The sequence below is a fragment of the Aquabacterium sp. genome, from assembly GCF_016195855.1.
Taxonomy (GTDB): Bacteria; Pseudomonadota; Gammaproteobacteria; order Burkholderiales; family Burkholderiaceae_C; genus Aquabacterium.
On the sequence record NZ_JACPYU010000013.1, the window covers coordinates 1 to 57,671 of the forward strand.

The window sequence follows — 57,671 nt, forward strand, 5'->3', positions numbered from 1 at the left end:
CATCAGCATCTGCTTGGAGGTCATGTTGGCGGTTTCCGAGGCGTAGTCCACGTCCATGATGCGGCCCTTGGCGGCATCGGTGTTGGTGCGGATGTTGGCCAGGTTGTTGTAGACGTGGTCCAGGCGGTTGGCATACGCACCCAGCGAGGAGCGGACCTTGCCGACTGAGTCGAGCGCCGTATTGAGCTTGCCGATGGTGGCGTTGGCGGTGGCCGTCAGCTCGGTGCCGGTCCCTGCTGCGGTGTAGTTGGACGAGGCCAAACCGAGGTTGGTGTCCAGCGTGCCCATGTCGGTCGACAGGTCAGCCGACATGGTTTCGGCAGAGCTTGCGCCGATCTGGAAGACCACGGGGCCGGTCCCCAAAGTGCCGCCCTTGAGCAGCTTGGCGCCACCGAATGAGGTGTTGCCCAGGATGTTGCCCAACTCTTGTCCCAGGGCGTCGAATTCGGATTGCATCGCGGTCTTGTCGTTGGCCGTCGAGGTGCCGTTGGCCGCTTCCGTGGCCAGGTCCTTCATGCGGGTCAGGATGTCGGTGACCTCGCCGAAGGCACCTTCAGCCGTCTGCATCATGGAGATGCCGTTTTGCGTGTTGCGCTGGGCCACGGCCATGCCGCGGCTCTGGGCGTTCATGCGGGTGGCGATCTGCAGGCCGGCGGCGTCGTCCATCGCGGAATTCACGCGAAAGCCCGAGCCCAGGCGGGCCATCGACGTGGACAAGGCCTTCTGTGTGGCACCCAGCGAATTCTGGGTGGACAGGGATGCGACGTTGGTTTGCAAGCTGAGCATGGTGTGGGCTCCTACTTAGGTGATCTGACTGGGTGATCTGGCATGTCGGGCATCGTCTTTGATGCCCTTGAACACACAAGGCGACGTCAGCGGGGCAAACATTAAGCTGTGGTGGCCATTAATTTCGAGTTGCCGACAGGCAAAAGAAAAAGCCAACCCCTGGGGGTTGGCCTGGCCGAGTGCGAGCGCGAGTGCGAGTGCGAGTGCGATCAGGGCTTATTGCATCAGCGACATCACCATCTGCGACATGCTGTTGCTCTGCTTGAGCATCGAGGTGCTGGCCTGCATCAGCATCTGCTTGGAGGTCATGTTGGCGGTTTCCGAGGCGTAGTCCACGTCCATGATGCGGCCCTTGGCGGCATCGGTGTTGGTGCGGATGTTGGCCAGGTTGTTGTAGACGTGGTCCAGGCGGTTGGCATACGTGTAGTTGGCCGTGGCCGCCCCGAGGTCGGTGTCCAGCTGGGTCATGTCAGCCGCCATATTGGCCGTCATGGTTTCAGCCGAACTGGCGCCGATCTGGAAGGTGATCGCCCCTGCAAGCGTACCGCCCTTGAGCAGCTTGGCGCCGCCGAACGAGGTGTTGTTCATGATGTTGCCCAACTCTTGCCCCAGCGCGTCGAATTCAGACTGCATCGCGGTCTGGTCGTTGGCGGTCGAGGTGCCGTTGGCTGCTTCGGTGGCCAGGTCCTTCATGCGGGTCAGGATGTCGGTGACTTCGCTGAAGGCGCCTTCGCCTGTCTGCAGCATCGAGATGCCATTTTGCGTGTTGCGCTGGGCCACGGCCATGCCACGGCTCTGGGCGTTCATGCGGGTGGCGATCTGCAGGCCGGCCGCGTCGTCCATGGCGGAGTTGACGCGGAAGCCGGAGCCCAGGCGGGCCATGGAGGTGGACAAAGCCTTTTGCGTCGCGCCCAGCGAGTTTTGGGTGGACAGAGAGGCGACGTTGGTTTGCAAGCTGAGCATGGTGCGGACTCCTTCGTAGCTGATCCGGTGTCTTGGGGACATCGACATCGACGCCCTCAACCACACAAGGCGACACTCGGGAGGCGGCCATTAAATCGGGAAGCAAAAATTTTGCTTGCCCCTTTTTGCCTCCTTGTTGCGCCCGCGTCAGATGGCGATGGGCCTGGCCGATGAGACGGCCTGGCGCGCCATGCTGCCCAGCACCAGGGTATCGAACAGGGCCTTGGCCATGAGCAGGCGCTGTGCGCGCGCCTGCGGGGCCTCGATGTGCTCGAAACACAGCTTGAAGGTGTGGTCGATGAGGATGGCCAGCATGGGCCTCAATGTGGACTCGGGCAGGGGAGGCAAGGCCTGGCGCATCTGCAACTCGCGCAACATGTCGTCCTGCAACTGGCTCAACATGCCCTCCACGGCGTCGCGGATGGGCCCGGGCGGGCCGTAGCGTTCGCGCATGGCCACAATGAACACGTCCTGATGGGCGAGCGCGAAGTCCAGTGTCCAGCCAACCACGCTGGCCGTCAGTTCGTCCAGCGATGACGCTTCCATGCGGGCCTGGCGCAGGCCTTCGCGCAGCTGCGTTCCGAAATCGGTCACGATTTCTTCAAGCAGGGCTTCCTGTGAGCTGAAATGCCGGTAAAAGGTGTTGTGGTTCAAGCCGGCTTCGCGAGCCAACTCGCGCAGCGACACCGCATGCGCACCGCTCAGGCGGCGGGCCAATCGCACGGCCGCGTCCATCAACAGGCGTTTGCCCTGGGCCATGCGGGGCGGGGGAGGGGCGTGTGAGGCAAGGGGCATGTCACGCGATCGTGTGCACGATCTCACCGATGGGCTCGATCACCAGGCGCAGCGTGTCGCCCTTCTTGAGCCAGTGGTTGGTCTCCATGCCACAACCGCCGGGCAGCGTGCCCGACGCAATCAGCTCGCCGGCCTGCAGTTGCTCGCCCCGCGACAGATGGGCCAGCACCTCACCCGGCGTGTAGCGCATGCCCTTGGTGCTGGTGCGGCTGACGACCTCGCCATTGATCTCGACGTGGGCCTGCAATTGATCTACCCGAGGCAGGATCTCGTCGGCCGTGACCAGGGTGGTCGACATGCTGCTGAGAAAGTGCTTGGACTTTTGCGGGCCCAGGCCGGACTGCATCTCTTCACGCTGTACATCGCGCGCGGAAAAATCATTGACCACCACGAAGGCGCCAATGGCCGCTTCGGCCTCGGCTGGTGTCGCATTGAACAGGGGCTTGGACAGCACCCAGCCCAGCTCCAGCTCGTAGTCCAGCGCCCGGGTGTAGTCCGGCGGTGTCACCGGTGTGCCGCTGGGCACCATGGTCAAGTGGTTGCCGAAGTAGTAGATGGGTTGCTGGCGCCAGAGGCGATGCGGCCGGTAAGCCGGGAAGGGCTGATGGGTCAGGCGCTCGAACAGCCGGGTGACCTGGTAGCTGCCAGGCAGGAAGCGGCGCGCATACCCTCGCGAGGATTGCACCCAGTGCTGCTCGAACAGCATGCAGTCCCGAAAGGACAGGGGCTGAAACGGCAGACAGGGTTGCACTCCTGGTTGCCAGACCGGCAGCTTGAGCAACCAGTCCAGACCTGCCTGAGCCAGCTCCGCGCCTGTGCAGTCGACCCAATCGGCGCCTTGCGCACGTTGCCACGATGGCTGACCGGGGGAGGGGGGAGTCGAGGCCTTGGCAGGCAGGCGGCGCAGCTTCATGGTGCTCGGTGAGGTATCCAGATGGCTGCAATGTATCCATATGGATACTTTTGTCAACCCAAGAGGCCTGTCAATCTGGGGGGAAGGATGGGGCAGCGGCGCGACACAAGGGGTGTCCGGGTTTGCCGTGCCTTACCATTGGCGCCAAGCTCAACAAATAAACAAGGGAAGTCGCAAGCGAGGGCATGGCGGGCATAGATGTCGCATGCACTCGGGGCAGGCCCTTTCCTCCGTTTTCCATACGATGAAACGTCTTTCTGCCCGGCTTGTGGTGATGCTTTCCTGCGCGCTTGCAGGCGCGGGTGCGTCGCATGCGCGTGAGCGCGCGGCCACCATCACCATCCTGGACGGCCAGGCCACGCTCATCCACGCCGCAACCCGGCTGCTGGCGAAAGAAGGCGCCGCCATCGAGGCGGAAGACATCATCGAGACCTCGTCAAGCGGCGCCCTGATGCGCCTTGAATTCGACGGTGGTGGCACGCTGGACCTCGGCCCCGCCAGCCGCGTGATGATCCGGCCCCAACTGGCTTCGGCCGGCAACGGCGTGCTGGTCTATGTGCTGGAAGGCTGGGCCAAGCTGTCGCTGGACAAACCCGGCGAGCAAGGGCCCGTGCTGCTGGCCTGCGCCCCGCTGGACGTGACCGGGCTGGCGCGTGACCTGGTGGTGCACGTCAAGGGCATGGAGGCCGAGCTGTTTGCCGAATCCGCCCAGGTGCAGACCCTGGTGATGAACAAGGCCGGCAAACCCGAGCCCACCAAGGTCGACAAGGGCGCCTTCCTGGCCCGGCGCGCGGATGGCACGGTCAGCGTGACGCCCAGGCCCGTGCCCGCCTTCATCCAGGCCGTGCCGCGCGCCTTCATGGACACGCTGCCGTCTCGCCTGGCCCTGTTCAAAGGCAAGGACATCAAGCTCGATGCCGGCGGCAAGCTGAGCTATGACGACACCCAGGCCTGGCTCAATGCCGAACCCCGCATGCGCACGCGCTTCCTGGCACGCTGGAAGCCGCTGGCGCAGGACGAGCCTTTCCGCCGCGCGCTGGTGGCGCAGATGGCCCTGCATCCCGAGTGGCACAAAGTGCTGTTTCCCCCTCAGCCGGCCGGTCAACTGGCGAGCCAGCCTGGCCGCAAGCCTGCCCCGCATCCTGTGATCTCTTCCGAGGCTCTCAAACCATGAAGCTCATCCTCAAGTTCAACCTGGCCTTCCTGGTGGTCTTCCTGATCGGCCTGGCGGTGTCGGGTTATGCCGCCCGTGACCTGCTGCAAAACAATGCCGAACACGAGGTGCTGGACACCGCCGGCCTGCTGATCCAGAAGGCCGAGGCCGTGCGCAACTACACGGCCCAGCAGGTGGCCCCGCTGCTGCAGACGCAGATGAAGTACACCTTCCTGCCGCAGTCGGTGCCCTCGTTCGCGGCCATCGAGGTGCTCAAGGGCCTGACCCAGAAGTTTCCTGAGTTCACCTACAAGGCGGCCATGCTCAACCCGACCAACCCGCGCGACCGGGCGTCCGACTGGGAGGCCGATCTGGTCACCCATTTCAAGCAGAACCCCGATGCCAAGGAGATCGTGGGCCAGCGTGACACACCGGCTGGCCGCGCCCTCTACATCGCGCGCCCCATCCGCCTGAGCAACCCGGCCTGCCTGCAGTGCCACAGCACCCCGACAGCCGCCCCCGCCACCATGATCGAGAAGTACGGCCCTGCCAACGGCTTTGGCTGGAACCTCAACGAAACCCTGGGCGTGCAGGTGGTGTCCGTGCCCCTGTCCTTGCCGCTGGCGCGCGCCGACAAGGCCTGGTGGACGGTGATGGCCATGCTCACCGGCGTGTTCGTGGTGATCGGCCTGACACTCAACCTCATGCTCTGGAAGCTGGTGATCCAGCCGGTGACACGCCTGTCTGCCCTGGCTGACCGCGTGAGCATGGGCGAGATGGAAGCGCCTGAATTCAGCGCGCCGGCCAAGGATGAAATCGGGGTGCTGTCCGACTCCTTCTCGCGCATGCGCAAGAGCCTGCAGCACGCCATGAAGTTGCTGGAGGGCTGAGGCCGTGTCCAATCATCCAACCCAGCTAGGGAAGTACGCCATCGACGGTGTGCTGGGTTCCGGTGCCATGGGGGTGGTCTATCTGGCCACCGACCCCATGATCCAGCGTCGCGTGGCGCTCAAGACCATCCAGCGCTCATTGGTGGATGGCGACGTGTCCGGCTCGTCGATCGCCGCGCGTTTTCGCAATGAAGCCCAGGCAGCAGGGCGGCTCACGCACCCGGGCATCGTGTCCATCTACGAATACGGTGAGGACGGGGACACCGCCTTCATCGCCATGGAGTACGTGGAAGGGCAGGACCTGGCCAAGCTGCTGGGGGCCAACCCCATCATCTCCGAGCCCATGCTGCTGCAGGTGATGGACCAGTTGCTGGCCGCGCTGCAATATGCCCATGAACACGGCGTGTGGCACCGCGACATCAAGCCCGCCAACCTGATCCTGACCCAGTCGGGCCAGTTGAAGGTGATGGACTTCGGCATCGCCCGCATCCGCGATGCCGGCATCACGCAGGTCACCTCCACCATCGGCACGCACGGCTACATGGCGCCCGAGCAATACCGCGGCCAGGACTTCGACCACCGGGTGGACATCTTTGCCTCCGGTGTGCTGCTGTATCGCCTGTTGACTGGCGAGTCGGCGTTTTCAGGTGCCCCTGAGGCCATCATGTACCGCGTGCTGCACATGACCCCGCCGGCACCCAGCACGGTCGGGCGCGTCAAGCGCACCATCGAGCTGGATTCGGTGGTGTCCAAGGCCCTGGCCAAGGACGCGGCCGAGCGCTACCAGACCGCCGCGGCCTTCCGTGAAGCACTGCGCCTGCATGCCGGCAAAACCTCACAAGGCAACCCCGTGATCGCATCCGTACTGCATGGCGACGAAACCGTGGTGGACCCGCAGGCCGCGCAGTTGTTGCGCAACGCCGCGTTGGCTGCCTCCGCCACCTCCCCGGGCAGCAACTGGGATGCCAGCATGCTCACCACCCTGGAGCGCGCCCTGGCCAGCTTTGTCGGGCCACTGGCCAAGATGCTGGTCAAGCAGGCGGCCGCCAAAAGCGTGGACTACAACACCCTGGTGGGCGCGGTGGCGCAGCATCTGCAGTCAGACGATGAGCGGGCCCAGTTCATGGCCAAGATCATCAAGACCGGCACGATGGGCTCGGTGGTGCAGCGCACGGGGCCTGGTTCGTCCGGCGTGTCGCAAGCGGGCACCTCACCCAGCATGGGCACGGCCGGTGGCACCGGGCCCACTGGTGCAGCGGGCACGGCCGGTACGGCTGGTACGGGCGGGTCTGCCGCCCAGCAGGCGCTCACGCCCGGGTTTGTGGCCCACGCCACCCGCGTGCTGGCCTCGCACATGGGGCCGCTGGCCAAGGTCATCGTCAAGAAGGCCGAAGCCCAGGCTGGCAACGCCCAGCAGTTCATCGACCTGCTGGTGCAGCACTGCGCCGATGGCGTTGACCGTGACCGCCTGCAGCAAGAGCTCAAGAAGGGGTTGGGCCCTCAGACGGGCGCCTGATCCAGCAGATTCGGCTGCTTGCTTTGCTCGGCGATGAGGTCTTCGCCATGCTCCAGCAAGAGGTAGCGGAAGGCCTCTGCCGCCGGTGACAGCACCTTGGACGCCTGGTGCACCAGGTTCCAGGTGCGCACGATGGGCGTGCCCTCAAAATCAACCAGGTGCAACTGCCCGGTGCGCAACTCCGCGGCCACCGCGTGCAGCGACAAGAAGCCGATCCCCAGCCCTGCCATGACCGAGGCCTTGACGGTTTCATTGCTGGGGATCTCCATGGCAATGCGTGGCGCCAGCCGGTGTTCGCGCAGGTAGTTGTCCAGCGTGTGCCGCACCTCCGACCCCAACTCCCGCGCCACCAGGGGGTAGTGCACCAGCGCATCCAGCGGCGGGTGGCCCACGCCCAGCAAAGGGTGCCCCGGCGGGCAGACAAACACCATCGGGTGGCCGGCAAAGGGCTCGGAGCGCAGGGCGTATTCCTTGGGCGGGCGGCCCATCACAGCCAGGTCGATCTCGTTGCTGTGTAGCCGATCGATCAATTTGGTCAGGTCTCTGGTTACATCCAGACGCACTTCGACCCCTTCATGCTCGGCCTGGAAGCGGGCCAGCAACTGCGGCAGGAAGTAGCCCGCCGTGCTGATCAGCCCGATGGTCAGCACCCCTGTCTCGACCCGTTTGAAACGGTTCATGACGTTCTCGGCATCCTTGAGGGTGGACAGCAGGCGTTTGGCATAGACGAGGAAGTACTCCCCAGCCATCGTGAGCTGGATCTGGCGGCCCTGGCGTTCAAACAGCGGCAGGCCCACGTGGCCTTCCAGCTCCTTGACCTGCATGGTCACGGCAGGCGGCGTGAGGTGCAGTGCCTCGGCCGCGCGGCTGAAGCTCAACTGCCTCGCCACCTCCGTGAACACCCTTATTTGCCGAAAAGTCACGCTCTTCATTCAGTCATTCCTTAACTGATGGATAACTATTTTTGAATTTACCTTATTTGACCGCTTTTCTACATTGAACCCAGTCCTGCGATCCACGCATTGAGCAACAAGGGGTTCAAACATGAACAAGCCGGTCGAAGAAGGCGTCATCACCGACGCGAAGAAGCGCTACAGCGCGGGTGTCCTCAAGTACCGCCAGATGGGTTACTGGGATGCCGATTACAGCCCGAAGGACACCGACATCCTCTGTCTGTTCCGCATCACGCCCCAGGATGGCGTGGACCCGATCGAGGCCGCCGCGGCCGTGGCCGGTGAATCGTCCACCGCCACCTGGACCGTGGTCTGGACCGACCGCCTGACCGCCTGCGACATCTACCGCGCCAAGGCCTACAAGGTCGAAGAAGTGCCCAACAACCCAGGCCAGTACTTCGCCTGGGTGGCCTACGACCTGGTGCTGTTTGAAGAAGGCTCCATCGCCAACATGACGGCCTCGCTGATCGGCAACGTCTTCAGCTTCAAGCCGCTCAAGGCCTGCCGCCTGGAAGACATCCGCATCCCCGTGGCCTATGTCAAGACCTTCAAGGGCCCGCCCACCGGCATGATCGTCGAGCGCGAGCGCCTGGACAAATACGGCCGCCCCCTGCTGGGCGCCACCACCAAGCCCAAGCTGGGCCTGTCTGGCCGCAACTATGGCCGCGTGGTTTACGAGGGCCTCAAGGGCGGCCTGGACTTCATGAAGGACGACGAGAACATCAACTCGCAGCCCTTCATGCACTGGCGTGACCGCTTCCTCTTCGTGATGGACGCCGTCAACAAGGCGCAGGCCGTGACCGGTGAGGTCAAGGGCAGCTACCTGAACGTGACCGCCGCCACCATGGAAGACATGTACGAGCGCGCCGAGTTCGCCAAGCAACTGGGCTCGGTCGTGATCATGATCGACCTGGTCGTGGGCTGGACGGCCATCCAGTCGATGGCCAACTGGTGCCGCAAGAACGACATGATCATGCACATGCACCGTGCGGGCCACGGCACCTACACGCGTCAGAAGAACCATGGCGTGAGCTTCCGCGTGATCGCCAAGTGGCTGCGCCTGGCCGGTTGCGACCACCTGCACACCGGCACCGCCGTGGGCAAGCTCGAAGGCGACCCCATGACCGTGCAGGGCTACTACAACGTCTGCCGCGACGCCATCACCAAGCAAGACTTGCCGCGGGGCCTGTTCTTCGACCAGGACTGGGCCGACCTCAAGAAGGTCATGCCCGTGGCATCGGGCGGCATCCACGCCGGCCAGATGCACCAGTTGCTGGACCTGTTCGGTGACGACGTCATCTTGCAGTTCGGCGGCGGCACCATCGGCCACCCGCAAGGCATCCAGGCGGGTGCCGTGGCCAACCGCGTGGCACTGGAAGCCATGGTCAAGGCCCGCAACGAAGGCCGTGACCTGCTCAACGAAGGGCAGGACATCCTGGCCACGGCCGCGCGCTTTTGCTCGCCGCTCAAGCAGGCCCTCGACACCTGGGGTGCCATCACCTTCAACTACGCCTCGACCGACACGAGCGACTACGCCGTGACGCCGTCCGTCGGCATGTAAGTACACCTATTCACATTAACGCGACAAGGTTCGCCGCCGGGCCGCCCCAAGGCGAACGCTCCCCCTCGGGGGGGCGACGCCGAAGGCGTCTTGGGGGCCAAGGAGTTCTACCATGATGACCAACCCCACGGGCCGTTTGACCCAAGGCCAGTTCAGCTTCCTGCCCGACCTGACGGACGCCGAGATCACGATGCAACTCGCGTACGGCCTGAAGAAGGGCTACGCCTGGAGCATCGAATACACCGATGACCCACACCCGCGCAACACCTACTGGGACATGTACGGCCACCCCAACTTCGACCTGGAAGACCCGGCCGGCATGATGATGGAGCTCAAGGCCTGCCGCCAGGCCTTCCCCCAGCACTACATCCGCATGCTGGCGTTTGACTCGACACGCGGCGTGGAAACCGTGGTCATGAGCTTCATCGTGAACCGCCCATCCAATGAGCCCGGCTTCCAGCTGGAGCGCATGGAGATGGACGGCCGCAACATCCGCTACAGCACCCGCTCGTACTCGGTCGAGCGGCCTGAAGGCGAGCGCTACAAGGACTGATGACCATGAGCTCGCTCTACCGCATTCCCGGCACCAGCGAGGCCGCCACGCCAGCCTCCGCTCCCACCACCACCGCACCCGGCATGGGGGCAGCAGGCTTGGTGGCCGCCGGTGCCGCGGTAGGCGCAGCCATGGCCAGACAGCCTGCCCGGGCCGAGCCCACCGCAGCAACGACGGCAACGACTGCCGCCACGGTGCCCCGCTCGGTGGGTGAGGTCCTGGCGCAAAGCCAGGTCGAAGCCGTGCTGGACGAGCTCGACCGCGACCTGATCGGCCTGGCGCCGGTCAAGGCCCGCATCCGTGACATCGCCGCCTTGCTGGTCATCGACAAGCTGCGGGCGGCGCACGGGCTGGCCGCGCAAAGCCCGTCCTTGCACATGTGCTTCACGGGTAACCCTGGCACCGGCAAGACCACGGTGGCCATGCGCATGGCGCAGATCCTGCACCGCCTGGGCTACGTCCGAAAAGGCCATCTGGTGGCCGTCACCCGTGATGACCTGGTGGGCCAGTACATCGGCCACACCGCACCCAAGACGCGCGAGGTGCTGAAAAAAGCCATGGGCGGCGTGCTCTTCATTGACGAGGCCTACTACCTGTACAAGCCCGAGAACGAGCGCGACTACGGGCAGGAAGCCATCGAGATCCTGCTGCAGGTGATGGAGAACCAGCGCGATGACCTGGTCGTGATCCTGGCCGGTTATGCCGACCGCATGGACACCTTCTTCCAGAGCAACCCGGGGATGTCCTCGCGCATCGCGCACCACCTGGGCTTCCCGGATTACTCGGTGCCCGAGCTGCTGCACATCGGCACCGCCATGCTGGAACAACAGCACTACCGCTTTGGCCCAGGCGCCCGCGAGGCCTTTGAAGACTACCTGCAGCGCCGCCTGCAGCAGCCCCATTTCGCCAATGCCCGCAGCGTGCGCAACGCGCTGGACCGGGCCCGTCTGCGACAGGCCAGCCGCCTGTTTGCCGACCGAGACAAGGCCTTGAGCGCCGACGAACTCAGCACCATCGAGGTGGCCGACATCCGTGCCAGCCGCCTCTTTGCCATCCCCTCTACAAACACAACAAGCAATGAGGAAGAAAGCCATGCATGAGATGCTCACTCTTGAACAGGCGCTGGCCCAGAACCTGTCTGACGCCGCGCCGGAAGTGGCCGCCGCCCTGATCGACACCATCGGCACGATCGCCCAGGCTTGCGCGCGCATCAGCGATCTGGCCGGGCAGGGCATGCTGGCGGGCGCCCATGGCCTGGCCGACAGCGCCAACTCGCAAGGCGAGGCCCAGAAGAAGCTGGACGTGCTGTCTGACGAGCTGATGTCGCACCACCTCAATGGCTGCAGCCATGTGGCCGGCTGGGCCAGTGAAGAGCACGAGTGCCACCTGCTGTCGAAACAGCATGCGCGCAAGGGCCGCTACCTCGTGGTGTACGACCCGCTGGATGGTTCGTCCAACATCGAGGCCAACATCTCGATCGGCACCATCTTCTCGGTCCTGCCGCATGTCTACAGTGGCATGCTGCCCACCGACTCCAGCTACATGCAGCCCGGCCACGAGCAGCTGGCCGCAGGCTATGTGCTCTACGGCCCGGCCACCATCATGGTCTTGAGCTGCCGCCGCGGCGTGCTCATGTTCACGCTGGACAAGCGCAGTGGCGGCGAGGGCCGGCCCGCCCGCTGGCTGCTCACGCAAGAGGCCGTGCAGATTCCCGCCCAGACCAAGGAGTTCGCGATCAACGCGTCCAACCAGCGCTTTTGGGAAAAGCCGGTGCAGCGCTACATCGCCGAATGCGTGGCCGGCGAGAACGGCCCCCGCATGAAGGACTTCAACATGCGTTGGGTGGCCTCCATGGTGGCCGAGGTGCACCGCATCATGACGCGTGGCGGCGTCTTCATGTACCCGCGCGACACGCGTGAGCCGCGCAAGCCTGGCCGCCTGCGCCTGATGTACGAGGCCGCGCCCATGGCCATGCTGATCGAGCAGGCCGGGGGCAGGGCGGTCAACGGCACCAGCGAGTTGCTCGACCTCATCCCCGATACCTTGCACCAGCGCGTGCCCGTGATCCTGGGCTCGCGCGAAGAGATCGACCGCATCGTCAGCTACCACGCCGACCCGCATGAGAACGTGTCCTGGCAGCTGTTCAAGACACGCTCGCTGTTCGTGCAACCTCAAGCCTGATCGAGGCCGCACCATGTCCAGACGCTATCCCATCATCGTCGTGACCGGCTCCAGCGGCGCCGGCACCAGCACGGTCAAGACCACCTTCGATACCATCTTCCGCCGTGAAGGCGTGACGGCTGCTGTGATCGAGGGAGATGCCTTTCACCGCTACACGCGCCCCGAGATGAAGCAGGCCATTGCCCTGGCCGAGCGCGAGAGCCGCAACTTCAGCCACTTCAGCCCCGATGCCAACGAGTGGGCCGAGCTGGAGCAGCAGTACCGCGCCTATGGTGAAACCGGCCGCTGCAAGACGCGCTTCTACCTGCACAACGAGGCCGAGGCCGCGCCTTATGGCCAGGAGCCCGGCACCTTCACACCCTGGGTGCAGACCCCGGTGGACACCGACCTGCTGTTCTACGAAGGCCTGCACGGCTGCGTCAAGACCGACAAGGTGGACCTGACCCGGCACGTGGACCTCAAGATCGGCGTGGTGCCCATCATCAACCTGGAGTGGATCCAGAAAATCCACCGCGACACCAAGTCCCGTGGCTATTCCAAAGAGGCCGTGGCCGACACCATCTTGCGCCGCATGCACGACTACGTGCACTACATCTGCCCGCAATTTGCCGAAACGGACATCAACTTCCAGCGCGTGCCGGTGGTGGACACCTCCAACCCCTTCATCGCGCGCGACATCCCCACGGCCGGCGAGAGCATGACGGTGATCCGCTTCAAGAACCCGCGCGGCATCGACTTCCCCTACCTGCTGTCGATGATTGGTGACTCCTTCATGTCACGCGCCAATACCATCGTCGTGCCTGGGGGCAAGATGGACCTGGCCATGCAGCTGATCCTGACACCGATGATCCTGCGCCTGATGGAGATCCGCCGCGCGCAGATGCAGTGAAGAGGCGAGCCGGCGCAGTGAGCGCTCAGCAACATGCAGGGCGCTTTGTCTGCAGGTGATTTCCCCTTGTCATGCGGCCGAGGCTGTGATTCCATCACGGGAAAAGCTCACGAAAAAGCGCATCCGCCTCGATCAGGCCCATGGATGCTCATCTCGGTCTCGCTACCGAGCCCTGCACCCGTCTCTCATGTTGTTCTTGTCGTCCTGACCTGACCGAAGCTTGAAAGGAGCGCACCATGGCCGTTAGCACCCCGATCGCCGATATTGGCTGGAAAGCCCCCATGTTCCGCCTCAAGGGCGTGGACAGCCACTACCACTCGCTCAAGCAGCTCTCGGGCATGCGCGGCACGGTGGTGGTCTTCATCTGCAACCATTGCCCCTACGTGAAGGCGATCATGCCCCGCCTGATCCGCGATGCGAAGGCGCTGCACGACCTGGGGGTGCACACCATTGCGATCAACGCCAATGACGACCGCGCCTACCCGGAAGACAGCTTCTCGAACATGAAGGCCTTTGCACGCGAGTGGGACTTGCCCTTCCACTACTTGCACGACGACACGCAGGAGGTGGCGCATGCTTACGAGGCTGTCTGCACGCCGGACTTTTTCGGCTTCGATGCCGACCTGCGCCTGCAGTACCGCGGCCGCCTGGACGCCGGCCGCAAGGACCCGGTGCCCGACGACACCCCGCGTGAGCTCTACGACGCCATGCGCCTGATCGCGCACTACGGCTATGGCCCGGGCGAGCAGCAGGCCAGCATGGGTTGCTCCATCAAGTGGCGCCTGCCTCAGGAAGATGCCGATCTGAACTGGATTCAACCAGCGGCATGACATATCACGCCAGTTCGCGAATAAATTTGCAACTGGCTGGTATTCGGACATCACTTCCATGAATCGGTTTGCACGGTAAACGTTAACTTGCTCACATGCGTGTCCGAAAACACGCAGACACCTTGATGCTTTCAAGCGGTATCGAAAGCAGTCAAGTTGGCGAGTCAAAGGTCACTCCGTCCGGCCTGGGCATCGATAGCAAGTTCCAGGCTGGCGGATGCAGGGTGACCTGAGACGTTTTTCCTTCAACCTTTTCAAGGAAGTCTCTCACCATGTCTTACTCTTTCAAGCAATTCGCCCGTCAAGTCGCCGTTGCATCCGGCCTCGTGACGCTCGGCATGAGCGCTTACGCCGCTCAAGGCAGCACGGCCAGCGCCAGTGCTTCAGCCACCATCGTCAGCCCCATCGCGATCACCAAGACCTCTGATCTGGTCTTTGGCAAGCTTGCCGTGGGAGCCGTCGGCGGCAACGTTGCTATCAGCACCGCCGATGTCGTGTCGATCAGTGGGGCCGGGACCACCGTGGCCCAGCCCGCCGGCAGCACCGGCAACCCCGCCGCCGCCGTGTTCGGCGTGACGGGTGAAGCAGGCTTCACCTACGCGATCACGCTGCCCGGTGACGGCGCCGTGACCATCAGCGATGGCGCCTCCCACACGATGGCCGTCAACGGCTTCGTCAGCAACCCAGGCACCTCCGGCACGCTGTCGGGCGCAGGTACCGACACCTTGAAGGTGGGGGCCACGCTGGTCGTGGGCAATAACCAGGTGCCCGGTACCTACACCGGTACCTTCAACGTGACCGTGTCCTACAACTGACAGGCTGATGGCGTTTCATGGGCAGGGCCGCAAGGCCAATGCTGCCCTCCGCCTCTCTGGCTTTCTGTTGGGGCTGTTACTGGCCGCATTCGAGGGTTTGGCGCTTGTTCAGGCACGTGCCGCCCCGGTTGCTGCAACAGCCAACGTCAGCGCTGTCATCCTGGCGCCTGATCCCGTGGTCAGCGTGGTCGATACCCTGCCAGCAGGGGTCAACGCGTCAACCGGGACCGTGGTGGTTCATGTGGCCACCACATCGGCCCAGGCGTCCAAGGGGCCCGACCCTGTCAATGCGAGTGAGCCTGCTGCCGTGGCGGCGGTCATGCTCAGCACCAAGGCAGGTGATGGCACCTTGCGAGACGGCGGCCTGACGGTGGCGGTGACAGCCGCACCCCGGCGCACGGCTTCGAATGCGCCTGGCAGCCCCGACACAGTCAACGTTCTCGTCGAATTCAACTGACACGTCATGAACCTTTCTCTGCATCTTGCGTGCAGAGGATGGGCTTGCCTTTGCCTGCGGATTCTGTGCGGATTGGCTGCGGCATCCTGCTGCGCGCACGCGGCTGCACAGAACGTGAGCAACACCGGCAACTTGTCCTTTGGCACCTTCGTGGCCACCAGTGCAGGCACGGTCGCCGTCCGCGCTGATGGCAGCCGTGGCCAGTCTGGCGGTGCCTTTGTGCTCAACCAGGGCAGCAATACAGCGGCAGCGGCGCAGTTCGCGGTGCATGGCAAGGCCAATACGGTCTATGCCGTCACCCTGCCTGCGGACAACACGGTGCTCATGAGTGACGGGGCAGGGCATTCGATGGCGGTCAAGTCGTTTACCAGCAACCTGAGTGGCACCAGCATCCTGTCAAAGAACGGGAACGGCCAGTTCAGCGTCGGCGCCACCCTGGTGGTGGGCGCCTCACAAGCAAGGGGTAGCTACACGGGCACGTTCAGCGTGATCGTCAACTACCAGTGAATCTTTCTTCGTTGTTCAATTGGAGTACGCCATGTCTACATCACGCTCGCCTTGGCTGTGGGCCCAGTGGCTGATTGCGGGCTTTCTGAGCCTGCACTCTCTTCCTGCCAGGGCCGATCTCATGTTGTTCCCCACCCGTGTGGTGTTTGAAAAGGAGCAACGCTCGGCACAGGTCGAGCTGGTCAACCAGGGCAAGACGCCCGAGACCTACCGCATCAGCGTGGTCAACCGCCGCATGGGTGAATCCGGCGAGTTCATCGTCATCACCGAGCCGGGCCCGGGCGAGCAGTTTGCCGAGTCCATGCTGCGTTATTCGCCCCGCCAGGTCACCATCCCGCCGGGCAGCTCGCAAACCGTGCGCATCCTCTTGCGCAAGCCCGCCGACCTGGTGCCGGGCGAGTACCGATCCCACCTGCAGTTTGACCGCGTGGCCGATGCATCGGGCAGCAGCAGCGTGGAAGAGCAGGGCAAGGACAAGGCCGGCGGCGTGGGCGTGGTGCTCAGCGCCCTGGTGGGGGCCTCCATCCCGGTGATCGTACGGCACGGGGATACGGACGCGCAGGTGTCCTTGAGCAAGCTGGCCTTCCTGCCGCCTGGCTCGCCCAACGGGCCGGCCCTGACATTCGAGATCAACCGCCAGGGCAGCCGCTCGGTGTATGGCGACATCGATGTGAGCTTCACGCCCAAACAAGGCATGCCCATGGACGTGACCAAGGCCGCAGGCGTGGCGGTGTATGTGCCCAATGCCCTGCGCCGCGCGCGCATGCAGGTGAGTGTGCCCGAGGGCACCGTGCTCGCAGGGGGCACCTGGCATGTGCGCTACCGGGAGCGAGCAGAAGCCGGGGGCAAGCTGCTGGCCGATTCCACGCTCGTGCTGCCTTGAACAGCGCAACAGGCATGCGCTGACACGCCCGCCTCACCACCATGCAACAAGATGGCCGTCTGAGCCAGGGATGCGCGCGCGCGTTGGCGCTGCTGTGTCTCGTGCTGTACCTGCTTGGATGGGCGTGCCCGGCCGCTCAGGCACAAGGCTTGCCCGCCGCGCCAGCGGGCCCCGCCGTGGGCCATGGCCGCATCGACGACAGCAACGTCATCGTGCTGGAGGCCGTGCTGGATGGGCACGTGCTGTCCGACAGCCTCACGGCCTACCAGGACGGCGATCAGTTCCTGTTGCCGCTGGGCGAACTCGCGCGCCTGCTGACGCTGGCCATCACCGTCAACGCGCAAGAGGGCAGTGCCAGTGGCTTCATCATCCGTGAAGACCGGCTGTTCGGTCTGCATGTCGGCCGTGCGCTGGTCAACGTCAACGGGCGCGAGCAGCAGATCGACCCCAGCCTGGTTCACGTGCTCGGCGACGACATCTATGTGGCGCACAAGGCCTTGCAGCAATGGCTGTCCATCGACTTCGAGGTTGATCTGCCGACCTTGCAACTGCGCATCAAGCCCAGGGTGCGTTTGCCCATGCAGGAGCGCCTGCAACGTGAGCGAGCTGGTGCACCGCCAGGCAGCCTGGGCCCGCCCGCCTCGCGCGACGGCGCTTACCCCATGGTCAGCTCACCCTATGCCATGGCGCGTGCCCCCTTCATCGACCAGACCCTGGGCAGCGATGCCCGCTTTGGCCGGGATGCCGCGCAGTACAAGACCGCTTACGCCGCCTACATCACCACGGACATGTTGGGCATGGAGGCCGCAGCCTACGTCACCGCCTCACGCGACAAGCCCTTGCCCGAGTTGCGCATGACACTGGCCCGGCATGACCCCGACGAGCAGATGCTGGGCCCTTTGCATGCACGTGCACTGGAGCTGGGGCATGTGGTGGTGCCCAGCGTGCCCAATGTGTTGATGAGCGGGCAGGGCGGCATGGGCGTGATGGCGAGCAACCACCCTTTGGGCCAACCCACCAACTTCGATCGCCACAGCATCCGCGGTGACCTGCCCCCTGGTTGGGATGTGACCCTGTACTACAACGATGCCCTGGTTGGCTACCAGCCCGCTGGTGCCGACGGGCGCTATGCCTTTGATGACCTGCCCCTGTCTTTCGGGCCCAACGAGTTCCGCCTGGTGTTCAACGGGCCTTTGGGCCAGGTCCGCGTCGAGAAACAGCACTTCCTGCTTGATCAGTCCGTGGTCAAGCCCGGTGAGGTCTTCTACGCGCTGGCCCACCAGCAGACACCCAGTGGCGCGCTGGACGTGGCGCAGCTCGATCTGGGCCTGACGCAAGCCCTGTCTGCCCAGATCGGCGTGGTTCGCCAGCCGGCGGGCGAGCGCACGCCTGCGGCCTCATACAGCCAGTTGGGCCTGCGCACCTACTGGGATGGCCTGATCCTCAACGCGCAACTGACGCAATCGCCCGGCGGAGGGCTGCTCACCGACACGGGCATCAAGACCCGTGTGGGGGGATACGCCCTGGCGGCTGAACACATCCAGCGCAACCAAGGCTTTTACAGCGAGGTGTTCGCCGCAGGGCAGGACAACATCCGCTTTCGCGACAAGCTGGGCCTGACAGGCTCGGTGCAATCAGACGAATGGGCACCCATTTCGATGGCACTGGAGGCCGCACGTGACGTGCTGGCATCGGGCAGTGACAAGCTGGGCGTGGCGGCGCGGGTGTCCACCCTGCTGGGCGGCAGTGCCGTGTCCAACAGCGTGCGCTGGCAACGCGATGCGCAGAAGTACAGCACCGAGGGCAGCATGCAGGTCAGCAGGCGGGTGATCGACATCGGGCTCAACGCCCAACTGGACTACGCCCTTCGCCCTGAGGTGGCCTTGCGCACGCTGGCGCTGACGGCCGATCACAGCCTGGCCAATGGCTACCGCATCAACGGCGGGGTGCTGCACAGCCCGACTGCCCGCAGCACCCAGTTCTCGGGCGGGCTCAGCAAGAGCTTTGGTGGCTTTGCCATGGCCGTGAGCGCCGGCTATTCCACCCGCCACGAGCTGATCGTGGGCCTGCAGTTGTTCATGGCCCTGGGCCGCGACCCACGCTCCGGCAATTGGTTTGGCGACGCCCAGCCCCTGGCAGGGACGGGCGCGGTGTCCGTGCAGGCCTTTGTGGACAAGAACATGAACGGCGTGCGTGACCCGGACGAAGAGCCCGTGCCCAACGCCGGCTTTTTCATTGGCAGCGGTGGCCGCTACCCGGCGCGCACCGGGCGCGACGGCACCGCCTTCATCAACCGCCTGTCACCCGCGCAGTACGCTGACATCGCGCTGGACCCGTCTACCCTGGAGGACCCGCAGTGGAAGCCCTCCGTCCAAGGCGTGCGCGTGCTGCCCCGGCCGGGCGTGGTGCAGGTGGTCGATTTCCCCGTCATCTACACCGCCGAGGTGGAAGGCACCGTTTACCTCGTGGACGCGGCTGGGCGCCGGCGCGGCATTGGCGACGCACGCCTGGAGCTGGTCAACGCGCAGGGCGAGGTGCTGGCCACGACCAAGAGCTCACCGGATGGCTACTACCTGCTGCACCAGGTGGCGCCGGGGCCGGCCACCTTGCGCATTGCGCCCGAGCAGGCCCGCAAACTGCGGCTGACCGGCGCCTTGTCCCGCCCGCTCCAGGTGCCGGCCGATGGCGAGTTCCTGTCCGGGCAGGATTTCGAGTTGCAGATCCAGGCCCAGCACCAGTGAAGGGGGGGGAGGGCCGCGCCCCCGCTTTCGCGGGGCGGGAAAGTCCCCTCGGTTGACGAGAGGCGCCTCTGGAAGAATACGACCGACATCAAACATGCTGTAGTTGCCATGGATTTCGCCTCGCTTCTCGTTTTCAAATCACCTTATGCCATCGTGTTCTGGGGCGTCATGGCCTGGGCGTACACGATGGAAAGCATCCAGCACCGCAGCAAGATGAAGCGCATGGCCAGCCACGATGGCGCCGACCGCTATTCCGGCCTGGTGATCTCGATCGGCTGCGGCTTGCTGCAAATCGTGGCCTTCCTGTTGGCGGCCTACCAGCAATGGGGCGTGCCCGAATCCGAGGGCGTGCCCATGTTCTACACGGGCGTGGCCCTGATCGTGGGCGGCATGCTGCTGCGCATGCACTGCTGGCGTGTGCTGGGGGCCTTCTTCACCCCCACCGTGACCATCGCCAATGACCACCGCGTGGTCGACCAGGGCGCCTACAAGTGGTTGCGCCACCCGTCTTACCTCGGCGCCCTGATGACCTTGGCCGGCCTGGGCCTGGCCCTGGCCAACTGGGCGAGCCTGTTGCTGCTGGTGATAGGCTCCTGGGCCATCTACATCTACCGCATCGAGGTGGAAGAAACCGCGCTCGAATCGGCGCTGGGCGCGTCCTATACCCAATTCAAGAACTCGCGCAAACGCCTGATCCCTTTCGTCTACTGACGCGGCAAAGGCGGGTAGACCATGTGGAGCAGGTTCCTGGCCAGCAGGTGGTTCGTGCCATGCGCGGTCCTGCTGGGTGTGCTGTTGATGGCCCCGGCCATGAACATCGGCTTGGTGGCGGATGATTTCCTGCACTGGGCCATGCTCACCGGGCGCTCGCCCAATGCGCAACCAGGCTCCTATTGGGGGCTGTTCACGTTTTTTGATGGCGTGGTGGCCCACAACCAGGCCCTGAAGGATTCGGGGCGTTTGATCTGGTGGGGCTCGGACCAGCTCAAGCTGTCCTTCTGGCGGCCCTTGTCCGAAATGAGCCTGTGGCTGGACTACCAGCTGTGGCCCCATTCGCCGCTCATGATGCACGTCCACAACCTGCTGTGGTACGGCCTCTTGATCTATGCCCTGAGCCGCCTCTACCGCCTGCTGGACCCGAATCAGCAACAGGCCCATCTGGCCACCTGGCTGTTTGCCGGCAACCTGATGCACGTGTTCGCGGTGGCCTGGCTCGCCGCCCGCAACCAGTTGACCGTCGGCGTGTTGCTGGCCGGGGCGCTGGCGGCTTTCCATCTCTGGCGCACGGGGCGGGGTGCCCGCTATGGCTGGGTGGCCGCCGTCTTGCTGGCCATCGGTTTGCTCAGCGCAGAAGCGGCCATTGCCATCGTGGGCTACATGGTGGCTTACCTGCTCACCATGGAGGCTGGCAAGCCCGTGTGGGGCCGGCTTCGCGCCATCGTGCCCTTTGTGCTGATCGTGCTGGTGTGGAAGGCGGTGCACAGCCACATGGGTTATGGCAGCGTGGCGTCACCGGCCTACATTGACCCGGCGGCCAACCTGCCGCGCTTTGCGCAAAGCATGGTGCTGCGCCTGCCAGCCTTGATGGCCGCGCAGTGGTTTGGCGCCTCAACCGGCGTGTTCGAGCAACTGCCGCGCCAGATGCAGGTGCTGTATGCCGGCGTGTCGCTGGGGCTGCTGGGTGGCCTGGGCCTGGTGGTGCATTACCTCAAGGGCTTTGCCTCGCCGCTGGCGCGCTTTTACCTGTTGGGCTCCATCTTCGTGCTGGTGCCCGCTTGCGCCACCCTGACGATGGACCGCCTGGTGCTCAACGCCAACATCGGCATGAGCGGCTTCCTGGCCATCGTCATCTGCCAAGTGGTGGCGCGCAGGCAAACGCTGGTGGGCTGGCCGGCTGCTGCAGCCAAGTGGGTGGTGTATGTGATGGCCGCCATCCACGTGGTGTTGTTCCCGCTGGCGTCGGGTGTGTCGTCGGCCTTGCTCAAGACCATGCTGTGGCCCACCACGCAGGGCGAGCCGCTGTCTGTGCCCGATGCCCGCCAGATCAAGGCGCAGCACGTGATCCTGGTGAACCCGCCCACGGCCGAGATGGTGTTTTACTACCCTGTGGTGCGTGCGTACCTGGGCGTGGCCAACCCGCCCTCCATGCACGCGCTGGGGCCGGGCATCCAGGCCATGAGCCTGAGCCAGTTGGACGATGTCACGCTCAAGTTGTCGGTGCCCGGGGGCATCAAAGCGACGATGGCGCGCGACGAGGTCTCTCAGCCTTTCAAGGTGGGCGACACGACGATGATGGGCGGCATCCGGGTCGAGGTGCTGGAGATCACGCCTGAGCGTGTGCCCAAGACGGTGCTGTTCCGCTTCCCGGCGCCAGTGTCTGATCCGCAATGGCAGTTCTATGCCTGGAAGGGCGAGGGTTACGCGCCGTTTGATTTGCCGGGTGTGGGCAAGTCGGTTGACCTGCCTGCGGTGGATCTGGCCAAAATGGTGGCTTCGCGTTTGAAGTCCTCCCATTGACTGGATAGAAGATGAGCACACCCGTTCGATACCTCAACCCTGAAGCCCGTTATTCGGATGCGGCCATCCACGGCGGCGTGGTGTACCTGGCGGGGCAGGTGCCCACGGATACCAGCGCTGACATGGCGGGGCAGACACGGCAGGTGCTCGATCAGATCGATGCTTTGCTCAAGGAGGCTGGCAGCAGCCGTGGCCGCATCCTGATGGCGCAGGTCATCGTGAAGGACATCGCGGATGTGCCGGCGATGAATGGGGTGTGGGAGGCGTGGTTTGCTGGGGTGACGGCACCGCCAAGGGCGACGTTTCAGGCGGCGTTGGTGAATCCGGCATGGCGGATTGAGGTGATTGTGACGGCAGCTTTGTCGGTCTGACCTTGGTGTGGGACAGGGGCACCGGGTGGTCAACTCCGCTCATGTCCCCCGGATTGGGCTCGCCCAATCCTCCTCCTTTACTTCGCTCTGTTGACCACCCGGTGCCCCTGTCTGGGAGAGGTCGGAGCGTGCGGGGAATGGATATCCTGCTCCAGTTACTGACGAGCTGGTTTGATGAACGTCTTTGACAGTGTCGCTTGGAGAAAGTAGTCTTTCATCAGGGAATCAAATCAGGACCGACTATGAATGAGCCCACGATGTTCATTACTTGCGAAAGAGGTCGTGCCTCTAGCCTTTACTATATTTCTCACCATTGGGTGATTCGGTGCTCGGGGCACACAGATGGCGAACGTGTTGCGACGACGTTTATTCGCCGACGTCCCATCGAGTACCAGCGAGGCAATCTCACTTCCCATATTCCGGCGATCGGTTATGAACCGATAGAAGGCGGACATACAGGCCATCCAATCGTGCAAATTCTCGGTACGGGATACAACGCCAGTCAGTTGCCATTGCAATGGGTGTCTGCCAGCGGCGTTTCGTGGGCTGTTGCCGTCAAAGAAATCGACGAAGCCGTTGCCTACGCGCAAAAGACCCAGTACGAGCGAGCGAGTCGCGTAGTTGGCGATTCAGAATTCATTCGAGACTAGCGAGTCGATTTTGCGAGGCGCTTGGATGCGTTGAAGCGTTTGCCGGACGCGAGGACGGTAGTGCCGCGCATGTTATTCAATCAGCCTGAATATGGATGCAGGCCCAGTAGCCATCCCGTTTTCGCCCCCGCGCATCGGTGGCCCAAGTCAGCCCTCAGGCCTGGTCTCCTCAGTAGAATGGCTATATGGCTCAGTCATACAAGATGGCACACCCGCTGTCTGAGTCAACACCATTGAAAAGGGAGCCCTTGTGAAGCGGTCTGTGATTTTTGGCGCCATGCTGGCGGTTTGCGGTTTGGCGTCGGTGCACGCGCAAACTTACACGTTCACCGATCTGGGGCATGCCAGCGGGGTGGCCTCGGCGGCGGCGAACATCAACAACTTTGGGCAGGTGGTTGGCCTGGTGCAGGATGCCAACGGGTGGAACTATGCTGTGACCTGGCAGGATGGCCAGGCTACTCAGTTGGGTTTGGCGTCGACCAATTGGGGTGCCTCTGACAGGTTTTCCAACCCATGGGGCATGTCCGGTTCCGCCGTTGGCATCAACGATGCCGGCCAGATCGCCTGGACGAACACCGACCTCAACAAGGCGGTCTATGCCACAGTGTGGGCCAACGGCGTGACCACTGCGCTTGGCACACTAGGTGGCGCGCAGAGCGATGCCCGAGGCATCAACCAGGCTGGTCAGATCGTTGGTCGGGCGCAAGATGCGAATGGCAATTGGCGGGCGGTCGTCTGGAGCGGTGGGCAGCCTACCGAGTTGGTGACACCGAACGCTTCGTCCTCCTCTCGGGCTACTGCGATCAACAATGCTGGCCAGATTGTTGGATACGAGCAAAGGCAATCGGAACAGTTCCCCTTGCATCCCGTCCAGTGGGACCAGGGCGTAGCAAGTAGCCTGGATGAGTCCTTGGGGCATACGAATACGCATTTGCCTAATGCCTATGGCCTCAACGACCTCGGCCAGATCGTGGGCAGCGTGAAGGCGCCCAACACGGTGGACTACTACCGCGCGGTGCTGTGGGATCACGGCGTATCCAGCATGCTGGACATGCCTTCGGGTTTCTACGCCGCTGAGGCCAAAGACATCAACAATGCGGGTCAGATCGTGGGCTTCATGCTGTCCCATGACCGCAACGTTGATTTCCGCGCCGCAACCTGGATCAACGGTCAGGTCATCGATCTGAATTCGCTCTTGCCGGCCAGCGTGGTGGATGCAGGCTGGGTACTGCTGGGTGCCAACGCCATCAACGAAGTTGGGCAGATCGTGGGTCAAGCCCGCAATACCAAGACGGGCGTGATCGATGCCTTCGTGCTGACCCCCGTGCCGGAATCTGGCACCTGGGCCTTGATGCTGCTGGGCCTGGGCGCCATGGCCATCCATGCCCGTTGGCGCAGCCCTCGCAAGCGCGAGGCTTGATCAAGGGTTGCAGTGCTCGCAGTGCTGCGGCTCGGCAAACAGCCGGTCGGTGCGCCGCTCGCTGTGTTGGTGGCCGCAGCTCACGCAAGCCCATTCCTGGCTCAGGTAGGTCTTGGTGGGTTGCTTGCAAGCCTTGCAAGGCAGGCCGCCTGTGCGTTGGGTGATCCAATACCCGGGCTTGGCGCAAGCCGGGCAAGTGGACTGCAGGCGCTTGAGCAAATCCTGAGCGGCCTCGCCAATGCGGGCCATGCGTGTGGGGTTGGCGAAGGCACGCAGGTCCAGTTCGACGAACACCTGGCCGTTGCTGGCCTGGCTCACGCAGGCATCAAAGGCTGTGCGCAGGGCAGGCCAGTCGGTGATGCCTTTGATCAGGCGCGGGTCGTCCTGGTCCTGGGGCCGTAACACCAAGTGGTGGCTGGGGAAGCCTTCTTCGTCGGCGAACCGCTCCAGGGCGGCCCAGTCGCCTGTTTGCAGGTGGCCGCTTTGTGCGGGGCCTTGGGCCATGCCCACTACTTCGATGCCCAGGCGGTCGTCCAGCCACACCAGCATTTCCACGTTCCAGGGGAACATGCCGGTGAATGGGTCGGGGCCGAAGCTGCCTTCGCTGGCCAGGCCCACGGGCAAGCCTGACAGGGTCATGCCCATGCGGGCTTTCTGGCGGGCGGCTTCCAGTTGTGAGCCGGGGCGGGGTACATCGCGCGTGAAGGTGCCGAGTTGGTCGGTGTCGAAATGATCCACGTGGTGGACCACGCAGCCCAGCGCGGGCTCCAGCACCGGGGCGATCACCCGCTCTTTGCCATGCTGGGTGAGCAAGGCCACCCGCTGATCTGTCCAGTGCTTCATTGCAGTGCCTCCGGGCCATGCCATTGCCCGTGCACTCGGCGCTGCAGGCCCGCATCATCCATGCGCCACAGGTGCAGCCATTCGTTGTCCAGCAGCTGCCGCACGACGGTGTATTTGGCCACGATGGCGTCAATGGCGGCTTGCGGCGCATCGATCACCACGGTCAGGCGCAGTGGTTCGTGCATCCATTGGGCACCGTCGTGCACCGACTGCTGCGACAGGCCGATGCGCAGGTCGCCGCCGTTGCCTTCGAACACGCCCAGGTTGCCGCCCACCACGTTGTGCAGCACCTTGTTGCCGCAGCCAAAGCGCGCGGGCTCGCAGGTGGAGGCGTGGTATTGCCAGTTGATCCAGTTGGTGACCAGCATGGGCGCGGTCATCAAGAGCTCCAGCACGCTGCCGTCCGTGTCCTGTTGGGCATCGTAGTCATGCAGGAAGGCGCGGCCACCCAGGTTCAAGCCTCGGGTGCGGGCGCGTGGCGCGATGATGAACGCGGCGTTGCCGGCCAGACCCCACTCAGGGCGGGTCTGTGCGCCATCGTTGGCACGGCGGCGATAGGCTTTGAACAAGCTGGCTGCATCGGCTTGTGCGTCCATGCCCAGGCTGGGGGCACGTTCGCGGCGCACCTGGTCGCCTGCCTGGCTCAGTGCGGTCTGCAAGCTGGCCCAGGTTGCTTGGGCTGATTCGGGCAGCGCATCGGCATCGAACACCTCGACTTCGTCGGTGGTGGTGTTGTGCAGCGCGGCCACGAACAACGTGTCTGGCGCGATCGACAGGCCCTGGGCCTGCAGGCCCGTCCGCACCTCGGGTTCATTGAGCAAGCCGGCCAGCACGCGGGCGTTCACTTCGCCGGTTTGTCCGCCACAGGCGCCGCAGTCGAGTGATGCGGCATGGGCGTTGTTCGTGCTGTGGCCGCCGTGGCCGACCAGCAGTACCAAGGGGGCGAGGTCATGGTCCAGGCCCATGGCGTGCAGCACGCGCGCAGCCAAGGTGACTTTGGCTTCGGTGCTCAGGCCTGTCAGGGCAGGGCAGCACAGGGGGCGGTAGCGAGCGGGCATGCCGGCCAGATCATCACGCGGGCGCTCGCTGTGGCCCGGTGCCAGCCAACGGCCCAGCTTGCCCAGATAGCCCAAGCCCGCTGCTTCCACGAACGAGAACGCGGCGGCGGGCCAGCGGCTGGCGGTCTGCAGGGCTTCGCTCCAGGCAAAGCGGTTCTGGCGGGCTTGCGCCATCGCCAGGGCATCGGGGCCGGTGTCTTGCACATCCAGAGTAGGGGCCAGCAGGCCGGGCAGTTGAGGCCGGCGGGCGGTGGTGCCCAAGGGGGTGTAAGCCACAGGCAGACCAAAGAAGCCGGCAAAGCCCACGGTCTGCACGGCAGGCCAGGCGGCTTCGAGCGCGCGGCGCAAGGGCTCGCTGCGCACGTCGATGCAAAACGCGGCTTGCACTTGCGTTGATTCGAGCGTGTTTGCGGGCTTGGCCTGCTTCGCCTGGCTGGTCAACTGTTGAGCCAGTTGCCGCTGGTAGCCGGCTTCCAGGGCCACTTGCCAGACCTCGTCCACCAGCAGGCGGGCCTGGGCGTGGGCCAGCACGGCCTTGGCCTGGCGCCATTCGTTTTGCACGGCTTCAAAGGCCTGGCGCGCGGCATTGTCGTCCTTGCACTCCAGCAGCAGGGCACCCCAGGCCAGGCGGATGGCCAGCAGGTCGCGCAGGGGCGCTGGCGCCTTGTCGGCGGCTTCGCCCTTGAGCTGGGCTTGCCAGCCCAGGTAGGCACACCACGAGGCCCAGCCATTGATCGACAAGAGCACGGCCTCCAGATAATCGGCCCATACCTCGGTGGGCAAGCCCAGTCGGTGCATGGCCCAGCGCTCGGCGTCTTCACGGGTTGCAGGCAGGGCGCTCAGGCCTTGCTTCAAGTGCGGCAGGCCCATCAGCAGGCCGATGCCGTGGTCGTGCTGCAGGGTTTCGCGCCAGAAGGCATACAGGCCCTCATCGCGTTGTGGTTGCCAGTCGGCCTGGTGCGCGTCAAAGTAGGCGGCACAGGTCTGGCTCACCTGGTGGGTCACGGCCTGGCGCCAAGACAGGCGCTTGTGGCGCGCGGGGTCGTCGTCCAGCACGTCGATCAACAGGGGCAGACGTGGCAGGTTCTGAGGGCGGCTCAAGGACTCGATGCATTGCTTGGGCGTGAGGGTGGCGCTGTGCGGCAGCTTCTGTTGCAAGGCCCAGCTCAGATCCGCCTGGCTGATGCGGCCACTTTGCCAGGCTTCGCTGATGTAAGCCCGTGTGGGCAGGACTTGGATGCCAGCCAGCACGGCCATGCGAGCGGCCACTTCGAGCACAGAGCGGCCCACGCGCTGCCAGTGAGGGTTGACGGCGATCGAGCGGTCCAGCGGCCAGGTGGGCGCCATCATCTGGCAGGCCTGCGCGCAGGCGGTCGCCACCTGCGCATGCGTGGCTTGCAGTTCTGCAACGAAGTCATTCATGTCGGGCTCCTCAGTCTTGTGCGGCCATCAGTGAGCTCGATGGCGCCCACTCGTCCTTCTGGTCGGCCTTGCGGGGTGTCCAGCGCGCGGGCCACAGGCTCAGGGTGAGGCGCGTGTACACCTCGTCCACATAAAAGCCCGCATAGCTCCAGCGGCGCCAGGCTGACAGGGTTTGAGGCCAACGCTGCAGCACCACCAGGGCGGCGTACATCAGGCCCATGGCCAGCGCGACCACCCAACCTGCCGCATGGTGTGGCGCTTCGTTCAGCCCAAGGGGCAGGGTGTGGGCCAGGGTGGCCAGCACGGCCAGGCCCGCCACCAAGGCGGTGCCAGCGCCCAGCACCATGGCGACGGAGCGGCCCGCTTGCGCATGGGCTGGGGCCCACAGCAAGGGTGCCCAGGCCAAAGCCAGCACCACCGTCCACCACCAGGGCCAGCTGTGAAGGGACATCAAAGCGAACAAGGCCTGTATGGACACGACCACAGCCAGGGTCAACGCCGGTGCCATCAACAGGCTCCAGGTCGCGGGTATGGTCTGGCCACGCAGCTGCTGCAAGCGGGTCTGTTGCACGGCGCTGGAGGAAGACAAGAAGGCATGTGCCTTGTAGAGCGAGTGGCCCAGCAGGTGCAAGGCCGCCAGGGTGTACAGGCCCAGGCCACACTCCATCACCATGAAGCCCATCTGCGCCACCGTGGACCAGGCCAGGCGCACCTTGATGCTGATGCGCGTCATCATCACCATGCCGGCCAGCAGGGCCGTGATCACGCCCATGCCCACCAGCAGCCAGCGCGCCAAGGGCGAGGCCTCGATCAGGCTGGACTGGCGAATCAGCACCCAGCCGCCCAGGTTGACCACGCCCGCGTGCAACAGGGCCGACACTGGCGTGGGGGCCTCCATCACCTGGATGATCCAGCCATGTACGGGCAGCAAGGCCGTGCGCAACACCACCGCCAGCACCAGCAGCACCGCGCTGGTCTGCAAACCCAAGGTCACCGTGCCCTGGCTTGTCTGCTGGGCGACGTGTTGCGCCAGTTGCGACAGTGAGCCGCTGCCCGCTTCCTGCCATGCCAGGGCGGCCGCGCCCAGGAGCAGGGTGTCGGCCAGGCGGTCGGCCAGGCGCTTTTTGTGGGCAGCCAGCAAGGCAAAAGGCCGGTCCGCGTAGAAGCACAGCAGGCGCTGCAAACACGCGCCCACAGCAGCCCAGGCCGCGATCAGCAGCAACCAGTGATCGGCCAGGAGCAGCACCTGCACCGAAGCCAGCACCCCGGCCAGCGCAGAGGCATACCGGCGCTGGCCTGCGAGGCCCTGCACATCACCTTGCAGGTAGCGCCCGGAAAACGAGGCAATGACGCCGGCCAGCCCCTGCACCAACAAGGCGAGGGTGGCACTCAGGGGTGTCAGCGCCAGCAGTTCACCCCAGGCGGCTTGCGCGGGGCTGATGGCTTGTGAGACCGCTGCCCCAACTGACGCGATCAGGCCCGCCCAGATGGCACCTTGCACGCCACGCCAAAGCTGGGCTGTTGTCGACGCCTGACCCGTGTGTGCCCACCCCGCCACCAGCAAGGCCAGGGCCGGTGCCACCAGGGCCAGAGCGACTGCCAGGTTGCTGGCCAGGCTGACCGCGAAAGCTGCCCATTGATCCATGACGTCGTACCTCCAAGACACGCCCGCCATGGTGCCGACTGGGTTTTATTCTGTAAATTACATTGATTGGAACGTTTTAATCTATTAAAAAGAACGAATGAACCTGGATCAGCTCAATTTCCACCACCTGTTCTACTTCTGGCGGGTGGCCAAGATGGGTCACCTCACCCGCGCGGCGCAGGCGCTGCATGTGTCCCAATCGGCCTTGTCGGCCCAGATCAAGCAGTTGGAAGACCGCCTGGGCGAGCCACTGTTCGAGCGCGAAAAGCGCCGTCTGCTGCTCACGGAAACCGGGCAGCTCGTGCTGTCTTACGCCGAGAACATCTTCGGTCTGGGGCAAGAGATGCTGGGCCGGCTGCAGGGCAGCAGCGAGGGCATGACCCGCCTGCGTGTGGGCAGTGTGGCCACCTTGTCGCGCAACTACCAGGAAAACTGGATTCGGCCGCTGCTGTCCGATCCGTCCGTCACCTTGACCCTGGAGTCGGGCTTGTTGCATGACCTGCTGGATCGCCTGCTGCAACACCAGCTCGATGTGGTGCTGGCCAACGAACCCGTTCCCAGCGACCCCCAGCAACCCCTGCATTGCCGCTTTCTGGGCAGCCAGACCATTTCGTTGGTGGGGCCTGCTTCGCCATGGCGCGGGCAAACCTTGGCCATTCCACAAGGATTGGATGGGCTGGAGCTGGCCCTGCCTGGCCCACGCCACGCATTGCGCGCGCAGTTTGATGCCCTGTGCTTCTCGGCCAGTGTGAAGCCCCGCATCCGCGCCGAGGTCGATGACATGGCCATGCTGCGTCTGATCGCCCGCGACAGCGGCTGGCTCACCGTGTTGCCCGAGGTGGTGGTTCAGGACGAATTGAGATCGGGCCTGCTGGTGAAGGTGGGTGAGTCAAGCGAGCTGAAGGAAAACTTCTACGCGATCACCACGCCCCATCGATACCGCATCGAGCGGCTTGAGCGCCTGCTCGCGGGCGTGTCATGAAGCGTGGTTCGAAGGGATGGCAGCTTGTCGGCGCGCAGGCTCAGGCGATCGCGGCCATGTCCTGCACCTGATGCGCGAGTGCAACCCCTTGCGCTTTCTCTGCGCACCGGCCCCAGGTGTGCGAGTTCGACACCTCGATGCCCGCCATGCCCTCGTCCCAATCGGTGGCTTGCACGGTGTGCCAGTCGCGGCCCAGTCGCACGGCGCCTTGGGCATCCATCAGCACCACCATGGAGCCTTCGATCAACGGCGCTGTGAGCGCCTTGAAACCTTGGGATCGAATGAGCCTGGCGGCCTGCTCGTCAGACAAACCGTGCAGCATGTCACGCAGCAGGCGAGCCAACTCGGATGTGTCGCTCACGGTGGGGTCTTGCGGGGCCAGGTGCGCAATGCTGCCGTTGTGCATCAGCAGCAGGCCGGGGCGGACGATGTAGGGGTGCGCCATGTCGTGGTTGACGTCGCCGTAGGTGGCGCGGCGCAGGTGCAGGTAGACCTCGGTGTCCAGGGGCAGGCGGGCGTTGTGCTCGATCAGCTCGCCCAGGTGCAGCCCACGTGCCCAGATCACCTCGCCCTCGTCCATGTGGAAGCAGCCCCAGCCGTGGGAGTTGCGCTGCCAGGCGTTCTCCAGGAAGTCGGCAGCAATGTGGCGTCCGAGGGGCTTCTTGATGATCAGGCACATGTCTGGGATTATGGGCAGCAAGGGGCTTCGTCAATATCGACAAGAACCGGCTGAACCTTAAGCTGTTCCTGATTTCTCGCAAGAAATATTCCATCAGATGGATATGCGGCAGCCTCATGCCCTGCAAGGTTCATCCAACTCTGATAACTTCGCGCCTCGACATGAATTGAGGAGAGTGCGTTTGACCAGCTTGATTGACCGCCTGCGTGCGCTGAGCCCGGAACGCCTCCAGGGCATGCGCCGCGGCATCGAAAAAGAGAGCCTGCGCACGCGCCCAAACGGTCAGCTGGCCCTGACGCCGCACCCCCGTGCGCTGGGTTCGGCCCTCACCAACCCCCACATCACGACCGATTTCAGCGAGTCGCAGTTGGAGATCGTCACCGGCGCGCACACCCGCGTGCACGATTGCCTGGACGAGCTGACGCGCATCCACCAGTTCGTGTACCGCGCCATTGGCGACGAGCAGCTGTGGGTGAGCAGCATGCCCGGCGAGCTGCCGCCTGACGACGAGATCCCGATCGGCCAGTACGGCACGTCTAACGTGGGGCGGGCCAAGAGCGTTTACCGCATGGGGCTGTCGTACCGCTACGGCCGGCGCATGCAGACCATCTCCGGCATCCACTACAACTGGTCGCTGCCGGGCCTGAGCAACGACGATTACTTTGGGCTGATCCGCAATTTCCGGCGCCGCTCGTTCTTGCTGCTGGTCTTGTTTGGTGCGTCGCCAGCCGTTCCTGCAGATTTCGTCAAGGGGCAGGCGCATGGCCTGCAGCCCTTGGGAGAGGGCACGCTGTACCTGCCGCACGCGACGTCGTTGCGCATGGGGCGCCTGGGCTACCAAAGCGATGCGCAAAGCGCGCTGGCCGTCAGCTACAACGGGCTGAAGGGTTATGCCGCCTCGTTGCAAGATGCCTTGACGCATGCCTACCCGGCCTACGAGGCCCTGGGGCTGCTTGATGAGCATGGCGACTACAAGCAGCTGTCCACCTCGCTGCTGCAGATCGAGAACGAGTTCTACAGCACCATCCGCCCCAAGCGGGTGATCTTCTCGGGCGAGCGTCCCTTGCATGCGCTGCGCGAGCGGGGTGTGGAGTATGTCGAGGTTCGTTGCATGGACCTCAACCCCTTCCTGCCGGTGGGCATCGACGAAAGCACGGCGCGGTTCCTCGACGTCTTCCTGTTGCACTGCCTCTTGTCTGACAGCCCCTTGGACACGCCGCAGGAGATCGCCGCCCTGGCGCGCAACCAGCAGGCCGTGGCCTCGCGAGGGCGCGAGCCGGGCCTGCGCCTGGATCGTGGTGGGGAGCAGGTCCTTCTGATGGACTGGGCCCAGGAAGTGGTGGCCGAGTGCGCATCCATCGCCGAGGCTTTGGATGCCTTGCAAGGTGGTGAAGGCTACCGCCAGGCTTGCGCCGCGGCAGCGGCAGCCCTGCGTGACCCCGCCACTTTGCCCTCGGCACAGGTGGTGGCGGCCATGCAGCGTGATCTGGCTGGCGGCCATGTGGGCTTTACCCAGGCCCGATCAGCGCAGACCCGCAAGGCCTTGATGGCGCTGGATCTGCCCTTTGACGTGCTGGCCCACTTCGAGCATCAGGCACAGGCGTCTTTGGCGGAGCAGGCGAGCATCGAAGCGGCAGACAGGCTGTCGTTCGAAGCCTTCCGCCAGGACTACATGTCGGCCTCGCACCTGGTGGTGTGAGCGCGCTGGCTTGCCCGCCGTTCACTGCCCCTGCCTGCTTGCCCTGGCTACTTGTGCTTGTCGAGGTAGCGCATCACGGCCTTGCCGATGTCGTACGAGGCGATGTCGAGTGACTGCCCAACGGCCGGCAGGCTGACCTGGTACAGGCCTTCTTCGCGCCAGGCAAAGAAGCGCCAGTGGGTGTTGTCAACCGAGTCCGGGAAGCGGTAGAGCACGGTCTGGGGAACGCCATCGGCCGTGAGGGCCTCTACCCGGGCGGTGATGCCACCCATGCGGGCCGTGTCACCCACCTTGAAGGGCTGCAGGCGCACGTCGCGGGTGATGGTGCCCTTGAAGCCCGTGGGCACGTTGACGCGCAGCGTGGCGTCGTCCACGCGGGTGAGCGTCAAGGCCTGGTTGTTGGGCCCCAGGGCGTGCATGGTGGCCGGGTTGTGCATGCCGTGATACTCACGGGTTACCGGGAAGTAATACGTGGCCTCGGCCGAGGGGGCATTCAAAAGCAGGTAATGCAGATTGGATGCCTCGCCTGCATCTGGCAAAGCCAGCGCGCCCAGTGCTTCACCCGAGGTATTGATGGTTTTCATCATGGCGGATGAAACCAGTTTGCCAACCGGGAACACCACCACGTGGACCAGACCGATCAGCAGAATCAGGTATTTGGCCGAACCTTGCGCCCAGCCTGTCAATTGTTTGCGCCGCTGCCAGACGCTGATCAGCACAATGGCCAGCAGGCCGCTGGCACCAATATCTGAATTCACCGTCAGACGGTCAAATGGATAACCGGCGCAAGCCGGTGCCAAGGCCATGATGGATGCCGCAGCATAAAAACGCACCAGGGCTGATTTGAATCCGCCCACATATTGAATGGCATAAACCAGGGCGAGCAATAACAGGGCGGCACCACCCGCATACATATATTGCACCGGCCGGCTGAGTTGCTCGAACATCACCGACGACACGCCATACCACTGTGCGAGCATCAAGGCGGGCAGGCGCAGCACCAGGCTGGTCAGGAAGCCGCCCGCGTTGGAGCTGGGATCCACATAACCGGGTGAGCCGTAGCTGCCGTAGCCCAGGTGGCTGTGCGTGGCCTTCCAGACCAGCACGATCACGATGAAGGGCAGCAGGGCGCCAAAGCGGCTCAGCAGGGGCTTGCCCGCCTCCAGGAACAGGGCGTAGGCCACCAGATAGCCCATGGTCTGGATGGCGGCCTCGGCGCTGAACAGGCCCACGATCAGGCTCACAGCGGCCAGCAGGCCATACAGGGCCGATTGCCCCTGGCGCCAGCGGTGATAGGCCAGCACGGTGAGCGCCAGCAATATGCCGCACAGCATCTGGTTGCGGCTGGCCAGCCATGCCACGGCAAATACGTGCAGCATGTTGCCGGCAAACAGCCAGGTGGCCGTGCCGGCTTGCTGGCGCTTGGCGTCCAGTTCGTGAAACAGTTTGCCGACCAGCAGAATCATCACCCCGTACAGGAGGAGATTGTGCAGGTGCATGAGCACGGGGGAATCAGGCCACAACTGGTAATCGAGCTTCTGGCTCAATTCGGCCAACGGGCGCCAGAAGGCAATGCGCAAATGGTCGCTGGCCCACCAGACGAGTTTGCCCGAATCCATCAGGATTTGATTGGCGTGCTGGCTGCCATCGGCAAAGGTGAACAAGCCGAAAAAGGAACCTGGTTGTGCGTTGGTGGCACGGCCCGTGAGGAGCGACCAGTGCAGATAATCATCCCCCATGAGGCCCATATTCATGGCGGGGGCGATGAGCAACATCCCGATCAGGGCTGCGAGCCAGATATTCCAGCGGCCCGATATCAATCTTTCCAACACGACCCAATTCCTTGGAAAATAATTTGATCTTACGCACGCAGGCGTGTTTATCAATTCGAGTTTACCTTTATTCATTCATGGGTTTGACCTGGGTTCACGCAAACAGGGGGTGGGAAAGTCCTGCACGGGGTGGCTTTTGGGTTCTGGAAAAATCCGGCAACCCCAATCTCAATTCACTGACTGTTTTCGGACGTTACATGGCCAAATCGCGATCCACCCTGGTTCTGGAGAAGCGCGTACGCGCGGGTGTGACCGCCTCGCCCCAATATCTCTCGGGGCTGGACATGTTCCATTCGCACGCCAGCTTCCCGCTGGTGCTGGTCTACAAGCGTGGCCTGGATCTGGCGCTGCTCGAAAAGGGCCTGAGCGAGGCGCTCAAGCGCTACCCGCTGGTGGCTGGGCGCTACAAGAAGGACGCGCAAGGCCAGGTCTACATGGACTGCAACGACGCCGGGGTCGACTTCAGGGTGCACCGCTGCGAAGGCAAGATGCCTTACAGCGAAGAAAACCCGCTGGGCAAGGACATCATGAAGCACGTCAAGGTGCAGATGCCCTGGGCCATGGTGGGCAAGGACAAGCCGCCGCTGCAGGTCAATGTCCATCAGTACGAGGACAAGGGCGTGGTGCTGTGTTGCTACGCCACGCACTCCGTGTTCGATGGCGCCAGCTTCTGGAATTTCATGATGGACTGGTCCAAGGCCTGCCGGGGCATGGTGCTGGAGCCCCATCAGGCCTTGAACCGCAATTTGATGATCGATGCAGGCAAGGCACAGGTCGACCCGGCCAGCTATGACCTGCTGGAGAAGCCCCCGCTGTTCAAGCTGATCGGCCTGTTTGCCCGCCTGGGCTGGCGCGCCGTCAAGGGCATCGACAGCGGGCTGTTTCGCATTCCGGCCGAGACGATCCAGGCCTGGAAGGACCAATCGGCTGCGGCCCTGCCGGGTTCGTCAGGCGCGAGCACGGGCTCGCTGGTGACGGCCTACATCATGAAGGGCATCTCGCCGGCCTTGCAGCCTGGGGTGGACCGCAGTGTGGGCCTGGTGATGGACCTGCGCTACAAGCGTGACTTGCGCTTGCCGCGTGACTACTTTGGCAACGCGCTTTGTTATGCCGAGGCGCGCTACACGCCCGAGCAGCTGGCGAAGGAAAGCCTGCCGGTGCTGGCCGAGAAGTGCCGCGCGCCGGCCGAGCAGGTCAACACGGCCAGCCTGCAGCGCATGCTGTCAGACATGGAGGCCTACCGGCAGAAGAAGGCGAACTGGCGCTTGCTGTTCAAGCCCACGGTGGAAACCTTGAAGGCCGGCCTCATCCTGAACAACTGTGTGCAGTTCCCGATCTATGACATCGACATGGGCAGTGGCGCGCCAGACTGGTACGAGATGTGCCCGGCCACGATCCGTCTGCTGCTGATCGTGCCGACGCCCAGCAAGGACGGCGGCGTTGACCTGCTGTTGAGCGCCAGCACGGCGGAGCTGAAGTCGCTGCGGGCGCAGTTTGCGGCTGATGGCATCAACACCGCCTTGAAGACGCCCAGCAAGGCGCCTGCCGACCTGGCCTCAGTGGGCTAGGCTGCCGTCGTTGGGTTTGATCGTGCGGGCATAGGCCAGCAACTGGGCATGGTCTTCGGGCAGCAGGAAGCCCTGGCTCAGCAACTTGTCGGCCGCTTTTTTATAGGCGTCGTAGTAGGCCTGGTCGGTGGGGTAGAGCTTGCGCACCACCTCCAGGGGCAGCGGGTTGCGGCTGCCGCCCGCCATGCAGGCATAGAACGACCACGCGCCCCACTGGCTGCTGGGGAAGTTGCTGTACATGCCATGCTGCGCCAGCGGCACATCCAGATCGGGCAGGCGCAAGCCACCCATGGCGTTGCCGTATTCATCATCCTGAACGAAGCCCAGGCGCGTGCGCTGCATGCGCGGGGCGATGGGCGGTGCCTTGCCTTCGGTGACCCAGGTGCGCAGTGCGCGCAAAGCCGTGCGGTTGAACAACCTGGCGGGCAAGGTGTTGGTGGGCTTGCGGCAATGCGGCATCTCCAGCGCCTTGCCGCTCAGGTCCACGGCCAGGGCCTCTTGTTGCATGTACTTGTCCAGGTGCGAGGCGCCCGGGATCTCCCAATGCCGCAGGGCGTTCGTGTCCGGCGTGCGCGACAGCTGCCACCCCACCATCACTTCCATCTCGGTCGACACCTGCATGACGGGTGCTTCGGGCGTGGCGCGGTACTGCGGGCTGAAGTAGCGCGAGCCCGAGGTGGTCAGCGGCATGCCCACGGCGGCCGTGCTCATCAGGTAGAAGCCGTCAAACGCGTGCGTGCGTGGCTGGAAGGCGTTGAGGTAGGTGATCAGGTAAGAGCCTGACTGCGAATAGCCCAGGGCCAGCAGGCGCACCCCCGGTGCCTTGCCCGCCTGGCTGGCCAGCCCCCATTGCGGTGCGAGCTGGCGGATGAGCCCGGCCGCCTGGGTGTAGATGTCGAAAGCCTGGCCGTTGTCTGCCTCGGCCTTGGCCTGCGCGTAGCGGGTTGGATTCAGGCCCTTGAGAAAGCTCACGCTGAGTGCCTCGGCGCTCACGCCCACCCAGGCATAACCTTGGCGCATGATCTCGTCGCGGTTGAGCATCCAGCCGCCGTCCAGATCAAAACTCAGGGCGGTGTTCATCCACTCGACCAGCACGATGCCGTTGAAGCGAGCCGGGTCCTTGGGCTTGCGCACCAGGATGCGTGTCTCGTAAGGCTGAGGCGGGTGCGAGGCCTTGACGCGCCACAAGCCGTCATCCTGCCATTCGCCGTCTGCCACATAGCTTTGGGCCTGGCCGCGCAGCCGCCATTCCTGCTCACTGTAGTCCGTGGCGGCCAGTTGCGACTGGCGGCTGGAGCTGGCCTGGCCTTGGGTGAAGGCCAGCAGGCTGGCTTGTGCAGCAGGGGGGACTGCTGGCACTGTTGCCGTGGCGGCGGCCGCGGTGATGGCCGCGGTGGTGGTTGCGTTTGTGGCAGGGTTGGTGGTCGCGCCGGTAGCAGGTGTGCCGGCCTGCGCGCAACCCGTGCTCATCAGCCCCGTCAGGCCCAGCAGCAGGGCGCCACATGCCCTGGCCTGGGTGCCCCAAGCCGGATGTGAGAGGAGGGCGCGTATCAGGCGCATGGTGGCATCAGGCCTGTCGCAGGCATTCGATGATGCTGAGTTGGCCGGCGCGCCAGGCTGGCACGAAGCCGCCCAGGAAGCCCATCAGCAGCGCAAAGGACATGGTCTCGATGCCCACCACCCAGGTCAGCTTGAAGCGAAATGCCAGCTCGGAGAACGTCGTCATGTTCAACGTGGAGATGTTGACGGTTTGCATGACCGATGCACCCGCCAGGCCCAGCAGCCCGCCCACCAGGGCCAGCCCCAGCGCTTCACCCAGGAAGGCGATCAGCACGGCTTCGCGCCGGAAGCCCAGGGCACGCAGCGTGCCGATCTCGCCGATACGCGAGGCCACGGCGGCGAACATGGTGATCATCGCGCCCACGATGGCCCCGATGGAAAAGATCACCGACAAGGACAGCCCCAGCAGGGTGATGAACTTGGTCATGCCTTCCGATTGCTCGGCATAAAAGCGCTGCTCCAGCTTCACATCCAGCTGCAGTTGCGGGTCGTCGGCGATGGCCTTGGCGATGGGGGCGAAGGCTTCGATGCTGGTCAGCTTGAAGACGATGGCCGAGTACACCGTGCGGCGGAAGGACTGCATCACCTGGTCGCTGTCGCCCCAGATCTCGGAGTCAAAGCCGCTGCGCTTGGCGTCGAAGATGCCGACGATGGTCCACTCGCGGCCGGCCATGGACAAGGTGTTGCCCAGGCTGATGTTGGCAAAGCCCTTGGCCACGGACTGGCCCACGATGATCTCGGTGGTGCCGGGGCGGAACATGCGGCCTTGCACCAGCGTGACCTGCGGGCGGATGTTGATGCCGACCGCGGACGTGCCGCGCATGGTCACGTTGGCGGTGTCTTCCGAATCGCGTTTGGGCAGGTTGTTGAGCACCACGGATTCACGTGCCACCTGGCGTATGCCCTGGCTGTCGGTCATGATGCCAGGCAAGGCCTCCAGGTTGGTCGCCTGAGCGCGCAGGATGGCCGAGTTGATTTCCGTTCCGGAGCCCTTGCGCAGCACGATCACGTTGTCGGGCTGGCCGGTGGCGACCATGGTCTCCTTGATGCCCTCGCTCATCATCAGCACCGTGGCGAACACAAACACAACAAGGGACATGCCGCCAGCGGTCAGGACCGTGGTGACACGGCGCACCCAGAGGTTGCGCATGACGTAGGACAGGGGAATGGCTCTCATCTGATGTCCCCGTTCAGGCAACGTGCCGCAAGCCCTGGACAATGTCGATGCGCGACATCTTCCAGGCAGGCCAGATGGCCGCGATCACGCCGACGAACAGCGCCGCGATGGCCTGATAAACCATGGTGATCTGGGAGACCTCGAAGACCTTGAACACATTGTTGGTCTGCATGAGGAAGCCCTGCGCCAGCGGGAAGGTCATGCCGATGCCGATGACCCCGCCAATGAAGGCGATCAGCATGCTCTCGCCGAACAGCAGCTTCACCACAAAGCCGGGCGAGAAGCCCAGGGCCTTGAGCGTGGCGTACTCGGCCAGGCGCTCACGTGCCGTCATGGTCATGGTGTTGGCCATCACGGCCATGATGATCAGGATCACCACGAAACTCACGGCGCGGATGGCCATCAGGATGGCACGGCTCATGGACACGACCCCGAGCTGGAAGGCTTTTTCGGTCTCGGTGCGGGTTTCGGCCACGGAGTTCTTGAACAGGCCGTCAATCTCCTGCGAGATGACGGAGGCCCTGGCCGGATCCTTGATGCTCACCATGAACAAGCCGACCTGGTTGGCGGCGTTCGAGCCCAGGCGCTTGCGCACGCTCTGGTCGATCAGGTTCCAGTGCATGAGCATCAAGGTTTCGTCGTAGCGCGCGTCCTTGACGGTGTAGATGCCGCGGATGTTGAAGGTCCAGCTGCCGGGGTAGATCGTGCCGCTCAAGGGGATGGTGTCGCCCACTTGCCAGCCAAAGCGTTGTGCGGTCTTGCGGCCCAGGATCACGCCTTGCCGGTCGGCCATGAAGGCGGCCTTTTCTTCGTCGCTGATGTTGAATTCCGGAAAGAGCGAGAAGTAACTGGGGCCATCGATGGCCATGCGCGCGAAGAAGTTGCGGCGGTCGATGTAGATGCCGCCGAACCAGTTCATCCAGGTCACGCCGGTGACGCCGTCGACCTTCTTGATCTTGTCGGCGTAGTACACGGGCAGCGGGTAGCCCAGCGAGATGGAGCTGCGGGTGATCAGGCGGGTGTTGGAGGTGCCCTCCACGCCGGCATACCAGGCGTCCACGATGGTCCGCAGCAAGCCGAAGGCGCTGATGGCCACGATCAGGCCGACCATGGTCAGCAAGGTGCGCAGCTTGTGCCTGAAGGCGTTCTTCAGGAGGAGCTTGAAGAGGAACATGTACTACCTGGCCTCGGCCTGCTCAGTGCCCATCGGCGCCGGGGTCATCGACCAGCACGCCCTTTTCCAGGTGGATCATGCGGCTGGCGCGTGAGGCGGCCTTGGGGTCGTGGGTCACCATCACGATGGTCTTGCCCAGATCGCGGTGCAGCTCGTCCATGAGCTTGAGGACCTCCTCGCCGGTGGCGCGGTCCAGGTCACCGGTGGGTTCGTCGGCCACGATCAGCGTGGGGTCGGTCACCAGGGCGCGGGCAATGGCCACGCGCTGCTGCTGGCCACCCGAGAGCTCGTTGGGGTAGTGGTCCATGCGGTCGCTCAGGCCCACCATGGCCAGGCAGGCCTCGACGTGCGTCTTGCGCTGGCGGCGGCTCAGGTTGGTGAGCAGCAGGGGCAGCTCCACGTTCTCATAGGCCGTGAGCACGGGCATGAGGTTGTAGAACTGAAAGATGAAGCCCACGTTGGCGGCGCGCCAGTCGGCCAGCTCGCTTTCGTCCAGCGTGGCAATGTCCACGCCGTTGATCGAGATGCGGCCCGAGCTGGGGTGGTCGATGCCGGCGATCAGGTTGAGCAGCGTGCTCTTGCCCGAGCCGGATGGGCCCATGAGCGAGACGAACTCGGCGCGGCCCACTTCCAGGTTGATGTCCATCAGCACGGGGATGGGCTGGCCGCCCCGTGTGTAGGTCTTGCTCAGGTGTTCGATGCGGATGACGGGCTCACGCACGCCTGCGGTATCACTCATGGTCGGTGCGGGCTGGTTCAGGGGGTGCCGATGTTGACGCGCGAGCCGTTGCGCAGGGTGGCCGGCGGGGTGGACACCAGCTTGTCGCCGGCCTTGATGTTGCCGCTGACCTCGCGCAGGTCGCCCAGCTTGCGCAGGGCTTTGACGGGCACTTCCTCGACGGTGTTGCCGCCGCCTTCAACAGGCTTGAGTTTGAAGACCACCTGGCCGCCATCGCGGCTGACCAGTGCCGTGTTGGCCACGGCCATCACGGGCTCCTGATCGGAGGCGCTGATGTCTTGCGACAGGAAGCTGACCTTGGCGCTCATCTCGGGCAGGATGCGTGGGTCGAGCTGGTCGAAGCGGATCTTGGTCATCACGGTGGCCTTGGCGCGGTCCACCGTGGGCACGATGCCGGCCACGTGGGCACGGAAGCGGGCCGAGGGCAGGGCGTCGAGCGTGACTTCAACCGGCTGGCCCACCTTGGTCTTGGACAGGTTGCCCTCCGACACGTCGGCTTCGACTTCGAGGGTGCTCATGTCGGCCATGGTGACCACCGCACCCTGGGCGCCCGCGGCGCTGGACATGGGGGTGATGATGTCGCCCACGTTGGCGTTCTTGACCAGCACGACGCCATCAAACGGCGCGCGGATTTCGGTGTAGTCCTGGGCTACCTTCTGGGCTTTGAGTTGGGCCTGGGCCTGCTCCAGCGCGGCCTGCGCGGCGGCGGTGGCAGCAAAGGCGGCCTTGTTCTTGGCCAGGGCGTTCTCGACGGTTTGCGGCGAGACAAAGCCTTGGGCTTCGAGGCTGCGGGCGCGGGCCAGGTCGGCACGGGCCTGGATCAGCTGCACCGTGCTTTGCCTGACGTTGGCTTCAGCCTGATGGACCGCGGCTTCGGCGCCCAGGATGGCGGCCTTGATGTCGCTGGCGTCCAGGCGGGCAATCAGGTCGCCCTTCTTGAGTTGCGAGCCTTCGCGGGCGTTGAGTTCAATCAAGCGGCCCGAGGCCTTCGAGGCCACGGCGGCGCGGCGTTGTGCCACCACATAACCGGAAGCGGTCAGTTGCACGTATTGCTGAGACGGGGTGCTCATCACCACGGCGGTGGTGCCGATGTCAACCGTGCGGGGCACGAAGTAATAGGCGGCGGCGCCAACGGCGGCCACACCAGCCAGCACCCAGGGCAGGATGCTTGTTTTTTTCTTTGCCGAAGCCTGAACGCCTCTGTCGATCTTGAGCTGGGAGAGGGCCGATGGAGCGGCGGCGGGTACATCAGTCATGGCGTTACTAGGCTAAAGATGGAGATTTTGCACTGACCCGACACCCTTAACGATAAGCGTTGTGCCGACCCTTGAACGGATGGCCGCCTGGGGTAGCCCGGGTGGACAATATTGTTACGGTATGTTATGGATGCGGGTTGATCGCCATTGTTGCTTTCGAACTCGTCTACCTCGAAAGGTGGGGGTGCACGAAGACTAAGGCAGGCGGGATGCGTCAAAGCTAGGGGATTGCATGGGCACCCCTTCATGTGAATGGTGCGTGCACCGCCAAGGTGCGATTTCACGAGTCAACGTGCCGTGGCCCGGTTGCTGATGCCTGCACGCAGGCGCTGTTTGCGGTATTGGCCGGGTGTCATGCCGGTCCAGCGCTTGAAAGCGTGGTGAAAGCTCGATTGCGTGGCAAAACCCAGCATGTGCGCCATGTCGATGAGCGAGATGTCGACGTCGCCCATGTAGAGCAGCACCTGCGCATGGCGCATGCGGTCGAGCAGGGCGCGGAAGTTCAGCCCGCTTTCTTCGAGCCGGGTTTGCAGCGTGCGCACGGACACCCCTGCCTCTGCGGCGATGTCGTCCAGGTTCACCTCGCCGGTTTCCAGGCGGGGCTTGATGATGCGCTCGACCTTGTGCACGAAGCTGGTCGAGGTGTCTTGCAGCGAGGCCATCTCGGCCATGAGTTGGGCGCGCAGGGTTTCCTGCACGCCATGGTCACCACGCGAGACGGGCAGCGTTTCGTATTCGGCCGGGCCCAGCAGGCACGAACGCGGTGCATTGAAGGTGAGGGTGCCGCCAAAGGTTTTTTGCAGCGCGGCCGTCAGTGAGGGCGCGGGCATGTCGAAGGTGAAGGTGGCGTCGAAGTGCAGGTCAGCGCGGCGAGACAACCAGCGTGCGTGCCAGCAGATCGTGGCCAGCGTGAGCCGCTCCAGGCTGGGCGAGATGTGTGCGCTCAGGGGGCGCATGGCGATCTCGAATCGCTCGCCCACGAGTTCGGCGTCCAGCGTGTAGACGTCGTTGAGCAGGTTGTAGAACTGCGCCAGCGCCTCGGCCGCTTCGCGCAGGTTGTGGCTGGCCATCGTGATGAAGCCGATGGGGCCGGTGTCCCAGGGTTTCACGAACTCGGCCATGCGCAGGGCCACATCGCGTTCGCTGTGGGGCTGAGCTTGCTCGACCAGGGCTTCCCATTCTTCAATGGGCCGGCGGGTGTTGGGGTCCAGTGCGCCCAGCGTCTGCAGGTAGTCGCCACCCCAAAGCCCGTCCACGTCGATGCCATCCTGCTTGAGGCAGTCGATCAGCATCAACAGGTAGCCCAGGTGCACGGTGCACAGGCTGGCTTGGGGCAGGGACATGGATCAGCGTGTCGAGGTGGCGCTTGCTGCGTCCAGCAGGCTGCGGCGGCTGGTGTCCGCGCGCGCCTCAAGTTGCAGCGTGTTGGTGGGCTCGGCAGGCTCGGCATCGTGGGCCGCAGGTGTGGGCTTTTGCTGCTGCTGGAACGATTCGGACGCCGACTGCGCGGCCAGCTCGCTCTGGTCGATGATCGGGGCCTGCTTTTCCAGCTCGGATTTGGCCTCGGCCAGACGCGTGTGCTGCAGCTGCGGGTTGGGCTCCAGATCCTTGATGAGGGCTTTGGCCATCATCAGGGCCTGGCGCCCCAGCAACTCGCCGCGGCTGTAGTGGTCTGGCAGCACCTTGAGCAGGTGCTGGCCCAGCGTCGCGCGCTCACTGTTCATGGGTCCGTTCTGCAATTCGTTCCACAGTGCGATGCGCTTCTGGAAGCGGCTGTGGTCCACGAGGCGGGTCAACTCGCCATCCTTGTCCTGGCGATCGGCCAGTGTCGATTCAATGGCCTGGATCTCCTGCTCGCTGGGCTCGGTGGCGAGCACCCATCTGGGCTGGGTCGCCCCTGGTGCCGCCGGTTCACGCCCGGCGGGGCCGAAATTGCTGTGGCCAGGCTGGATCCAGCCGGCAAACAGCGGGCGGGTTGCCGTGGCGCTGTCTTCTTGAGGCGCCTGTTCGTTGTCACTGGGCCACCAGAAGCCAAGGGCCGCCAGGAGCGTCACCGTCACCACACCTGCTGCTGCCATCCTGCCGTGCCGATGGGGCCTCGGCGCAGGAGCGGTACTGCTGGTCGTGGATGAAATGTTCATGTGCTGCGGTCCTCTCTTGCGGCGGGACTGTGCAGCCTTGTCTCGCCTGTGTCATGTCGTGTTTTCCCGGGGCCGTGAAAGCCGCTTGAGGCCTTTCCCTCGGTTTGCGCCTGAGCGCAAAACCTTTGCACGCGCGGGTAAGACAGCTTACAGCGAGTTCGACAAGATCCACGCCGGCCTTCCACGTGACACGCACGGTATGGATAGGCAGACAAACACAGTACATGAGCATGTTGAACGAGACGATCCTGAGCCGAGATGGTTTGAAGCTGGTGCGCCGGCACTGGCGCGTGGCACAGCCCCGCGGCACCGTGGTGCTGGTGCACGGCATCGCAGAGCACAGCGGGCGCTACCACCATGTGGCGGCCCAACTCAATGAATGGGGCTGGTCGGTTGAAAGCTATGACCAGCGTGGGCATGGCGAATCCGAAGGGCCCCGCGGGCGCCTGTGTCGTGATGATGACCTGGTGCAGGATCTGGCTGCCGTGGTGGCCCAGGTTCGTGCCGAGCAGGCGCCGGGCCCACTGTTGCTGATGGGGCACAGCATGGGCGGGTTGGTGGTGGGCTGCTATGGCGCCGATCTGCTGGAGCCCCGCTCACCGACGGCGCCGCCCGACGTGGACGGCGTGATCATGATCTCGCCCGCGCTGGCCATACCCATGAACTGGTTCCGGCGCTTGCTCATGGCCAGCATGGGGCGCCTGGCGCCGGATCTGTGTGCGCGTACTGGCTTCAACCCCAAGGCGATTTGCCGTGATGCCGCTGTGGTGAGGGCCTACAAGGGCGACCCGCTGGTGCATGACCGCATCAGCCCGCGTCTGGCCCGCTTCATTCTGGAAGGCGGCGGCTATGTGCGCGCCCTGGCCGGCCAGTGGGTCAAGCCGACGGTGTTGCTGTATGCCGGGGCCGATGAGATCGTGGACCCGAAGGGCACCCGGCAGTTCGCGGACGCCGCACCGGCGCATGTTCACACCCGTTGCTTTCCGCACATGGCGCACGAGATCCTCAATGAACCCGACCAGGTCATGGTGTTCCATGCGCTGCATGCCTGGCTGGAGGCACGCTTCGCACCTCACCTTGCGTACCCCGGGGGCAGCTTGAACGCGGCCTGATCCCTGTTGGCTGGATGCCTCGCTGGTGCGGGCCAGCCCTGGTGGTCCTATCATGGCTTCATCGAGCTTTGCGCTTGCTTGTGGCCACCAGATCAGATGCCCTCTTCGATCCATTTCCATCATGCCGAGTCAGCACAGGCGCTGGCCCAGGATCTGGCGGGCTTTGTGGCGCAGCAACTGCGTGAGAGTCTGGCTCGGCGGGGGCAGGCCTTGCTCGTGGTCTCGGGGGGCAGCACGCCCTTGCCCTTTTTCAAGGCCTTGTCGGGCATGGCGCTGGATTGGTCGCGTGTGTGCGTGACCCTGGCTGATGAGCGCTGGTTGCCACCCGATCACGCTGACAGCAACGAGCGCCTGGTGCGCGAGGGGCTGCTGCAGGGCTTGGCGGCGCAGGCACCGTTCCTGCCGCTGTTCAATGGCGCTGCTTCGCCCGAGGCGGCGCAGGCAACGGTCTCACAGGCCTTGGATGGCTTGCCCTGGCCGGCTGATGTGGTGGTGCTGGGCATGGGAGGCGATGGGCACACCGCGTCGCTGTTTCCGCATGCACCCGAATTGGCCGATGCGCTGGCCGACGGCGCGGGGCCGCGTTGCCTGCCGGTGGCCGTGCCGGCCCTGCCCAATGTGCCTGTGCCCCGCCTGAGCCTCACCCGCCGTGCCTTGCTGGACACGCGGCACCTCGTCATCCATGTCACCGGGGCATCCAAGCTGGCCTTGATCAAGCAAGCCATGCAGGACGGGCCTGTCGAGCCATGGCCGATCCGGCTGGCCTTGTTGCAAAGCCAGGTGCCATGCGAGGTGTTCCATGCAGACTGACTACCCCAAGTTGCTGGGTGACATCGGTGGCACCAATGTGCGGCTGGCACTGAAGCTGTCGCCTGACGGCGAGATCAGCCACATCCTCAACCTGAACTTGCGTGACCATGCCGATGCGGTGTCGGCCGTCGAGCATTACCTGACGCAGGTGGGGGCTGGCAGCGGCCCCATGCGGCCGCGCACCGGCAGCATCGGTGCAGCCGGGCCGGTGCTGGGCGACCACCTGCAGTTGTTCAACGCGCCCTGGGGCTTCTCCATCGAGGGCTTGCGCCAGGCCCTGGGCTTGACACGGCTGAGGGTGCTCAATGACTTCACGGTGCTGGCCTTGGCCTTGCCGCATTTGCCCCAGGCCGAGTTGCGGCAGATCGGGGGGCTGGCGCCTGTTGCAGGCATGACCATGGGCCTGCTGGGCGCGGGGACGGGCCTGGGCGTGTCCGGCCTGGTGCCCGATTTGCAAGGGCAGATGTCGCCCATTGCAGGGGAGGGTGGGCACGTCACCCTGGCCGCTTCAGATGACAACGAAGAGCGCCTGATCGCCTTGCTGCGTCGGCGCTTCGGGCATGTGTCGGCCGAGCGGGTGCTGTCTGGCTCAGGGCTGGTGGTGCTGTATGAGGCGCACGCGCAACTGGCGGGGCAGCCCGCCGAGGCGCTCATGCCGGCCGATGTGACGCAGCGTGGTCTGGCCGGACAATGCGCCCTGTGCGAGGCGGCCTTGAACAGCTTCTGCCTGTTCATGGGGACGGTGGCGTCCAACCTGGCCGTGTCGCTGGGGGCCCAGGGCGGGCTGTTCATCGGCGGCGGTATCGTGCCGCGCCTGGGCGAGTTCTTCGAGCGATCCGGCTTTCGCGAACGCTTTGACGCCAAGGGACGCTATGCAGACTACCTGCGACGCATCCCCGTGTTCGTCATCCACTCGCCGTATCCAGCCTTGATCGGGGCGGCGCAGGCTTGAGTTGATTCCCGATGACCCCGCTTACTCCGCTTGCAGGCGGGGCTGCATCTTGGCTGGGCTGCTGGGGAACGAGTGGCGCACGATGCGCCAGATCACCTGGCTGAACTGCGAGACCATGGAGCCGGTGTTGTACTGCACGCCATAGCGCGCGCAGATCTCGCGCACATGCGGCGCCATGTCAGCGTAGCGGTTGGCAGGTACATCGGGGAAGAGGTGGTGCTCGATCTGGTGGCTCAGGTTGCCCGTCATGATGTGCAGCAGCTTGCTGCCCGACAGGTTGGACGAGCCCAGGACCTGGCGCAGGTACCACTGCCCGCGGGTCTCGTTCTTGACGATGCTCTTGGGGAAGGTTTGCGCGTTGGTGGTGAAGTGGCCGCAGAAGATCACCGTGTAGGTCCAGACATTGCGGATGCCGTTGGCCACCAGGTTGCCTAGGAACACCGACCAGAATGCGGGCCATGCCAGCAGAGGGAAGACAAGGTAGTCCCTGATGAGCTGGCGGCGCGTCTTGCGCAGCACCGGCGCGGCCTCCTTGAACAGCTGGCGCCAGGTGATGCGGCCAATGAAGACGCGGCCCAGGCGCAGGTCCTGCACGGCCACACCCCACTGGAACAGCAAGGCGAAGATCACGGCGTACAGCGGCTGCAGCAAGGCAGCGGGGTACCACTTCTGTTCGGGGAACAGGCGCAGCACGTCGTAGCCGATGTCGTCGTCCATGCCGTGCACATTGGTGTAGGTATGGTGGCGGAAGTTGTGGGTCTTGACCCAGTTGGCGCTGGTGCCCACGATGTCCCACTCGAAGGTCTTGCCATTGAACTTGGGGTCGTTCATCCAGTCGAACTGACCGTGGATGACGTTGTGGCCCAGCTCCATGTTGTCCAGGATCTTGGAGATGCCCAGGATGACCGCGCCAGCCAGCCAGGTTGTCCACAGCCAGCCCTCGGGCATGAACAGGCCGGCCATCAGCAGGCCACGGCCCAGGACCTCGGTCCAGCGCACGGCGGCGAAGATGCGGCGGATGTAGCGGGCATCGCGTTCGCCCAGGTCGGCCACGGTGCGGGCGCGCAGGGCGTCGATTTCAGCGCCGAAATGCTGGAGCTCGTCGGCAGTCAGGGGGCGGCGGAGGGCTTGGCTCATGTCTCTTGTCTCAATCAGATGTCCAGCGAGAGGTCGCTCACGGCGCGGCTGACGCACAGGCGCACCTGGGTGTCAGGCTCGGTGTCCTGATCGCCCGTGTTGATGTGGCTGGTGGTGCCTTCATGCTTGGTGCACACGCAGGTGTTGCAGATGCCCATGCGGCAACCGGAGGCGGGGTTCATGCCCGCTTGCTCCAGCGCGACCAGCAGGGACTGGCCGGACGACACATCCAGTGCGCGGCCGCTCTTGCGCAGTTGCACGCGCACGGTGGTGGTGGCCTCGGGTATCAGCGCAGGCGCTGCAGGGGTGAAGCCCTCGGCCAGGAAGCTGCGGGCCGTGCCAGCGGTCAAGGTGCGGGCGGCTTCCACGAAACCGCCGGGGCCGCAGGCATAGATCTGGCGCTCGGGCAGGTCTTTGACCAGCTCGGTCACTTGTTCGGCGCTGATCAGGCCCCGGGCCTCGTCGGCCAGTGTCTGGGCTTCGTGGGTCAACACCACCTGCAGCTTGAAGTTGGCGTGGCGCTGGGCCAGGTCGCGCAATTCGCGCAGGAAGCACAACTCGGCGCGGGTCTTGGCCCAGTAGATCAGGCTCAGCTCGACAGGCATGCCTTGCGCGGCCAGCTGGCGCGTCAGGCTCATCAGCGGGGTGATGCCACTGCCGGCGGCCAGGAACAGCCATTTGCCCTGGGGGTGGGCGTTCAGGGTCATCTCGCCGAAAGACGTGCCCAACTCCACCACATCGCCTGCGCGGACATCCCGGCAGAGGTGGGTGCTGAGCTTGCCGCCCTCGACGCGCTTGACGGTGATCTCGATGCGCCCGTCACGGCCGGGCACATTGGTGATGCTGTAGCTGCGCGTGGTGCGCCGGCCATTGACCTCGGCGCTCACATTGATGTGCTGGCCGGGGCGCACCTTGCCGCAGTGGCGGTTGGGCTGCAGCACCAGGGTGATGGCGTCCTGCGCTTCCACGCGGCGCTCCACCACGCGGGCCAGCGGGCGCGCCCAGGACCAGGCCGGGTTGATCAGGCCTGCCCAGAAATCGAACACCGATGGCTCGATCAGCGGCGCGACCAGCCTTTGCAGGGGGCCGGCGCCGGGGCCGACCGAGGAGGTGGGGGCAGAAACGGACACGTGAACCACTTTCAAAAACAGCTCTTCAGGCTGGTTGGCCTGGGAATGCGCGCAAGTATACGCAAGCATAGACAATTGTCTATACACTTGTGCATTAATTGCTGACGATATGATGTCGGACCTTCAGATCGGCATCAATGAGTACGAACCTGTCCCCTGTTCAGGTGGCCACCCCAGGCCGCAAACCGGTGATTTCCCGCGAGGACATCATGACGGCGGCGCTCAAGCTGGTGGGCCCGCACCGCAGCGTGTCTTCCTTGAGCCTGCGCGAAGTCGCGCGGGAAGCGGGCATCGCGCCCAACAGCTTTTACCGGCAGTTTCGCGACATGGACGAGCTGGCGGTCGCCCTGATCGAGCGCGCGGGTGCATCGCTGCGCCAGATCATCGGGGAGGCCCGTCAGCGGGCCACTGCAGATCGCAGCGTGGTGCGGGGCTCTGTCGAAGCCTTCATGGAGCAACTGCACACAGACGACCGCTTGCTGCAGATCCTGCTGCGTGAAGGCACGGTCGGGTCATCGGCGTTCAAGCAAGCCGTGGACAAGCAGCTCAATTTCTTTGAAGAAGAGTTGAAGCTGGATCTGATCCGCCTGGCAGAAGCCAACAAGACAGGCTTGTTCGAGCCGGCACTGACGGCCAAGGCCATCACGCGGCTGGTGTTCACCATGGGCGCCACGGCCATGGACCTGCCGCAGGACAAGTACACCGAGCTGACTGAGCAGGTGGTGTTGATGGTCCGCATGATCGTGACGGGCACGCAGACGCTGGCGGTGACGGGTTCACCGGATCGCTGACGGCCGCTGCGCTGCGCATGCAGGCGTTTGCTGTTCTCACCACACCCGGTTTTTGCACCTTGTTACGTGGTGTATAAATAAATTAATAAGACCCAGCAAATGGGGCGGGAGTGATTCATGGTCAGGTGCGTCGATGGCGCGCGCCTGCTTCACGGCTGTCCACTTGTTGTTGTCGATGTCTGACCTCAGGTGGAGTTGTTTGCTGTGCCCCTTTTCCGACTGAACGCGAATGCCGCGATGGGCTGGGTGCTGCTCGCCAGCGGCGCTTTGGCGTTCGCTGGCTTGGCCTTGTCGAACCTGCAGCAGGCTGCGGTCTTGGGGCTGGGCCCGCTCATGCAATGGAGCGGTGCGACGGGTGGGCTTTTTGCCGTGCTGGCCCTCTGCATGGCCTGGCTGTCCCGGGGCCTTCCCCTTTCCCTTTCATCCGGCCGCGACCTTGCCCTGCGTCAGCTCGGCAGGTTGGTTTGCCTGGCCTACCTGCTCGTGCACCTGTATGCCTTCACCCGTCTCGCAGCGCTGTGGACGGTGGGCTGCATGAGCCTGGCCGCGTTCGGCCTGGTGTTGAGCAAGCTGCCCGGCGGTGCGCGCCGTGGCGCTGCGTCGTGAATTGTTTTCTCTGTGTTTTCAACCAAGGCAAATAAAGGAGCCAAGCATGAGTTTCGTCCGTACCCTGGCCAAAGTGGCCGTCGTGTCTTCGATCGCGTTGATGGCCGGTTGCGCCAGTGTGAACAAGGCCCCCGCGTCTGTGGACGCCGAGTCCAAGCAGTTCAAGGTCAACGCTGCAGTGGCACAGGTTTATGTGTACCGCAATGAAACCTTGGGTGCGGCTTTGTCCATGCCCGTGGCGGTGGATGGCAAGGTGGCAGGCTCGACCGGCCCGCATTCCTTCTTCAAGTTCAACCTGCCTGCAGGCAGCCACACGATCACCTCGCAGGGTGACGAATCCAAGCTGACGCTGAACACCGAGCCGGGCAAGCTGTACTTCGTGTGGCAGGAAGTCAAGATGGGCATGCTCTCGGGCAGCTCCAAGCTGCAACTGGTTTCTGAAGACCAGGGCAAAAAGGGCGTGGCGGAGTGCACGCAGATCCAGTCGAACTTCTGATCACCTTGTGATGTAAAAAAATTCAGTCCCCCCACCCATCCGGGTAAACACATGAACTGCACATAGCCATGCAGCGGGAGCGATGCGGCCCCAGTGGAGAGATCGGGTCTGGAGCAAGCCCGGACAGGCTGGGTCCTTGGGGGGACTGAACAAAACGTGTTGAAGGCCCGGACGATCAGGCCCTCAACACCCACCAATTGACGCGCGGGTTGAGCTCTTCACAGATCACCTCGCGCTTGACGATGTATTCGATGGTGGGGCAGTGCTCGGCCGGGACCACCGGCGCCTGGGTGAGCCAGTAGTGCACATGCGCCTGCGTGATGCCGTTGCCGATTTCGCGCGCGAGCCGGGTCTGCGAGCCGACGATGCCGATGGCTTTGAGTAAGGCTTCCTGGGGTGTCATTGTTTTCTCCTGCAGACGTATTTGTAGTCAATTATCGATATTTCTGCAAGATGCCCAACAAAGAGTTTTGTAGCATCCACGCATGAGCAAGAAAAACAGCGAATGGGACAGCTATACCGGGCGCCTCCTGTGGGCCATGAGCCGGGCAGGCAAGACCAACCAGAGCGAGCTGGCCCGCGCGGTCGGTGTCAAACCCCAATCCATCCAGTACCTGTGTGATCCCAATGCTGGTGCGCGTGGCAGTTCGCACACGCCTTCGCTGGCGCGTGAACTGGGCGTGGGCGCCGAGTGGCTGGCAACGGGGCAGGGGCAGCCAACAGGTGCCATGGCACTGGGCACACGTGAGGCCGCTTCACCGGGGTATGCCGTGCGGCAGGTGGACGCGGGGCAAAGCCGTGCCCTGCGGGTGACAGGTGCCGTGCGTGTGGGGCCTCACGTGGGTGCCCAGCCCGGCGAGTTGCACAGAACGGATCTGGCCAAGGGGCAGGCTGACGGCTACCTGACCTTGCCTTTGATGCTGCCCGGTCCGCCCGTGGTGTTGCGCGTCCAGGGGGCGGCTTTAGCCCCAGGCATCAAGGACGGGCAGTTCCTGGTGCTGCAGGCTGTCCATGACGCCTTGCAACTGGAGCCCGAAGACACCTTGCTCATCACACTCACCGATGGGCGCGTGATGCTGCGCGAGTTGATGGTGGTGCGTGAAACCAGCTTGCTGGTGCTGCCTATGGCGGGTGGGCAGCCCGAGCCCCTTGCGCGCGAAGACATCGCCAGCATTGAGTTGATCGTGTGTGTGGTGCCGCGCCGCTGGTGGCGTGTGGGGGCGTGAGGCGACCCTTCCCGATGCCATGTTGAGGCCCCGCGCCAGCAATGGCCACGCACCAAGGTGGTCCATAACTTGCTGCTGTCACACAGACGCCTGCACACTGGTGCGGGCCAGCCCTAGCCGGAGATCTGTGTGTCCATTCACGTCGCCCTCAATCACGTCACGCACTACAGCTACGACCGCCTGGTCAACCTGTCGCCGCAGGTCGTGCGTCTGCGGCCTGCGCCGCATTGCCGCACCCGCATCCTGTCGTACTCGCTGAGGGTCGAGCCGGCCGTCCACTTCGTCAACTGGCAGCAGGACCCGTTCTCCAACCACCTGGCCCGCCTGGTCTTCCCGGAGCAGACCCAGGAATTCAAGATCACGGTGGACCTGGTCGCCGAGATGGCGGTCTACAACCCCTTTGACTTCTTTCTGGAGCCTGAGGCCGAGAACTACCCCTTCCAGTACGACGCCTCCACGCTGCATGACCTCGGGCCTTATCTGGTCAAGAGCGAGCTGACGCCGGCCTTCAAGGCCTTTGTTGACAGCATCGACCGCACCGAGGTGCGCACCATCGACTTCCTGGTCGGGCTCAATCAGCGCCTGCAAAACGACATCAGCTACACCATCCGCATGGAGCCGGGCGTGCAGACGCCTGAGGAGACGCTGACGCTGAAGTCCGGCTCATGTCGGGACACCGGCTGGCTGATGGTGCAGGCCTTGCGCCACCTGGGCCTGGCGGCACGCTTTGTGTCCGGCTACCTGATCCAGTTGAAGGCCGACGTGGCCGCGCTGGACGGCCCCTCAGGCACGGAGGTGGATTTCACCGACCTGCATGCCTGGTGCGAGGTCTTCCTGCCCGGCGCTGGCTGGATCGGCCTGGACCCGACCTCCGGCCTGCTGGCAGGCGAGGGCCACATCCCGGTGGCCTGCACGCCCGAGCCCACGGGGGCCGCGCCGGTGGCCGGTGCCGTGGACGAATGCGAGGTGAGCTTTGAGCACCGCATGGGCATCACCCGCATCTATGAAAGCCCGCGTGTCACCAAGCCTTATACCGATGAGCAGTGGCAGGCTATCGACGCGCTGGGCGCCAAGGTGGATGCTGACCTGCGTGTGGGCGATGTGCGCCTGACCATGGGCGGCGAGCCCACTTTCGTGTCCGTGAGCGACCGCGATGGCGCCGAGTGGAACACCGACGCCCTGGGGCCAACGAAGCGTGGCCTGGCCACCGAGCTGGTCCACAAGCTGCGCCAGCGTTATGGCGAAGGCGGCTTCCTGCACTTCGGGCAGGGCAAGTGGTACCCGGGTGAGCAGTTGCCGCGCTGGGCCTTGTCGATTTTCTGGCGCACCGATGGCCAGCCATGCTGGCATGACCCCAGCCTGTTTGCCGACGAGCGCAACTCGGTGCGCTACACCAGCCAGGATGCCCGGCTCTTCATCGACACCCTGGCCACCAAGCTGGGCGTGGGGTCGAGCTACGTCCAGCCTGGTTATGAGGACACCTTCTACTACCTGTGGCGCGAGCGGCGCTTGCCCGTCAACGTTGACCCCTTCGACGCCAAGCTTGATGACGAGATGGAGCGCATGCGCCTGCTGCGCGTGTTCGATCAGGGGCTGGAGCACCAGGTCGGTTATGCCTTGCCCCTCAAGCGCAACGATGCGCTGGGCCTCAGCGGCCCCAAGTGGGTGACGGGGCCGTGGTTCTTCCGCGATGAGCGCATGTACCTGTTCCCAGGCGATTCACCCATGGGTTACCGCCTGCCACTCGATTCCCTGCCCTGGGTGAGCAAGGGCGACTTCCCTTACAGCCATGAGCACGACCCGTTTGCCCCGCGCGGGGCCTTGCCGGCAGCGGCCTCGCTGAGGGCCCAGTACGGGCAGCATCAGGTTGGTGGTGGTTTTGCGCAAGGTGGCGTGGTCGGCACGCAGGGCCAGAACGTGGCCGGTCTGGGGGGCGCGGGCGTCAATGGCGAGTGGGGTGCCCTGGGCGCCAACCCGCCCGCAGGCCTGGGCGAAGCTGGCAAGCCGGGCGGCGACCCTGCGCGCATGCCCAACCGCTTTGAGTCGGCACACTGGATCACGCGCTCGGCCTTGTGCGTCGAGGTGCGCAACCCTGATCGTGCCAGCGGCCCCAAGGTGGAGGCCGAAGGCCAGGGCGGTGGCGTGATGTATGTGTTCATGCCGCCCCTGACCTTGCTGGACGACTACCTGGACCTGCTGGCCGCTGTGGAGGCCACGGCGGCCGAGTTGGGCATGGCCATCGTGCTGGAAGGCTACCCATCCCCGCGCGATCCCCGCCTCAAGCTGCTGCAGGTCACACCCGACCCCGGCGTCATCGAGGTCAACATCCACCCCGCCTCCAGCTGGGAGCAACTGGTGGACCACACCGAGTTCCTCTACCAGGCTGCGCACGAAACCCGCCTGTCCACCGAGAAGTTCATGGTCGATGGCCGGCACACCGGTACCGGCGGCGGCAACCACTTTGTGCTGGGTGGGGCCACGCCATCGGACAGCCCCTTCCTTCGGCGTCCGGACCTGATCCCCAGCCTGCTGACCTTCTGGCACAACCACCCCTCGCTGTCCTACCTGTTCTCGGGCCTGTTCATCGGGCCGACCAGCCAGGCGCCCCGCATCGACGAGGCGCGCATGGACCAGGTCTACGAGACCGAGATCGGCCTCAAGGAAATCGAGCGGCAGATGGACATCTGGGGCCAGTGCCCGCCCTGGTTGATCGACCGCACCTTGCGCAACCTGCTGATCGACGCCACCGGCAACACCCACCGCAGCGAGTTCTGCATCGACAAGCTGTACTCGCCCGACGGGCCCACGGGCCGTCTGGGCCTGCTGGAGTTGCGCGCCTTCGAGATGCCGCCCCACGCCAAGATGAGCCTGGTGCAGCAGTTGCTGCTGCGGGCGCTGGTGTCGTGGTTCTGGAAGACGCCCTACAAGGGGCATGGCGCCCAGCGCCTGACCCGCTGGGGCACGGGCCTGCATGACCGCTTCTTGCTGCCCAGCTTTGTCGAGCAGGACTTTGCCGACGTGCTGGCCGAGTTGCAGATGGCCGGCTACGACTTCCATAGCGAGTGGTTTGCGCCGCATTTCGAGTTCCGCTTCCCCTATATCGGCGAGATCTCGTCCGCTGGCGTGCGCCTGACGCTGCGCGGCGCGCTGGAGCCCTGGCATGTGATGGGTGAAGAGGGCTCGCCAGGCGGCACGGTGCGCTACGTGGACTCCTCTCTGGAGCGGCTGGAAGTGCGTGTGACGGGGCTCAATGGCAACCGCCATGTGGTCACGGTCAATGGCCAGATCCTGCCCTTGCACCCCACTGGCCGGGTGGGCGAGTGCGTGGCGGGCGTGCGCTACCGTGCCTGGCAGCCGCCGTCCTGCCTGCACCCGACCATCGGCCCGGACGCCCCCCTGACTTTTGACGTGGTGGACGGCTGGCTCAAGCGTTCGCTGGGCGGCTGCCAGTACCACGTGGCCCATCCGGGTGGCCGCAATTACGACACCTTCCCCGTGAACGCCTATGAGGCCGAAAGCCGGCGCCTGGCGCGCTTCTTCCGCATGGGTCACACGCCAGGCTTGATGCCGATCAAGCCCAAACCTGCCGGTATCGAGCACCCGTTGACGCTGGACCTGCGCACGTCACGCTCAGCTTGAGGGTGGCAAGGGGCAACCCTAGGTACCAGCAGGGCCGGGGTTTGACACACTGGACTTATGGGTTGTAATCCCAACCCGTCGTTCATTAGTCAGTACCCATGTCGGTTTCGCCCCCCAGTGGCACACCTCAACCATCGGCCTCGTCTCCCGGGACGGCCTTGGGCGAGGCTGTGTACCGCGATTGCTTTGATCTGTCCCCCGCCGCCCAGGTGATCCTCAATCACCGGGGCGAGTTGCTGGACCTCAACCTCCAGGCCTGCACGGTGATGGGCCGCGATCGGGCCGCGCTGCTGGGGCACCGCCTGACGGACGTGGTGCACCCGGATGACCGCGCCGAGATCTTCGCGGCCATCGAGCACAGCACCGAGCACAGGGTGCCTTTCGAGTTGGCCTGCCGCGTGCAGTCTCCGGGGCAGGCGCTGCGCTGGTTCCTGGTGCAGTCCCGCCCTGCCAGCCATGCCGAACACGGCACGCTCTGGTACACCTTGCTGGCCGACATCACCGAGCGCAAGAAGCAGGAGGCATGGCTGGCACACCGCAATGCCTTGCTCACCGCCCTGTCGCAGGGCTTGCCGGGCATGATCTACGTGTTCAGGCCCGGTATGGACAAGGGTGGTCGCCTGGACTTTGTCAGCGAAGGCGTGCGCCATTTGTTTGGAGCCTCGCCCGAAGAGGCCCTGGCCAGCCCATGGGTGCTGTACAACCGCGTGCCACCCGAAGACCTCAACAATTTCTTCCAGCAGCGTGACCTGGCCATTGGAGAGTCCAGCCGCCTGCACAGCGAGTTTCGTGTCCGCAACGCCGAAGGCGAGTTGCGCTGGTGTGCGGCCGATTCGGTTGCCGGCCTGGACGCCGATGGCAACGAGGTGCGCTGCGGTTACATCGCCGACATCACCGAGCACAAGCTGTATCAGGATGCGCGTGTGGCCGCGGAGACGGCCGAGCGTGCCAGCCGCGCCAAGTCGCAGTTCCTGTCGCGCATGAGCCATGAACTGCGCACCCCGCTGAACGCCGTCATCGGGTTCGCGCAACTGCTGCAGATGGACAATAGCCCCGCGCTGGCCGACGGGCAGCGCCAGAAGGTCCAGCTGATCGAGCGCTCGGGCGCGCACCTGCTGGACGTCATCAGCGACGTGCTGGACCTCTCGCGCATCGAGGCTGGCGACATGCCCTTGTCGGTCGAGCCCATCATGCTCGGTGGCGTGATCAACGACGCCCAGGCCATGGTGGCCGAAGCGGCGCACCGGGCGAATGTCCTCATGACGGAGTCAGGGCGCAGCTGGGACATGTATGTCATGGCCGACCGCGTGCGCCTGCGCCAGGTGCTGGTCAACCTGCTGAGCAATGCGGTCAAGTACAACCGGCAGGACGGCCAGGTCTGCGTGTCCGTCCGCATGGAAAACGACACCCGCGTTTTGCTTGAAGTCACCGACACCGGCGTGGGCCTGAGCGAGAGCCAGATCACCCATCTGTTCGAGCCCTTCAACCGCCTGGGGGCCGAGCACTCGGGCGTCGAGGGCACCGGCATTGGCCTGGTGATCGTGCACCGATTGGTGGAGCTGATGGGCGGCACGATTACCGTGCGCAGCCAGGCCGGGCAGGGCACCACCTTTTCCTTGAGCCTGCCTGCCGCCGAGGTGGACCTCGCCTCCG

At 64.5% G+C, this 57,671-nt stretch carries 51 protein-coding genes (1 of these 51 running past the window's edge); 31 read left to right on the plus strand and 20 right to left on the minus strand.

Annotation, left to right across the window (positions count from 1 at the left end; genetic code table 11):
• From HY019_RS11190 to HY019_RS11205, 4 genes are all read right to left on the minus strand, one after another.
• On the minus strand, positions 1–786 hold a 786-nt coding region (locus HY019_RS11190; RefSeq protein WP_290692042.1), incomplete at its 3' end, for a flagellin.
• 216 nt (positions 787–1,002) lie between these two features.
• Positions 1,003–1,749 (minus strand): flagellin, encoded by a 747-nt coding sequence (locus HY019_RS11195; protein WP_290692044.1) that lies wholly within the window; start codon positions 1,747–1,749, stop codon positions 1,003–1,005.
• A 147-nt stretch (positions 1,750–1,896) separates the two neighbouring features.
• Positions 1,897–2,544: a TetR family transcriptional regulator gene (locus HY019_RS11200; RefSeq protein ID WP_290692046.1), complete on the minus strand. Its 648-nt coding sequence runs from the start codon at positions 2,542–2,544 to the stop codon at positions 1,897–1,899.
• Between the two features lies 1 nt (position 2,545).
• Positions 2,546–3,457 carry a fumarylacetoacetate hydrolase family protein gene (locus HY019_RS11205; protein WP_290692048.1) on the minus strand — a complete coding sequence of 304 codons (912 nt, stop codon included), beginning with the start codon at positions 3,455–3,457 and terminating at the stop codon, positions 2,546–2,548.
• 274 nt (positions 3,458–3,731) lie between these two features.
• Here HY019_RS11205 and HY019_RS11210 point away from each other — a divergent pair, with 274 nt between their 5' ends.
• The 3 genes from HY019_RS11210 to HY019_RS11220 are packed head-to-tail and all read left to right on the plus strand — an operon-like array spanning position 3,732 to position 7,016.
• Positions 3,732–4,631 (plus strand): hypothetical protein, encoded by a 900-nt coding sequence (locus HY019_RS11210; protein ID WP_290692050.1) that lies wholly within the window; start codon positions 3,732–3,734, stop codon positions 4,629–4,631.
• Complete coding sequence (locus HY019_RS11215; protein WP_290692052.1) at positions 4,628–5,500, plus strand: DUF3365 domain-containing protein; 873 nt, start codon at positions 4,628–4,630, stop codon at positions 5,498–5,500. Before HY019_RS11210 ends, HY019_RS11215 begins: the two co-directional genes overlap by 4 nt.
• A 4-nt stretch (positions 5,501–5,504) precedes the next feature.
• The gene (locus tag HY019_RS11220) at positions 5,505–7,016 is read left to right on the plus strand and encodes a serine/threonine-protein kinase (protein ID WP_290692054.1); all 1,512 of its coding nucleotides are present in this window, start codon (positions 5,505–5,507) and stop codon (positions 7,014–7,016) included.
• Here the strand turns inward: HY019_RS11220 and HY019_RS11225 are convergent.
• On the minus strand, positions 7,001–7,948 hold the full coding sequence (locus HY019_RS11225; protein WP_290692056.1) for a LysR family transcriptional regulator: 948 nt from the start codon (positions 7,946–7,948) through the stop codon (positions 7,001–7,003). The genes HY019_RS11220 and HY019_RS11225 overlap by 16 nt on opposite strands.
• A gap of 112 nt (positions 7,949–8,060) precedes the next feature.
• Between HY019_RS11225 and HY019_RS11230 the strand changes: the two genes are divergently transcribed.
• The 16 genes from HY019_RS11230 (at position 8,061) to HY019_RS11305 (ending at position 24,344) form a co-directional block, all read left to right on the plus strand.
• Complete coding sequence (locus tag HY019_RS11230) at positions 8,061–9,530, plus strand: form I ribulose bisphosphate carboxylase large subunit (RefSeq protein ID WP_290692058.1); 1,470 nt, start codon at positions 8,061–8,063, stop codon at positions 9,528–9,530.
• Between the two features lie 112 nt (positions 9,531–9,642).
• Positions 9,643–10,083 carry a ribulose bisphosphate carboxylase small subunit gene (locus HY019_RS11235; protein ID WP_290692060.1) on the plus strand — a complete coding sequence of 147 codons (441 nt, stop codon included), beginning with the start codon at positions 9,643–9,645 and terminating at the stop codon, positions 10,081–10,083.
• A 131-nt stretch (positions 10,084–10,214) separates the two neighbouring features.
• Positions 10,215–11,183, plus strand: coding sequence for a CbbX protein (gene cbbX, locus HY019_RS11240; protein WP_290692237.1), 969 nt, complete (start codon positions 10,215–10,217; stop codon positions 11,181–11,183).
• Positions 11,161–12,264, plus strand: coding sequence for a class 1 fructose-bisphosphatase (locus HY019_RS11245; protein ID WP_290692062.1), 1,104 nt, complete (start codon positions 11,161–11,163; stop codon positions 12,262–12,264). Before cbbX ends, HY019_RS11245 begins: the two co-directional genes overlap by 23 nt.
• Positions 12,265–12,277: 13 nt before the next feature.
• Positions 12,278–13,153: a phosphoribulokinase gene (locus HY019_RS11250; protein ID WP_290692064.1), complete on the plus strand. Its 876-nt coding sequence runs from the start codon at positions 12,278–12,280 to the stop codon at positions 13,151–13,153.
• A 236-nt stretch (positions 13,154–13,389) separates the two neighbouring features.
• Positions 13,390–13,983 (plus strand): thioredoxin family protein, encoded by a 594-nt coding sequence (locus HY019_RS11255; RefSeq protein WP_290692066.1) that lies wholly within the window; start codon positions 13,390–13,392, stop codon positions 13,981–13,983.
• Positions 13,984–14,255: 272 nt separating this feature from the next.
• Positions 14,256–14,798, plus strand: coding sequence for a DUF4402 domain-containing protein (locus tag HY019_RS11260; RefSeq protein ID WP_290692069.1), 543 nt, complete (start codon positions 14,256–14,258; stop codon positions 14,796–14,798).
• A 67-nt stretch (positions 14,799–14,865) separates the two neighbouring features.
• Positions 14,866–15,255, plus strand: a complete 390-nt coding sequence (locus tag HY019_RS11265; RefSeq protein WP_290692071.1) for a hypothetical protein — start codon at positions 14,866–14,868, stop codon at positions 15,253–15,255.
• Between the two features lie 114 nt (positions 15,256–15,369).
• The gene (locus HY019_RS11270; protein ID WP_290692073.1) at positions 15,370–15,762 is read left to right on the plus strand and encodes a DUF4402 domain-containing protein; all 393 of its coding nucleotides are present in this window, start codon (positions 15,370–15,372) and stop codon (positions 15,760–15,762) included.
• A 31-nt stretch (positions 15,763–15,793) separates the two neighbouring features.
• Positions 15,794–16,645, plus strand: a complete 852-nt coding sequence (locus HY019_RS11275) for a molecular chaperone (protein WP_290692075.1) — start codon at positions 15,794–15,796, stop codon at positions 16,643–16,645.
• A 41-nt stretch (positions 16,646–16,686) separates the two neighbouring features.
• Positions 16,687–19,386, plus strand: coding sequence for a carboxypeptidase-like regulatory domain-containing protein (locus HY019_RS11280; protein WP_290692077.1), 2,700 nt, complete (start codon positions 16,687–16,689; stop codon positions 19,384–19,386).
• 108 nt (positions 19,387–19,494) lie between these two features.
• Positions 19,495–20,097 (plus strand): isoprenylcysteine carboxylmethyltransferase family protein, encoded by a 603-nt coding sequence (locus HY019_RS11285; RefSeq protein WP_290692080.1) that lies wholly within the window; start codon positions 19,495–19,497, stop codon positions 20,095–20,097.
• 54 nt (positions 20,098–20,151) lie between these two features.
• Entirely contained in the window at positions 20,152–21,903 is a 1,752-nt protein-coding gene (locus HY019_RS11290; RefSeq protein ID WP_290692082.1) for a hypothetical protein, read from the plus strand.
• An 11-nt stretch (positions 21,904–21,914) separates the two neighbouring features.
• The gene (locus HY019_RS11295; RefSeq protein WP_290692084.1) at positions 21,915–22,274 is read left to right on the plus strand and encodes a RidA family protein; all 360 of its coding nucleotides are present in this window, start codon (positions 21,915–21,917) and stop codon (positions 22,272–22,274) included.
• A gap of 242 nt (positions 22,275–22,516) precedes the next feature.
• Positions 22,517–22,924, plus strand: coding sequence for a hypothetical protein (locus tag HY019_RS11300; protein WP_290692086.1), 408 nt, complete (start codon positions 22,517–22,519; stop codon positions 22,922–22,924).
• A gap of 250 nt (positions 22,925–23,174) precedes the next feature.
• Positions 23,175–24,344 carry a PEP-CTERM sorting domain-containing protein gene (locus HY019_RS11305; protein ID WP_290692088.1) on the plus strand — a complete coding sequence of 390 codons (1,170 nt, stop codon included), beginning with the start codon at positions 23,175–23,177 and terminating at the stop codon, positions 24,342–24,344.
• On the opposite strand, the gene HY019_RS11310 is transcribed toward HY019_RS11305, so the two are convergent.
• Genes HY019_RS11310 through HY019_RS11320 form a run of 3 tightly spaced genes read right to left on the minus strand, consistent with a single transcriptional unit; the run spans position 24,345 to position 29,312 of the window.
• On the minus strand, positions 24,345–25,187 hold the full coding sequence (locus tag HY019_RS11310; RefSeq protein ID WP_290692090.1) for a DUF6671 family protein: 843 nt from the start codon (positions 25,185–25,187) through the stop codon (positions 24,345–24,347).
• Positions 25,184–27,667 carry a DUF2309 domain-containing protein gene (locus HY019_RS11315; protein WP_290692092.1) on the minus strand — a complete coding sequence of 828 codons (2,484 nt, stop codon included), beginning with the start codon at positions 27,665–27,667 and terminating at the stop codon, positions 25,184–25,186. Before HY019_RS11315 ends, HY019_RS11310 begins: the two co-directional genes overlap by 4 nt.
• A 10-nt stretch (positions 27,668–27,677) precedes the next feature.
• On the minus strand, positions 27,678–29,312 hold the full coding sequence (locus tag HY019_RS11320) for an NADH-quinone oxidoreductase subunit L (RefSeq protein ID WP_290692094.1): 1,635 nt from the start codon (positions 29,310–29,312) through the stop codon (positions 27,678–27,680).
• 97 nt (positions 29,313–29,409) lie between these two features.
• On the opposite strand from HY019_RS11320, the gene HY019_RS11325 reads away from it, so the two are divergent.
• Complete coding sequence (locus HY019_RS11325; RefSeq protein WP_290692096.1) at positions 29,410–30,294, plus strand: LysR substrate-binding domain-containing protein; 885 nt, start codon at positions 29,410–29,412, stop codon at positions 30,292–30,294.
• A gap of 40 nt (positions 30,295–30,334) precedes the next feature.
• Here HY019_RS11325 and HY019_RS11330 read toward each other — a convergent pair whose 3' ends face one another.
• Entirely contained in the window at positions 30,335–30,973 is a 639-nt protein-coding gene (locus HY019_RS11330) for a hypothetical protein (RefSeq protein WP_290692098.1), read from the minus strand.
• Positions 30,974–31,076: 103 nt separating this feature from the next.
• Between HY019_RS11330 and gshA the strand changes: the two genes are divergently transcribed.
• Positions 31,077–32,672, plus strand: coding sequence for a glutamate--cysteine ligase (gene gshA / locus HY019_RS11335; RefSeq protein ID WP_290692100.1), 1,596 nt, complete (start codon positions 31,077–31,079; stop codon positions 32,670–32,672).
• A gap of 47 nt (positions 32,673–32,719) precedes the next feature.
• Here gshA and HY019_RS11340 read toward each other — a convergent pair whose 3' ends face one another.
• Positions 32,720–34,411, minus strand: a complete 1,692-nt coding sequence (locus HY019_RS11340; protein WP_290692102.1) for a hypothetical protein — start codon at positions 34,409–34,411, stop codon at positions 32,720–32,722.
• Between the two features lie 290 nt (positions 34,412–34,701).
• On the opposite strand from HY019_RS11340, the gene HY019_RS11345 reads away from it, so the two are divergent.
• Complete coding sequence (locus HY019_RS11345; RefSeq protein WP_290692104.1) at positions 34,702–36,072, plus strand: acyltransferase; 1,371 nt, start codon at positions 34,702–34,704, stop codon at positions 36,070–36,072.
• On the opposite strand, the gene HY019_RS11350 is transcribed toward HY019_RS11345, so the two are convergent.
• From HY019_RS11350 to HY019_RS11380, 7 genes are all read right to left on the minus strand, one after another.
• Positions 36,061–37,632 (minus strand): alpha/beta hydrolase domain-containing protein, encoded by a 1,572-nt coding sequence (locus tag HY019_RS11350; RefSeq protein ID WP_290692106.1) that lies wholly within the window; start codon positions 37,630–37,632, stop codon positions 36,061–36,063. The genes HY019_RS11345 and HY019_RS11350 overlap by 12 nt on opposite strands.
• Positions 37,633–37,639: 7 nt before the next feature.
• Positions 37,640–38,809 (minus strand): ABC transporter permease, encoded by a 1,170-nt coding sequence (locus tag HY019_RS11355; RefSeq protein WP_290692108.1) that lies wholly within the window; start codon positions 38,807–38,809, stop codon positions 37,640–37,642.
• Between the two features lie 13 nt (positions 38,810–38,822).
• Positions 38,823–39,983: an FtsX-like permease family protein gene (locus HY019_RS11360; RefSeq protein ID WP_290692110.1), complete on the minus strand. Its 1,161-nt coding sequence runs from the start codon at positions 39,981–39,983 to the stop codon at positions 38,823–38,825.
• Positions 39,984–40,005: 22 nt separating this feature from the next.
• On the minus strand, positions 40,006–40,722 hold the full coding sequence (locus HY019_RS11365; RefSeq protein WP_290692112.1) for an ABC transporter ATP-binding protein: 717 nt from the start codon (positions 40,720–40,722) through the stop codon (positions 40,006–40,008).
• 17 nt (positions 40,723–40,739) lie between these two features.
• Positions 40,740–41,978, minus strand: a complete 1,239-nt coding sequence (locus tag HY019_RS11370; protein ID WP_290692114.1) for an efflux RND transporter periplasmic adaptor subunit — start codon at positions 41,976–41,978, stop codon at positions 40,740–40,742.
• A gap of 287 nt (positions 41,979–42,265) precedes the next feature.
• On the minus strand, positions 42,266–43,321 hold the full coding sequence (locus HY019_RS11375) for an AraC family transcriptional regulator (RefSeq protein ID WP_290692116.1): 1,056 nt from the start codon (positions 43,319–43,321) through the stop codon (positions 42,266–42,268).
• Between the two features lie 3 nt (positions 43,322–43,324).
• Positions 43,325–44,038 (minus strand): hypothetical protein, encoded by a 714-nt coding sequence (locus HY019_RS11380; RefSeq protein WP_290692118.1) that lies wholly within the window; start codon positions 44,036–44,038, stop codon positions 43,325–43,327.
• 305 nt (positions 44,039–44,343) lie between these two features.
• Here HY019_RS11380 and HY019_RS11385 point away from each other — a divergent pair, with 305 nt between their 5' ends.
• The 3 genes from HY019_RS11385 (at position 44,344) to glk (ending at position 46,993) form a co-directional block, all read left to right on the plus strand.
• Complete coding sequence (locus tag HY019_RS11385) at positions 44,344–45,231, plus strand: alpha/beta hydrolase (RefSeq protein ID WP_290692120.1); 888 nt, start codon at positions 44,344–44,346, stop codon at positions 45,229–45,231.
• A 96-nt stretch (positions 45,232–45,327) separates the two neighbouring features.
• Complete coding sequence (pgl, locus tag HY019_RS11390; protein WP_290692122.1) at positions 45,328–46,041, plus strand: 6-phosphogluconolactonase; 714 nt, start codon at positions 45,328–45,330, stop codon at positions 46,039–46,041.
• Positions 46,031–46,993, plus strand: a complete 963-nt coding sequence (gene glk / locus HY019_RS11395; protein ID WP_290692124.1) for a glucokinase — start codon at positions 46,031–46,033, stop codon at positions 46,991–46,993. Before pgl ends, glk begins: the two co-directional genes overlap by 11 nt.
• A gap of 21 nt (positions 46,994–47,014) precedes the next feature.
• Here the strand turns inward: glk and HY019_RS11400 are convergent, their stop codons facing one another.
• Together HY019_RS11400 and HY019_RS11405 are read right to left on the minus strand one after the other, a co-directional pair.
• Positions 47,015–48,130 carry an acyl-CoA desaturase gene (locus HY019_RS11400; protein WP_290692126.1) on the minus strand — a complete coding sequence of 372 codons (1,116 nt, stop codon included), beginning with the start codon at positions 48,128–48,130 and terminating at the stop codon, positions 47,015–47,017.
• A 14-nt stretch (positions 48,131–48,144) separates the two neighbouring features.
• On the minus strand, positions 48,145–49,260 hold the full coding sequence (locus tag HY019_RS11405; protein ID WP_290692128.1) for a ferredoxin reductase: 1,116 nt from the start codon (positions 49,258–49,260) through the stop codon (positions 48,145–48,147).
• Between the two features lie 137 nt (positions 49,261–49,397).
• Between HY019_RS11405 and fabR the strand changes: the two genes are divergently transcribed.
• The 3 genes from fabR to HY019_RS11420 all read left to right on the plus strand — a co-directional run bounded on the left by fabR (position 49,398) and on the right by HY019_RS11420 (position 51,153).
• Positions 49,398–50,051, plus strand: coding sequence for an HTH-type transcriptional repressor FabR (gene fabR, locus HY019_RS11410; RefSeq protein WP_290692130.1), 654 nt, complete (start codon positions 49,398–49,400; stop codon positions 50,049–50,051).
• A gap of 195 nt (positions 50,052–50,246) precedes the next feature.
• On the plus strand, positions 50,247–50,657 hold the full coding sequence (locus tag HY019_RS11415; protein WP_290692132.1) for a hypothetical protein: 411 nt from the start codon (positions 50,247–50,249) through the stop codon (positions 50,655–50,657).
• Positions 50,658–50,703: 46 nt separating this feature from the next.
• Positions 50,704–51,153 (plus strand): DUF2846 domain-containing protein, encoded by a 450-nt coding sequence (locus HY019_RS11420; RefSeq protein ID WP_290692134.1) that lies wholly within the window; start codon positions 50,704–50,706, stop codon positions 51,151–51,153.
• Positions 51,154–51,328: 175 nt separating this feature from the next.
• Here HY019_RS11420 and HY019_RS11425 read toward each other — a convergent pair whose 3' ends face one another.
• Positions 51,329–51,556 carry a YdaS family helix-turn-helix protein gene (locus tag HY019_RS11425; protein WP_290692136.1) on the minus strand — a complete coding sequence of 76 codons (228 nt, stop codon included), beginning with the start codon at positions 51,554–51,556 and terminating at the stop codon, positions 51,329–51,331.
• Between the two features lie 82 nt (positions 51,557–51,638).
• On the opposite strand from HY019_RS11425, the gene HY019_RS11430 reads away from it, so the two are divergent.
• From HY019_RS11430 to HY019_RS11440, 3 genes are all read left to right on the plus strand, one after another.
• Positions 51,639–52,379: a hypothetical protein gene (locus HY019_RS11430; protein WP_290692138.1), complete on the plus strand. Its 741-nt coding sequence runs from the start codon at positions 51,639–51,641 to the stop codon at positions 52,377–52,379.
• Between the two features lie 129 nt (positions 52,380–52,508).
• Positions 52,509–56,018, plus strand: coding sequence for a transglutaminase family protein (locus HY019_RS11435; protein ID WP_290692140.1), 3,510 nt, complete (start codon positions 52,509–52,511; stop codon positions 56,016–56,018).
• A 98-nt stretch (positions 56,019–56,116) separates the two neighbouring features.
• Positions 56,117–57,671, plus strand: partial view of a PAS domain-containing hybrid sensor histidine kinase/response regulator gene (locus tag HY019_RS11440; RefSeq protein WP_290692142.1) — the 5' portion only. 410 nt of this gene lie beyond the right edge of the window; only the first 1,555 of its 1,965 coding nucleotides appear in the window; it begins with the start codon at positions 56,117–56,119; its stop codon lies off the right edge, out of view.

Bases quoted from the DNA above. Each gene is read 5' to 3' on its own strand.
- HY019_RS11360 (WP_290692110.1), bottom strand. From the start codon at position 39,983: ATGTTCCTCTTCAAGCTCCTCCTGAAGAACGCCTTCAGGCACAAGCTG.
- HY019_RS11260 (WP_290692069.1), top strand. From the start codon at position 14,256: ATGTCTTACTCTTTCAAGCAATTCGCCCGTCAAGTCGCCGTTGCATCC.
- HY019_RS11230 (WP_290692058.1), top strand. From the start codon at position 8,061: ATGAACAAGCCGGTCGAAGAAGGCGTCATCACCGACGCGAAGAAGCGC.
- HY019_RS11400 (WP_290692126.1), bottom strand. From the start codon at position 48,130: ATGAGCCAAGCCCTCCGCCGCCCCCTGACTGCCGACGAGCTCCAGCAT.
- HY019_RS11200 (WP_290692046.1), bottom strand. From the start codon at position 2,544: ATGCCCCTTGCCTCACACGCCCCTCCCCCGCCCCGCATGGCCCAGGGC.
- HY019_RS11235 (WP_290692060.1), top strand. From the start codon at position 9,643: ATGATGACCAACCCCACGGGCCGTTTGACCCAAGGCCAGTTCAGCTTC.
- HY019_RS11250 (WP_290692064.1), top strand. From the start codon at position 12,278: ATGTCCAGACGCTATCCCATCATCGTCGTGACCGGCTCCAGCGGCGCC.
- HY019_RS11205 (WP_290692048.1), bottom strand. From the start codon at position 3,457: ATGAAGCTGCGCCGCCTGCCTGCCAAGGCCTCGACTCCCCCCTCCCCC.
- HY019_RS11425 (WP_290692136.1), bottom strand. From the start codon at position 51,556: ATGACACCCCAGGAAGCCTTACTCAAAGCCATCGGCATCGTCGGCTCG.
- HY019_RS11355 (WP_290692108.1), bottom strand. From the start codon at position 38,809: ATGAGAGCCATTCCCCTGTCCTACGTCATGCGCAACCTCTGGGTGCGC.
- HY019_RS11300 (WP_290692086.1), top strand. From the start codon at position 22,517: ATGAATGAGCCCACGATGTTCATTACTTGCGAAAGAGGTCGTGCCTCT.
- HY019_RS11375 (WP_290692116.1), bottom strand. From the start codon at position 43,321: ATGTCCCTGCCCCAAGCCAGCCTGTGCACCGTGCACCTGGGCTACCTG.
- pgl (WP_290692122.1), top strand. From the start codon at position 45,328: ATGCCCTCTTCGATCCATTTCCATCATGCCGAGTCAGCACAGGCGCTG.
- HY019_RS11280 (WP_290692077.1), top strand. From the start codon at position 16,687: ATGCAACAAGATGGCCGTCTGAGCCAGGGATGCGCGCGCGCGTTGGCG.
- fabR (WP_290692130.1), top strand. From the start codon at position 49,398: ATGAGTACGAACCTGTCCCCTGTTCAGGTGGCCACCCCAGGCCGCAAA.
- HY019_RS11430 (WP_290692138.1), top strand. From the start codon at position 51,639: ATGAGCAAGAAAAACAGCGAATGGGACAGCTATACCGGGCGCCTCCTG.
- HY019_RS11340 (WP_290692102.1), bottom strand. From the start codon at position 34,411: ATGGGGGATGATTATCTGCACTGGTCGCTCCTCACGGGCCGTGCCACC.
- HY019_RS11315 (WP_290692092.1), bottom strand. From the start codon at position 27,667: ATGAATGACTTCGTTGCAGAACTGCAAGCCACGCATGCGCAGGTGGCG.
- HY019_RS11310 (WP_290692090.1), bottom strand. From the start codon at position 25,187: ATGAAGCACTGGACAGATCAGCGGGTGGCCTTGCTCACCCAGCATGGC.
- HY019_RS11320 (WP_290692094.1), bottom strand. From the start codon at position 29,312: ATGGATCAATGGGCAGCTTTCGCGGTCAGCCTGGCCAGCAACCTGGCA.
- HY019_RS11255 (WP_290692066.1), top strand. From the start codon at position 13,390: ATGGCCGTTAGCACCCCGATCGCCGATATTGGCTGGAAAGCCCCCATG.
- HY019_RS11295 (WP_290692084.1), top strand. From the start codon at position 21,915: ATGAGCACACCCGTTCGATACCTCAACCCTGAAGCCCGTTATTCGGAT.
- HY019_RS11195 (WP_290692044.1), bottom strand. From the start codon at position 1,749: ATGCTCAGCTTGCAAACCAACGTCGCCTCTCTGTCCACCCAAAACTCG.
- HY019_RS11370 (WP_290692114.1), bottom strand. From the start codon at position 41,978: ATGACTGATGTACCCGCCGCCGCTCCATCGGCCCTCTCCCAGCTCAAG.
- gshA (WP_290692100.1), top strand. From the start codon at position 31,077: ATGCGGCAGCCTCATGCCCTGCAAGGTTCATCCAACTCTGATAACTTC.
- HY019_RS11285 (WP_290692080.1), top strand. From the start codon at position 19,495: ATGGATTTCGCCTCGCTTCTCGTTTTCAAATCACCTTATGCCATCGTG.
- glk (WP_290692124.1), top strand. From the start codon at position 46,031: ATGCAGACTGACTACCCCAAGTTGCTGGGTGACATCGGTGGCACCAAT.
- cbbX (WP_290692237.1), top strand. From the start codon at position 10,215: ATGGCCAGACAGCCTGCCCGGGCCGAGCCCACCGCAGCAACGACGGCA.
- HY019_RS11225 (WP_290692056.1), bottom strand. From the start codon at position 7,948: ATGAAGAGCGTGACTTTTCGGCAAATAAGGGTGTTCACGGAGGTGGCG.
- HY019_RS11420 (WP_290692134.1), top strand. From the start codon at position 50,704: ATGAGTTTCGTCCGTACCCTGGCCAAAGTGGCCGTCGTGTCTTCGATC.
- HY019_RS11385 (WP_290692120.1), top strand. From the start codon at position 44,344: ATGAGCATGTTGAACGAGACGATCCTGAGCCGAGATGGTTTGAAGCTG.
- HY019_RS11210 (WP_290692050.1), top strand. From the start codon at position 3,732: ATGCTTTCCTGCGCGCTTGCAGGCGCGGGTGCGTCGCATGCGCGTGAG.
- HY019_RS11350 (WP_290692106.1), bottom strand. From the start codon at position 37,632: ATGCGCCTGATACGCGCCCTCCTCTCACATCCGGCTTGGGGCACCCAG.
- HY019_RS11215 (WP_290692052.1), top strand. From the start codon at position 4,628: ATGAAGCTCATCCTCAAGTTCAACCTGGCCTTCCTGGTGGTCTTCCTG.
- HY019_RS11345 (WP_290692104.1), top strand. From the start codon at position 34,702: ATGGCCAAATCGCGATCCACCCTGGTTCTGGAGAAGCGCGTACGCGCG.
- HY019_RS11365 (WP_290692112.1), bottom strand. From the start codon at position 40,722: ATGAGTGATACCGCAGGCGTGCGTGAGCCCGTCATCCGCATCGAACAC.
- HY019_RS11275 (WP_290692075.1), top strand. From the start codon at position 15,794: ATGTCTACATCACGCTCGCCTTGGCTGTGGGCCCAGTGGCTGATTGCG.
- HY019_RS11245 (WP_290692062.1), top strand. From the start codon at position 11,161: ATGAGGAAGAAAGCCATGCATGAGATGCTCACTCTTGAACAGGCGCTG.
- HY019_RS11330 (WP_290692098.1), bottom strand. From the start codon at position 30,973: ATGTGCCTGATCATCAAGAAGCCCCTCGGACGCCACATTGCTGCCGAC.
- HY019_RS11325 (WP_290692096.1), top strand. From the start codon at position 29,410: ATGAACCTGGATCAGCTCAATTTCCACCACCTGTTCTACTTCTGGCGG.